Source organism: Flavobacterium sp. (genome assembly GCF_041911335.1).
Taxonomy (GTDB): domain Bacteria; phylum Bacteroidota; class Bacteroidia; order Flavobacteriales; family Flavobacteriaceae; genus Flavobacterium.
The window spans coordinates 1-56,439 of sequence record NZ_JAYRPD010000037.1; the positions used below are offsets into that span (position 1 = coordinate 1).

Annotated in this window: 61 protein-coding genes and 1 tRNA gene (1 of these 62 only partly in view); 34 read left to right on the forward strand and 28 right to left on the reverse strand. The window is 32.8% G+C overall.

All coding sequences use genetic code 11. The annotated features are described in order from the left end of the window. Positions 1–156 precede the first annotated feature (156 nt). Entirely contained in the window at positions 157–702 is a 546-nt protein-coding gene (locus ACE3PD_RS05410) for a hypothetical protein (protein WP_374400313.1), read from the forward strand. 120 nt (positions 703–822) lie between these two features. Here the strand turns inward: ACE3PD_RS05410 and scpA are convergent, their stop codons facing one another. From scpA to udk, 6 genes are all read right to left on the reverse strand, one after another. Then, a complete protein-coding gene (gene scpA, locus ACE3PD_RS05415) occupies positions 823–2,949 on the reverse strand; it encodes a methylmalonyl-CoA mutase (RefSeq protein WP_374400315.1) in 2,127 nt (708 codons plus the stop codon). Positions 2,950–2,960: 11 nt separating this feature from the next. Further along, positions 2,961–3,254: a type II toxin-antitoxin system RelE/ParE family toxin gene (locus ACE3PD_RS05420; RefSeq protein ID WP_374400318.1), complete on the reverse strand. Its 294-nt coding sequence runs from the start codon at positions 3,252–3,254 to the stop codon at positions 2,961–2,963. Further along, on the reverse strand, positions 3,244–3,477 hold the full coding sequence (locus ACE3PD_RS05425; RefSeq protein WP_374400321.1) for a hypothetical protein: 234 nt from the start codon (positions 3,475–3,477) through the stop codon (positions 3,244–3,246). The genes ACE3PD_RS05420 and ACE3PD_RS05425 overlap by 11 nt, the downstream gene beginning before the upstream one ends. Before the next feature lie 237 nt (positions 3,478–3,714). Then, positions 3,715–5,076 carry a methylmalonyl-CoA mutase subunit beta gene (locus tag ACE3PD_RS05430; RefSeq protein ID WP_374400323.1) on the reverse strand — a complete coding sequence of 454 codons (1,362 nt, stop codon included), beginning with the start codon at positions 5,074–5,076 and terminating at the stop codon, positions 3,715–3,717. Positions 5,077–5,087: 11 nt separating this feature from the next. Further along, on the reverse strand, positions 5,088–5,441 hold the full coding sequence (locus ACE3PD_RS05435; protein ID WP_111567699.1) for a septum formation initiator family protein: 354 nt from the start codon (positions 5,439–5,441) through the stop codon (positions 5,088–5,090). Then, positions 5,441–6,049 (reverse strand): uridine kinase, encoded by a 609-nt coding sequence (gene udk / locus ACE3PD_RS05440; protein ID WP_374400326.1) that lies wholly within the window; start codon positions 6,047–6,049, stop codon positions 5,441–5,443. Before udk ends, ACE3PD_RS05435 begins: the two co-directional genes overlap by 1 nt. 191 nt (positions 6,050–6,240) lie before the next feature. On the opposite strand from udk, the gene ACE3PD_RS05445 reads away from it, so the two are divergent. After that, positions 6,241–6,315, forward strand: a tRNA-Pro gene (locus tag ACE3PD_RS05445). Between the two features lie 133 nt (positions 6,316–6,448). Then, entirely contained in the window at positions 6,449–7,396 is a 948-nt protein-coding gene (trxB, locus tag ACE3PD_RS05450; RefSeq protein ID WP_374400328.1) for a thioredoxin-disulfide reductase, read from the forward strand. A 44-nt stretch (positions 7,397–7,440) separates the two neighbouring features. Here trxB and ACE3PD_RS05455 read toward each other — a convergent pair whose 3' ends face one another. The 4 genes from ACE3PD_RS05455 to ACE3PD_RS05470 form a co-directional block, all read right to left on the reverse strand. Further along, positions 7,441–8,277: a GIN domain-containing protein gene (locus ACE3PD_RS05455; protein ID WP_374400330.1), complete on the reverse strand. Its 837-nt coding sequence runs from the start codon at positions 8,275–8,277 to the stop codon at positions 7,441–7,443. Positions 8,278–8,562: 285 nt separating this feature from the next. Further along, complete coding sequence (locus ACE3PD_RS05460) at positions 8,563–9,288, reverse strand: head GIN domain-containing protein (RefSeq protein WP_374400333.1); 726 nt, start codon at positions 9,286–9,288, stop codon at positions 8,563–8,565. A 5-nt stretch (positions 9,289–9,293) separates the two neighbouring features. Further along, positions 9,294–11,081 (reverse strand): PspC domain-containing protein, encoded by a 1,788-nt coding sequence (locus tag ACE3PD_RS05465; RefSeq protein ID WP_374400335.1) that lies wholly within the window; start codon positions 11,079–11,081, stop codon positions 9,294–9,296. A 5-nt stretch (positions 11,082–11,086) separates the two neighbouring features. After that, entirely contained in the window at positions 11,087–11,416 is a 330-nt protein-coding gene (locus tag ACE3PD_RS05470) for a PadR family transcriptional regulator (RefSeq protein WP_026724567.1), read from the reverse strand. A gap of 234 nt (positions 11,417–11,650) precedes the next feature. Here ACE3PD_RS05470 and ACE3PD_RS05475 point away from each other — a divergent pair, with 234 nt between their 5' ends. Then, entirely contained in the window at positions 11,651–12,106 is a 456-nt protein-coding gene (locus ACE3PD_RS05475; protein ID WP_374400337.1) for a DUF4442 domain-containing protein, read from the forward strand. Positions 12,107–12,218: 112 nt separating this feature from the next. Beyond that, a complete protein-coding gene (locus ACE3PD_RS05480) occupies positions 12,219–13,124 on the forward strand; it encodes a TIGR01777 family oxidoreductase (RefSeq protein WP_374400339.1) in 906 nt (301 codons plus the stop codon). Between the two features lie 30 nt (positions 13,125–13,154). Here ACE3PD_RS05480 and ACE3PD_RS05485 read toward each other — a convergent pair whose 3' ends face one another. Then, a complete protein-coding gene (locus ACE3PD_RS05485) occupies positions 13,155–13,820 on the reverse strand; it encodes a YceI family protein (RefSeq protein ID WP_374400341.1) in 666 nt (221 codons plus the stop codon). 153 nt (positions 13,821–13,973) lie between these two features. Here ACE3PD_RS05485 and ACE3PD_RS05490 point away from each other — a divergent pair, with 153 nt between their 5' ends. The 7 genes from ACE3PD_RS05490 to ACE3PD_RS05520 all read left to right on the forward strand — a co-directional run bounded on the left by ACE3PD_RS05490 (position 13,974) and on the right by ACE3PD_RS05520 (position 20,793). Beyond that, positions 13,974–14,537, forward strand: coding sequence for a nucleotide exchange factor GrpE (locus ACE3PD_RS05490; RefSeq protein ID WP_374400344.1), 564 nt, complete (start codon positions 13,974–13,976; stop codon positions 14,535–14,537). Between the two features lie 55 nt (positions 14,538–14,592). Further along, complete coding sequence (dnaJ, locus tag ACE3PD_RS05495) at positions 14,593–15,711, forward strand: molecular chaperone DnaJ (protein ID WP_026724571.1); 1,119 nt, start codon at positions 14,593–14,595, stop codon at positions 15,709–15,711. 163 nt (positions 15,712–15,874) lie between these two features. Continuing rightward, complete coding sequence (locus ACE3PD_RS05500; RefSeq protein WP_194094845.1) at positions 15,875–16,795, forward strand: ABC transporter ATP-binding protein; 921 nt, start codon at positions 15,875–15,877, stop codon at positions 16,793–16,795. A gap of 2 nt (positions 16,796–16,797) precedes the next feature. Next, on the forward strand, positions 16,798–18,096 hold the full coding sequence (locus ACE3PD_RS05505) for an ABC transporter permease (RefSeq protein WP_374400346.1): 1,299 nt from the start codon (positions 16,798–16,800) through the stop codon (positions 18,094–18,096). A 3-nt stretch (positions 18,097–18,099) separates the two neighbouring features. Next, positions 18,100–18,936: a mechanosensitive ion channel family protein gene (locus ACE3PD_RS05510; protein WP_374400348.1), complete on the forward strand. Its 837-nt coding sequence runs from the start codon at positions 18,100–18,102 to the stop codon at positions 18,934–18,936. A gap of 2 nt (positions 18,937–18,938) precedes the next feature. Continuing rightward, entirely contained in the window at positions 18,939–20,102 is a 1,164-nt protein-coding gene (locus tag ACE3PD_RS05515; RefSeq protein WP_374400350.1) for a sigma-54-dependent transcriptional regulator, read from the forward strand. 76 nt (positions 20,103–20,178) lie between these two features. After that, positions 20,179–20,793, forward strand: a complete 615-nt coding sequence (locus ACE3PD_RS05520) for a DEAD/DEAH box helicase (protein WP_374400352.1) — start codon at positions 20,179–20,181, stop codon at positions 20,791–20,793. Between the two features lie 38 nt (positions 20,794–20,831). Here the strand turns inward: ACE3PD_RS05520 and ACE3PD_RS05525 are convergent, their stop codons facing one another. Then, positions 20,832–22,952 (reverse strand): M3 family metallopeptidase, encoded by a 2,121-nt coding sequence (locus ACE3PD_RS05525; RefSeq protein ID WP_374400355.1) that lies wholly within the window; start codon positions 22,950–22,952, stop codon positions 20,832–20,834. A 181-nt stretch (positions 22,953–23,133) separates the two neighbouring features. Between ACE3PD_RS05525 and ACE3PD_RS05530 the strand changes: the two genes are divergently transcribed. Beyond that, complete coding sequence (locus tag ACE3PD_RS05530; RefSeq protein WP_374400357.1) at positions 23,134–24,768, forward strand: ABC-F family ATP-binding cassette domain-containing protein; 1,635 nt, start codon at positions 23,134–23,136, stop codon at positions 24,766–24,768. Between the two features lie 25 nt (positions 24,769–24,793). On the opposite strand, the gene ACE3PD_RS05535 is transcribed toward ACE3PD_RS05530, so the two are convergent. From ACE3PD_RS05535 to ACE3PD_RS05565, 7 genes are all read right to left on the reverse strand, one after another. Further along, positions 24,794–25,330, reverse strand: a complete 537-nt coding sequence (locus ACE3PD_RS05535) for a hypothetical protein (protein WP_374400359.1) — start codon at positions 25,328–25,330, stop codon at positions 24,794–24,796. Positions 25,331–25,345: 15 nt separating this feature from the next. Continuing rightward, positions 25,346–26,008, reverse strand: coding sequence for a hypothetical protein (locus ACE3PD_RS05540; RefSeq protein WP_374400361.1), 663 nt, complete (start codon positions 26,006–26,008; stop codon positions 25,346–25,348). A 43-nt stretch (positions 26,009–26,051) separates the two neighbouring features. Further along, positions 26,052–26,396: a hypothetical protein gene (locus ACE3PD_RS05545; protein WP_374400363.1), complete on the reverse strand. Its 345-nt coding sequence runs from the start codon at positions 26,394–26,396 to the stop codon at positions 26,052–26,054. Further along, positions 26,393–27,811 carry a hypothetical protein gene (locus ACE3PD_RS05550; protein WP_374400366.1) on the reverse strand — a complete coding sequence of 473 codons (1,419 nt, stop codon included), beginning with the start codon at positions 27,809–27,811 and terminating at the stop codon, positions 26,393–26,395. Before ACE3PD_RS05550 ends, ACE3PD_RS05545 begins: the two co-directional genes overlap by 4 nt. Positions 27,812–27,879: 68 nt before the next feature. After that, complete coding sequence (locus ACE3PD_RS05555; RefSeq protein WP_374400368.1) at positions 27,880–28,764, reverse strand: hypothetical protein; 885 nt, start codon at positions 28,762–28,764, stop codon at positions 27,880–27,882. A gap of 2 nt (positions 28,765–28,766) precedes the next feature. Beyond that, positions 28,767–29,300 (reverse strand): RNA polymerase sigma factor, encoded by a 534-nt coding sequence (locus tag ACE3PD_RS05560; protein WP_374400371.1) that lies wholly within the window; start codon positions 29,298–29,300, stop codon positions 28,767–28,769. Positions 29,301–29,452: 152 nt separating this feature from the next. After that, positions 29,453–30,274, reverse strand: coding sequence for a hypothetical protein (locus ACE3PD_RS05565; RefSeq protein WP_374400373.1), 822 nt, complete (start codon positions 30,272–30,274; stop codon positions 29,453–29,455). 82 nt (positions 30,275–30,356) lie between these two features. Between ACE3PD_RS05565 and ACE3PD_RS05570 the strand changes: the two genes are divergently transcribed. The 7 genes from ACE3PD_RS05570 to ACE3PD_RS05600 all read left to right on the forward strand — a co-directional run bounded on the left by ACE3PD_RS05570 (position 30,357) and on the right by ACE3PD_RS05600 (position 37,335). Beyond that, entirely contained in the window at positions 30,357–31,235 is an 879-nt protein-coding gene (locus tag ACE3PD_RS05570; RefSeq protein ID WP_374400376.1) for a PPK2 family polyphosphate kinase, read from the forward strand. Positions 31,236–31,282: 47 nt separating this feature from the next. Then, positions 31,283–31,852 (forward strand): cob(I)yrinic acid a,c-diamide adenosyltransferase, encoded by a 570-nt coding sequence (locus ACE3PD_RS05575; protein ID WP_374400379.1) that lies wholly within the window; start codon positions 31,283–31,285, stop codon positions 31,850–31,852. 167 nt (positions 31,853–32,019) lie between these two features. Next, positions 32,020–32,241 carry a DUF2795 domain-containing protein gene (locus ACE3PD_RS05580; RefSeq protein WP_002986941.1) on the forward strand — a complete coding sequence of 74 codons (222 nt, stop codon included), beginning with the start codon at positions 32,020–32,022 and terminating at the stop codon, positions 32,239–32,241. Between the two features lie 87 nt (positions 32,242–32,328). After that, the gene (gene secA, locus ACE3PD_RS05585; protein WP_374400384.1) at positions 32,329–35,676 is read left to right on the forward strand and encodes a preprotein translocase subunit SecA; all 3,348 of its coding nucleotides are present in this window, start codon (positions 32,329–32,331) and stop codon (positions 35,674–35,676) included. 85 nt (positions 35,677–35,761) lie between these two features. Continuing rightward, a complete protein-coding gene (locus ACE3PD_RS05590; protein WP_374400387.1) occupies positions 35,762–36,334 on the forward strand; it encodes a hypothetical protein in 573 nt (190 codons plus the stop codon). Position 36,335: 1 nt separating this feature from the next. Continuing rightward, positions 36,336–36,737, forward strand: a complete 402-nt coding sequence (locus ACE3PD_RS05595) for a hypothetical protein (protein WP_374400389.1) — start codon at positions 36,336–36,338, stop codon at positions 36,735–36,737. A 22-nt stretch (positions 36,738–36,759) separates the two neighbouring features. Then, positions 36,760–37,335 (forward strand): hypothetical protein, encoded by a 576-nt coding sequence (locus ACE3PD_RS05600; protein ID WP_374400391.1) that lies wholly within the window; start codon positions 36,760–36,762, stop codon positions 37,333–37,335. A gap of 3 nt (positions 37,336–37,338) precedes the next feature. Here ACE3PD_RS05600 and ACE3PD_RS05605 read toward each other — a convergent pair whose 3' ends face one another. Together ACE3PD_RS05605 and ACE3PD_RS05610 are read right to left on the reverse strand one after the other, a co-directional pair. Beyond that, positions 37,339–38,736, reverse strand: coding sequence for an FAD-binding oxidoreductase (locus ACE3PD_RS05605; protein ID WP_374400394.1), 1,398 nt, complete (start codon positions 38,734–38,736; stop codon positions 37,339–37,341). A gap of 244 nt (positions 38,737–38,980) precedes the next feature. Further along, complete coding sequence (locus ACE3PD_RS05610; RefSeq protein WP_374400396.1) at positions 38,981–39,889, reverse strand: AEC family transporter; 909 nt, start codon at positions 39,887–39,889, stop codon at positions 38,981–38,983. Positions 39,890–39,979: 90 nt separating this feature from the next. Between ACE3PD_RS05610 and meaB the strand changes: the two genes are divergently transcribed. Beyond that, positions 39,980–41,077, forward strand: coding sequence for a methylmalonyl Co-A mutase-associated GTPase MeaB (meaB, locus tag ACE3PD_RS05615; protein WP_374400545.1), 1,098 nt, complete (start codon positions 39,980–39,982; stop codon positions 41,075–41,077). Positions 41,078–41,119: 42 nt separating this feature from the next. Here the strand turns inward: meaB and ACE3PD_RS05620 are convergent, their stop codons facing one another. The 6 genes from ACE3PD_RS05620 to ACE3PD_RS05645 all read right to left on the reverse strand — a co-directional run bounded on the left by ACE3PD_RS05620 (position 41,120) and on the right by ACE3PD_RS05645 (position 46,961). Further along, positions 41,120–41,350, reverse strand: a complete 231-nt coding sequence (locus ACE3PD_RS05620; protein WP_008253940.1) for a hypothetical protein — start codon at positions 41,348–41,350, stop codon at positions 41,120–41,122. Positions 41,351–41,376: 26 nt separating this feature from the next. Next, positions 41,377–42,774 carry an MATE family efflux transporter gene (locus tag ACE3PD_RS05625; RefSeq protein ID WP_374400400.1) on the reverse strand — a complete coding sequence of 466 codons (1,398 nt, stop codon included), beginning with the start codon at positions 42,772–42,774 and terminating at the stop codon, positions 41,377–41,379. Positions 42,775–42,836: 62 nt separating this feature from the next. Then, positions 42,837–43,346, reverse strand: coding sequence for a hypothetical protein (locus ACE3PD_RS05630; protein WP_374400402.1), 510 nt, complete (start codon positions 43,344–43,346; stop codon positions 42,837–42,839). Positions 43,347–43,373: 27 nt separating this feature from the next. Continuing rightward, positions 43,374–44,075, reverse strand: a complete 702-nt coding sequence (locus ACE3PD_RS05635; protein ID WP_374400404.1) for an ABC transporter ATP-binding protein — start codon at positions 44,073–44,075, stop codon at positions 43,374–43,376. Positions 44,076–44,171: 96 nt separating this feature from the next. Beyond that, complete coding sequence (locus ACE3PD_RS05640) at positions 44,172–45,026, reverse strand: O-methyltransferase (RefSeq protein WP_374400406.1); 855 nt, start codon at positions 45,024–45,026, stop codon at positions 44,172–44,174. Positions 45,027–45,098: 72 nt separating this feature from the next. Then, positions 45,099–46,961, reverse strand: coding sequence for an ABC-F family ATP-binding cassette domain-containing protein (locus tag ACE3PD_RS05645; RefSeq protein ID WP_374400408.1), 1,863 nt, complete (start codon positions 46,959–46,961; stop codon positions 45,099–45,101). Positions 46,962–47,041: 80 nt separating this feature from the next. On the opposite strand from ACE3PD_RS05645, the gene ACE3PD_RS05650 reads away from it, so the two are divergent. The 12 genes from ACE3PD_RS05650 (at position 47,042) to ftsY (ending at position 55,048) form a co-directional block, all read left to right on the forward strand. Continuing rightward, on the forward strand, positions 47,042–47,245 hold the full coding sequence (locus tag ACE3PD_RS05650) for a hypothetical protein (RefSeq protein ID WP_374400410.1): 204 nt from the start codon (positions 47,042–47,044) through the stop codon (positions 47,243–47,245). After that, positions 47,242–47,544 (forward strand): type II toxin-antitoxin system RelE/ParE family toxin, encoded by a 303-nt coding sequence (locus tag ACE3PD_RS05655; RefSeq protein WP_113988610.1) that lies wholly within the window; start codon positions 47,242–47,244, stop codon positions 47,542–47,544. Before ACE3PD_RS05650 ends, ACE3PD_RS05655 begins: the two co-directional genes overlap by 4 nt. After that, positions 47,544–48,662 (forward strand): glycosyltransferase family 2 protein, encoded by a 1,119-nt coding sequence (locus ACE3PD_RS05660; RefSeq protein ID WP_374400412.1) that lies wholly within the window; start codon positions 47,544–47,546, stop codon positions 48,660–48,662. The genes ACE3PD_RS05655 and ACE3PD_RS05660 overlap by 1 nt, the downstream gene beginning before the upstream one ends. 84 nt (positions 48,663–48,746) lie before the next feature. Beyond that, positions 48,747–50,057, forward strand: coding sequence for a dihydrolipoamide acetyltransferase family protein (locus tag ACE3PD_RS05665; protein ID WP_374400414.1), 1,311 nt, complete (start codon positions 48,747–48,749; stop codon positions 50,055–50,057). 81 nt (positions 50,058–50,138) lie between these two features. Beyond that, positions 50,139–50,909 (forward strand): exonuclease domain-containing protein, encoded by a 771-nt coding sequence (locus ACE3PD_RS05670; protein ID WP_374400417.1) that lies wholly within the window; start codon positions 50,139–50,141, stop codon positions 50,907–50,909. Between the two features lie 73 nt (positions 50,910–50,982). Beyond that, complete coding sequence (locus ACE3PD_RS05675; protein ID WP_374400419.1) at positions 50,983–51,594, forward strand: fumarylacetoacetate hydrolase family protein; 612 nt, start codon at positions 50,983–50,985, stop codon at positions 51,592–51,594. 2 nt (positions 51,595–51,596) lie between these two features. Beyond that, the gene (locus tag ACE3PD_RS05680; protein WP_374400422.1) at positions 51,597–51,941 is read left to right on the forward strand and encodes an Hpt domain-containing protein; all 345 of its coding nucleotides are present in this window, start codon (positions 51,597–51,599) and stop codon (positions 51,939–51,941) included. A gap of 39 nt (positions 51,942–51,980) precedes the next feature. After that, complete coding sequence (locus ACE3PD_RS05685; RefSeq protein WP_374400424.1) at positions 51,981–53,228, forward strand: CinA family nicotinamide mononucleotide deamidase-related protein; 1,248 nt, start codon at positions 51,981–51,983, stop codon at positions 53,226–53,228. Between the two features lie 79 nt (positions 53,229–53,307). Then, positions 53,308–53,550 carry a 50S ribosomal protein L28 gene (rpmB, locus tag ACE3PD_RS05690; RefSeq protein WP_008253904.1) on the forward strand — a complete coding sequence of 81 codons (243 nt, stop codon included), beginning with the start codon at positions 53,308–53,310 and terminating at the stop codon, positions 53,548–53,550. A 20-nt stretch (positions 53,551–53,570) separates the two neighbouring features. Then, a complete protein-coding gene (gene rpmG / locus ACE3PD_RS05695; RefSeq protein WP_008253902.1) occupies positions 53,571–53,753 on the forward strand; it encodes a 50S ribosomal protein L33 in 183 nt (60 codons plus the stop codon). Positions 53,754–53,790: 37 nt separating this feature from the next. Next, positions 53,791–53,943: a DUF4295 domain-containing protein gene (locus ACE3PD_RS05700; protein ID WP_023574293.1), complete on the forward strand. Its 153-nt coding sequence runs from the start codon at positions 53,791–53,793 to the stop codon at positions 53,941–53,943. A gap of 124 nt (positions 53,944–54,067) precedes the next feature. Next, positions 54,068–55,048 carry a signal recognition particle-docking protein FtsY gene (gene ftsY, locus ACE3PD_RS05705; RefSeq protein WP_374400428.1) on the forward strand — a complete coding sequence of 327 codons (981 nt, stop codon included), beginning with the start codon at positions 54,068–54,070 and terminating at the stop codon, positions 55,046–55,048. 210 nt (positions 55,049–55,258) lie between these two features. Here ftsY and ACE3PD_RS05710 read toward each other — a convergent pair whose 3' ends face one another. Continuing rightward, positions 55,259–56,323, reverse strand: a complete 1,065-nt coding sequence (locus tag ACE3PD_RS05710; RefSeq protein ID WP_374400431.1) for a serine hydrolase domain-containing protein — start codon at positions 56,321–56,323, stop codon at positions 55,259–55,261. Between the two features lie 104 nt (positions 56,324–56,427). Here ACE3PD_RS05710 and ACE3PD_RS05715 point away from each other — a divergent pair, with 104 nt between their 5' ends. Then, positions 56,428–56,439, forward strand: the start of a protein-coding gene (locus tag ACE3PD_RS05715; RefSeq protein ID WP_374400433.1) for a lipocalin family protein. The gene runs 405 nt beyond the window's last position; only the first 12 of its 417 coding nucleotides appear in the window; it begins with the start codon at positions 56,428–56,430; its stop codon lies off the right edge, out of view.

Consider the following 56,439-nt stretch of genomic DNA (forward strand, 5'->3'; position numbering starts at 1 on the left):
TGATAATATTTGCCCAAGTATAGGTTTATTTGTATTTTTGGAACGCCTGAAGAGTGACATGTTTGAAAATTTTTGAAAGTTTTTTCAAAATAAATCATTCTCAGGCACTTTTAAAAATTAAACTTTCGGACGGTAGTGATAGTTATCCTAACACCGATGGAAATTGAACGAGAAAAAGTACTAAACGCTTTAGCTCGAATTCCCAATTTGAATCATACTTACGAAGTAATCGTTTCTGGAATTGGTCGTGAAAGTACGGCTAAGGCGATGATGCATTTGCCACCACACGATGTTTGTGTGTTAATGGGTTTTGCAGCTGTAGTAGGAAAAGAAGCCCATTTACCCGATTATTTGCATTTAGGAAAACCTATCGAAATTACCAATGCTTCGTTATATGGTTACGAAGGTGGCTTGTTTGAAAACGGAAAACCCATAATCACCGAAAAGCCAAAGCTAAATTTACCTTGCTTGTCTTCCTTAACTTCCGATAAGTTTGTACGAACAACCGATTTAGCCGAAAAAACAGTGGTAAATATGGAAGATTATACTTTTAAATATTTGAAAAAACCACAAGATTTTATCGTGCGCATCATCTCCGATTTTTTACCTCACGAAACCGAAATCGACTTTTTTGAAGAAGTGAAAAGTATTGATTTTTTGGAGGGTGTGATGGCGGTTGTTGATTATTTGGAACGCAGATAATACGAATTCGCCAAGGCGAAACGATGATTTTACAGGTTTTATAAAAAGAAAACACCAACATTGCTGCTGGTGTTTTTTATTTTTAGTTGCTGAAACGAGTTCAGCATGACAAGTCTTTATTTACTCCTCCAATAAAACCTCCAATATCGTAATCGCAGCATCGCTAATTTTAGTTCCAGGACCAAAAACCGCTACTGCTCCGGCATCGAATAAGAATTGGTAGTCTTGTGCTGGGATTACTCCACCCACAATTACCATAATATCTTCTCTTCCGTATTTTTTTAGTTCTTCAATCACTTGTGGTACTAAGGTTTTGTGTCCCGCTGCTAATGAAGAAACACCTAAAATGTGTACGTCGTTTTCTACCGCTTGTTTCGCAGCTTCTTGTGGTGTTTGGAATAATGGACCAATGTCAACGTCAAAACCTACGTCGGCATAACCTGTTGCTACTACTTTTGCACCACGATCGTGACCGTCTTGTCCCATTTTCGCAATCATAATACGAGGACGACGCCCTTCTTTCTTCGCGAAAGCATCGGCTAATTGTTTTGCTTTTTCAAAACTTTCGTCGTTTTTAATTTCTTTACTGTACACGCCGCTAAAACTTCTAATTTGTGCTTTATATCTTCCGAAAACTACTTCTAAAGCATCACTAATTTCGCCTAATGTAGCTCTGTTTCGTGCTGCTTCTACTGCTAAAGATAGTAAATTTTCACCACCATTTTTAGCGCTATCGGTTAATTTTGCTAAACATTCGGCAACTTTAGCGTTATCACGAGTGGCTTTAATTTGCTCTAAACGTTCAATTTGTTGTTTGCGCACCATTTGGTTATCCACATCCAAAATATGTAATGGATCTTCTTTTTCCAAACGGTATTTGTTCACCCCAACAATAATATCTTGACTACTGTCTATACGAGCTTGTTTGCGCGCTGCAGCTTCTTCAATTCGTAGTTTTGGAATTCCAGCTTCAATGGCTTTTGTCATGCCGCCTAATTCTTCTACTTCTTCAATTAAAGCCCAAGCTTTTTCAGCAATTTCAGCTGTTAAACTTTCTACATAATAACTTCCTGCCCAAGGGTCAACCGTTTTGCAAATTTTGGTTTCTTCTTGTAAAAAGATTTGGGTATTACGAGCAATTCGTGCTGAGAAATCGGTTGGTAAAGCAATGGCTTCGTCCAAAGCATTGGTATGTAACGATTGAGTTCCTCCAAAAGCTGCTGCGGCTGCTTCAATAGCAGTTCGAGCTACGTTATTAAAAGGATCTTGCTCGGTTAAACTCCAACCCGAAGTTTGGCAATGCGTTCTTAAAGCCAATGATTTTTCGTCTTTTGGGTTGAATTGTTTCAATAGTTTTGCCCAAAGCATACGACCAGCACGCATTTTCGCAATTTCCATAAAATGATTCATTCCAATTGCCCAGAAAAACGAGAGGCGAGGAGCGAAAGTGTCAATGTCCATTCCTGCTGCTAAACCTGTTCGAATGTATTCCAAACCATCTGCTAAAGTGTACGCTAATTCAATATCAGCTGTAGCTCCCGCTTCTTGCATGTGGTAACCCGAAATTGAAATCGAGTTGAATTTTGGCATGTTTTTACTCGTATATTCGAAAATATCGGCAATAATTTTCATCGAAGGCGTAGGTGGATAAATATAAGTATTACGCACCATGAATTCCTTCAAAATGTCATTCTGAATCGTTCCTGATAATAGGTTAGGAGCAACGCCTTGTTCTTCCGCAGCCACGATGTAGAATGCCATAATAGGTAAAACCGCACCATTCATCGTCATTGAAACTGACATTTCCCCTAACGGAATTTGGTCGAAAAGTACTTTCATATCTTCCACCGAGTCAATCGCAACTCCCGCTTTTCCAACGTCACCCACTACTCGTTCGTGGTCAGAATCGTAACCTCTGTGTGTTGCTAAATCGAAGGCAACTGAAAGTCCTTTTTGTCCGGCCGCTAAGTTTCTTCTGTAAAAAGCGTTACTTTCTTCCGCAGTTGAAAATCCCGCATATTGACGAATCGTCCAAGGTCTGCGAACGTACATAGTCGCGTATGGTCCGCGTAAATTGGGTGCAAAACCAGCTCCAAAACCAAGATGTTCTAAATCGGAAATATCTTCTTTAGAATAGGTTGGTTTTAACTCGATGTTTTCGGCGGTGGTGAAATGGTCAGAAGTAGTACTTTTCACTTTTGCCTTTTCACTTTTGCCTAATTCTAAATGTTGTATATCTTTTCTCATTGCTTGTGCAATTAAAATAATTTGTTGATTTTACTGTCTCTCGATGTGTGAAAAACAGCTTTAATCACTATTGTTTCATTATCAATACTAAAATGAATTAGGTAAGGGAAAGTTCTCAGTAAAACTACTCGAACTTCATCATATCTAATTTGGTATTGAAATGGATTTTCTTTTATTTGTTTAACACTATTATTAAAAGAATTGGCAAATCTTTTTGAAAGTATTGGATTGATGTTTTTATACCAAGTGATACTTTCACGAACATCAGATTTGGCTTCTTCTAAAATTATAATCTTAAAGTTCATCTCCAATCTCTTTTAAAAAATCCTCGTAATCTGTTGCGCTTTTTGGATTTTTCAAATAGTTTTTAGTTCGTTCTCTAACTTCATCAATTTGCCATTGCGGAATTTGATATTCCTTGGAAGTTGGAAGAATAATCACTTCTACTTCTACTGCATTGAAATCTTCAGGTAAAGTAATGTTTACTTGATGATTTTTTACTTTTACAAATCTTCTAATTGCTTCCATGGTGTTCTTTTTCTGAAAGTTTATAAACTTTAATGATTAACATGATTTCTTTATTCTTATAATCGACTAACTAAAACATAAAATAGAACAAAAATAAATGGGCTCAATGCTGTAATTAAACCAATTATTACGTAAAATTTAGCTTTTTTTTGTGTTGTGTCTTTGTTTAGTAGTGATATTCCGTAACCAGCTACTAAAAGCCCAATTATAAATAATATTGTTGAAAATCCTATCATCTTATTCCGAAGATAATCGTTCTTGTTCTAATTTTTCAGCCAAACGTTTTTCGATAATTGGTGTGATTAGCGTTTTTCTGGCGTTTTGTTTTACGAAAGGATACAATTCCAAATCGTTTTTCATTTGGTCGTTTTTGTTTGGATACTTGTTGGTTCCTAATAAAACTTCTTTTCCTGAATCGAAAAGTTCTTGTTCTTTTTGAGCGCTTTCGTTGATTTTTCTTTGAATTGTTCCATCGATTAATTGCGAAATCAGTCCGCCATTTTTCTCGATGTCTTTGAATAATTCTAAAGCTTTTTCGGCTAATTGTTCTGTTAAAGTTTCAATGTAATAAGCACCATCTGCAGGATTATTCACTTTGTCAAAATAACTTTCGTGTTTTAAAACTAATAATTGGTTTCTTGAAATTCTATCGCCAAACTCATTGTCTTTGTGATAGATAGCATCATAAGCTAAATTGGCAACAGCATCAGCTCCACCAAGAATTGCACTCATACATTCCGTAGTCGTACGCAACATGTTCACATTGTAATCGTATAAGGTTTTGTTACGTTTTGTTGGAGTTGCGATGATATGACAATCGAAATTCTGATTGTATTCTGATGCTAATGTGTTGAATAATATTCGTAAGGCTCTTAGTTTTGCAATTTCGAAAAAGTAATTTGTTCCAACAGCAACTTCAATCGTAATCGGTTGGTTGATAGCTGGAATTCTGTTAAAATATTCGTTTGCGTTTGCTAAAGTGTAAGCCAATTGTTGTACGATATTCGCACCTGCATTTTGATAAATTCCGCTTGAAATAGTTAGAAATGGAATCGTTGTTTTTGAAGCAATTGCATTTAGTTTTTCGAAATCCTTTTCAAGATTTTCAAACCAATTGCCATCTTTTACTAATTGTCCTATTGGGTCATTTTGAATAAAGATGTTTGCTTTACTTTTTAAAGCAAATTCATTGATTTTATTCGAAAATTCAACAGAAAGAAATGGTAAATTAAAATAATAATTCACATTTTCTAACGGAAGATTTTGCATCAATTCTTCAATGGAAACGGCATCATTTTCTAAAGTGAAACGAATACTTTCAGCTCCTCTTTGTAATGTTTCTAGCGCACGAGCATTCGATTTTTTCACATCGTGAACAAAAATATTTTGAACAATTGCAAAAGGTTTTGTTGGAACAATGGCATCAAGATTTACTTCGGTTTCATCATTATGATAAAACGGTTTTACTTTAATACCTTCTGGACTTTCCCAAACTAAAGTTTCGTTGTAATCAGCACCTTTTAGTTCGTATTGAATTTGTTGCTTCCATTGTTTAGAAGAAACGGCTTCAAAATCGGAAAATAAATTGTTGTTAGCCACGAATTATGTATTTAATTGTTACTAGTTGTTTTTTCGGCAGCAGCTTTTTTTTCGTCTTCAAACTCGATGATGTAGATGTCTTCGTTATCACGTTTCATGTAATACTTTTCGCGAGCGTATTTTTCTACACGATCATCGTTTTTCAACTCTTTGATTTTTATGCTGTCTTTTTTGATTTCAGTTTTATAGTACTGAATATTATCTTCAATTTCTTCAATTTCCTTGTCCAAAACGCGATGTTCTAAATAAGAGTAATTGTCGAAAAAAAGCATCCAAACAGAAAAAAGAATTAATACCAAAACGTAGCGGTTCATTACGAACGCTAAAAACGGATATTTGGCAATTAAATTCTTGATTTTGTTCATTATGCGATTCTTTGATTAATTACGGCACGCACTACGTCGATAGCTACCGTATTGTATTTGTCATTCGGAATAATGATATCAGCAAAAGCTTTTGTAGGCTCTATGAATTGTTCGTGCATAGGTTTTAAAGTAGTTTGATAACGATTCAAAACTTCTTCCATATCACGACCACGTTCTGCAATGTCGCGTTTTAAACGACGAATTAATCTTTCGTCAGAATCCGCATGAACGTATACTTTAATGTCAAACATGTCTCTTAATTCAGGATTAGTTAGAATTAAGATACCTTCTACAATCATTACTTTTCTTGGATGGGTTAAAATCTTGTCATCTGTTCTATCGTGAGTTACGAATGAATAAACCGGTTGTTCAATGGTTTTTCCTGCTTTTAAATCTTTAAGATGTGCTACTAACAATTCAAAGTCAATTGCTCTAGGATGATCGAAATTGATTTTAGTACGCTCTTCATAACTTAAATGATGCGTTTCCTTGTAATAGGAGTCCTGAGAAATGATACCTACTTCAGTAGCAGGTAACTCATTCATAATCTGATGAACAACTGTTGTCTTTCCACTTCCGGTGCCTCCGGCAATTCCAATAATTAGCATATAAAAGGTTGTCTTGTTTAATTTTAGCAAAAATAACAATAATATTCTAAGTGTTTTTTGTTTTTGGTTAGAAAGTTTAGGGAATAAATGCTAAAAAAATATAGGTTGAAAAGAGGAGAAAATTTATTTTAAAAAAAGAATGGATTTATTTGGAACAAGAGAAATTAGTTCTATATTTGCACTCACAAATTCGGGGTGTAGCGTAGCCCGGTTATCGCGCCTGCTTTGGGAGCAGGAGGCCGCAGGTTCGAATCCTGCCACCCCGACAAAACCTTCTTGAAATCTCAGGAAGGTTTTTTTATTGTCAAAAATTATACATTTATAATTAAAACTAATCTAATTTTAAGAAATAGTTTTAATTAAAAACTTACATTTGCTATTCTTAAAAGATTAAAAGTTATGTCAGATACAATCGAAAAAGTAAAATGTTTAATTATAGGTTCTGGTCCAGCAGGTTATACTGCGGCTATATATGCAGCTAGAGCTAATATGAATCCTGTTTTATATCAAGGGCAACAACCAGGCGGTCAGTTAACAACAACCAATGAAGTAGAAAATTTTCCGGGATATCCAGAAGGTGTAACCGGACCAGAAATGATGGTGCAGTTACAAGAGCAAGCAAAACGTTTTGGTTCCGATATTCGTGATGGATGGGTTACAAAAGTTGATTTTTCTGGACCTATTCATAGAGTTTGGATTAACGATACGATTGAAATCCACGCAGAAACGGTAATTATTTCTACTGGAGCATCGGCTAAATATTTAGGATTAGAATCGGAACAACATTATTTAAAATTAGGTGGTGGTGTTTCAGCTTGTGCTGTTTGTGATGGATTTTTCTATAGAAATCAAGAAGTCGTAATTGTTGGAGCAGGAGATAGCGCGTGTGAAGAAGCACATTACCTGTCTAAATTATGTAAAAAAGTAACAATGTTAGTTCGTAGCGATAAATTTAGAGCTTCTAAAATTATGGCAGAGCGTGTACAAAAAACAGAGAACATCGAAATTTTAATGCACACCGAAACAGAAGAAGTTTTAGGTGACGGACAAGTAGTTACTGGGGTAAAAGTTAAAAACAGAGCTACCGGAGAAACAAAAGAAATTCCAGCAACTGGATTTTTCGTAGCCATCGGTCACAAACCAAACACCGATATTTTTGCAGATTACATTACGCTAGACGAAACAGGTTACATAGTAAATGTACCAGGAAGTTCTAAAACGAATGTACCAGGTGTATTTGTAGCAGGTGATGCAGCAGATCACGTATATCGTCAAGCAATTACGGCTGCGGGAACAGGTTGTATGGCAGCTTTAGATGCGGAACGTTATTTAGCGGCGAAAGAGTAATTTTGATAGAAATAAAAAAATCCGACAATTTTGTCGGATTTTTTTTATTTCTCTTTTTTATACAAAGTGGCGTTATTCAAAAATTTAGTTATCTGAATTTTTGATTCCCCTAATAATTCTGTTTCTGTTTTTCCTGAAGCAACTAAATTAAGAGTGTTTGTTACATTAATAGAGCTCTTAGCATAACTTTCGATAGATAATTCTAGAGTAGCAATTACTAGTTTTTTTGCAATTAATACGGCATAATTATCTAATCTCATTTTAGCATTGTTTACGTTTCCTTCTATTGTTGCCTGACTTTTTTGATACATGTCAAGTTTTAATTCAGGAGAAGTTACTAATGCTTTTAATTCAGCATTTTTGCTTAACTCTATCGAAGTATTGTCAGCTTTTGCATTGATTTCTGCTTCCGATTTATCGTTTAGAACTAAAGCAAAATAATTGGCTTTAACGTTAAGGAAAGATTTCGAATAATCATAATTTTTGATGGTGATATTTTCCAACTCTAAATCAGCTAAGGCTTTAATGGAGCTTTCGTTTTTAGCTGTGATTAGTTTTAATTCAGAAGTGTAATTGATTCGTAAAGCAAATTTTTTGAAACCTGATGCTTCTCTTAAAGAAGAAACTCTTAATGTTCCACCTGCTACTTCATAGTTGATGATTTCATGAAGGTTGTCATCAGCTTCAATTTCTAAGGATGGTTTTTCTGATTTTACTAAGAAAACTTCAAAATTATCATTGATTTCAATGTTTTCAAAAAATGGAATTTCTTTAACTGAAACCGTTACGATTTTTGAACCTTTTATTTTTTCTTTTTTTTGTGCTACAGCAATTGTAGTAAGAAATAAAAAAGTAAAAAGTAATGCTATTTTTTTTGTCATTTTATGATGATTTGATATCACAAACATACACAAAATTTGTTCCAAATTTCATTTTTTGAAGATTAGAAGTTCAATCTTTATGAAATTTAGTAAATAAAAAAGCACCAGTTTTAACTGATGCTTTAGTATTATATAATGGATTCGATAAGACTTACTATCAAAGTAAAAACAAATTCTACGACTTGAATTATTAGCTTAATCATGAGAGTTGAATTTTAGTTTGTGCTTGTAAAATTATAAAATGCTTAAAATAAAGCTGTTAATTAAATACTAATTATTTGTTAATTAGTTAAGGCTCACACTTCCTCCAGAAGTTTCTTCCTTGATTACTTTTTTTGGTTCTTTAATGTAATCAATTGAACTTCCACTTGAAGCTTTCGCGTTTAATAATACAATTGGATTTACGGTTGTGTTACTTCCGCTTGTTGATTGTGCTGTAATTTCGTTTGCAGCTAAGTCTTTTGCATCTATTTCACTTCCGCTTGACGATTTAGTATCTAAAGTTAATGCTTTACCGCTCACTTTAATTTCACTTCCGCTTGTAGATTCGCAACTTACTTTTTCGTATTCTAAATCGGCTTGAATGGTGCTACCACTACTGGTTTTTAAAGCTAAGCTTGTTCCACTTAACTTATTAATTGTTTTGATGCTCGCACCGCTAGATGATTCTAATCCTTCAATAGTTTTGGTTTTTACACGAACAATAGCGCTTTCCATGGTGTTGATGTTTCCGTCAATTTTTACAATCAAAGTTCCGTTTTCAACTCTAGTAACGATGTATTTCATTAAATTATCGTCAACTTCCACTTCCACTTCTGAAGGAGATCCTTGTTCCAAAATAACTTCCACACCAGTACTTGCCTGTATTTTTGTAAAAGGAGTTTCGATGTTTCTTTTTTCAGTGACAACATTTCCGCTTCCGTCAATACCATCAATTAAATTCAAATTGCCATTGCACGAGGTTATTGATAATGTAAGTAAGAGAACAATTAATTTTAAAGTTGTCTTCATAACTATTACTTTTTAGAGTTGTTGATTTCGTTTATAACTTCTTTTTTTATGCTATCTAATTTCACTTTTTTAGTAGCAGTGATTTTTTCTTCGGTACTTTTTACTACACCATTTTCCTCTTTGTTAACTACTTTCTTTACCAAAACACCATTTTCGTCATAGTAAATAGAAGCAGAAGTGTCATCTGTTTCAATTTTAATGCTTAATTCATCATTGCTTTCAGATTCTAAACAATTCAAACATCTAATTTTATCAGAGTCTACTTGGTAAACTGGATTTTTCGTATCATATTCATTTTCGTCGAAAAAGTCGTAATCGCTTCTATCGTAATTGCTATAACTTTCGTCAGTTTGGAAGATAGTTCCTTTTGGTAAGTACAAATAAATTTCAACTTCTTGACCTCTAAATTTGTTTTCTACTGCGGTTAACAAATAATTATCTAAAACGATTGTGTTTCCTTCGATTTTGTAATTGTACTTAATTTTTTCAGCTCTTTTCTTTGCTTGAGAAGTAGATTTTCCATTGGCTAATTTCTCTATTAACATATAAGGTGTTGCTTCATCTGTATACTTAATTTCAATAGAAACATTATTCGAATAAATGATTTCATTATCACCTTCATCTTGTGTTATTTTAAAATCGTGATGTCTGTAATTGTTTTTCGAATAAAAATCATTGTTCTTGAATTTGATTTTTAAAGTATCAGTTGGCGCAATGGCAATCATTTCTTTTTGAACCGATTTTCCGTCAAAAGCTAATTGAGACGCTTCGTTAATAATTATTGAAGCTATTATTCCAATTATAATAATCCAAACTGCTAACAAGCTGTATTTTAAATAATTTCCTAAAGATTTTAAATTATTGACTATTAGTTTTAATCCTAAAATTAAAAAGAAAAATAAAGGGATTCCTGCTCCTAATAATAATAACAAACCTTGTGCCCAAAGAGGTGTTTCTAAACCAATTGGAGTTTGAATGTTGTTTAAAATATAATGTTCAGGCATTGTTGATGAAAATAACATAATGATGCTAATAATAACAACAAATAATAATGTAAAACCAGAAATAAAAACTATAAAAGTTCCTATTATTTTTGCAAATACTTTGAAAATTGTGGTAATAACTTCTTCAATAGTAGAACCAATTCTAGTAGCTCCAGATTTAGCTGTGTTTGCGATTTTCTCATGATCGATATTACTAAACTTAGAAGTAATATCGTCAAAACCTTCCTTTACTTTTTTTTCGATGTTTGAGATGGTTATCGGTTCGCCTTTCATTTCTAATTTTTGAGTTGTGGTAACCGCTTCTGGAACTAAAATCCATAATACGATGTAAACAAATAACCCAGTTCCAAATCCAAAGAATAAAATAACCATGATGATACGTAACCATAAGGTATCAATACCTAGATAATGTCCTAAACCAGCCATTACACCACCAAGCATTCCATTTTCTTTATCACGATACAATCTTTTTGATGGATAATAGAAATTTGTTGAAGAAGAACTAGATTGATATGTTGATTTCTCGTCATCAATTTTGTAATCTTCAGGTTGTCCCATTATTGAAATTACTTCTTCAATTTCAGTTAATCCTACAACTTGTTTGTCGTTTTTTAAACGCTCTTGGAAAAGTTCGGCAATGCGACTTTCTATATCTTTCATGATTTCGTCTCTTCCATCAGCCGAAAGCGAACGTTTCACCGCATCAAAATAACGCGATAATTTTTGATAGGCATCTTCGTCGATGTGAAAGAAAAATCCTCCTAAATTTATACTTATTGTTTTGTTCATGACTTTTAGTTTTGACTTGTTATTATGTTTACTGCATCTGATAATTCTTTCCAGGTGCCATTTAATTCTTGTAAAAATTCTTTGCCTTCATCGGTTAAACCGTAATATTTTCTTGGTGGTCCCGATGTGGATTCTTCCCAACGATAATTTAATAATCCATCGTTTTTTAGCCTTGTTAGAAGTGGGTAAACGGTGCCTTCCACAACTAGTAATTTAGCATTTTTTAGCGTATCCAATATTTCAGAAGTATATGCATCTTTTTCTTTTAAGACTGATAAGATACAGAATTCTAAAACACCTTTTCGCATTTGTGCTTTAGTGTTTTCAATGTTCATAATTCCCCTTGTTTTTTTTAATTAAACTGTTCATTTTTTGATTCTTTTTGCTTGCGCAGTGATTGATTTGATGATTGAAAATTAGATTACCTATTATTTTCTTATACAAAGATAAGTCTAAAAGCAGGTATTATGTTACGCATAGTACTAATATTTAACAAAAATTTAACAAATAAAAAAAATAGTAGGAATGCATAGTATTTTTTGTATTTTTACAAAATAAATCAATGAGTTATGGAGTTTACACCATCAAAATTAAATGCTTTTATGTTTTTCAAATTACCTTCTGCTTTTTGGAGTGGGGTAAGAGTAAAGTCAATTTCACCAGAAGTTTGTGAGGTTACTGTAAAACATCGTTGGTTTAACCAAAACCCATTTAACTCCATGTATTTTGCTGTGCAAGCTATGGCTGCCGAGTTTACAACTGGAGCATTAGTCATGTTTCAAATCAAGCAAAGTGGGAAAAGTATATCAATGTTAGTAGCTCAAAATAAAAGTGTTTTTACAAAAAAAGCAACTGGAAGAATTACGTTTACTTGTAATCAAGGTAGCTTAATTAAAGAAACCATCCAAAAAGCAATTGATTCGAATGAAGGGCAAACCATTTGGTTGACTTCTATAGGTAAAAACGAAAAAGGTGAACAAGTTTCTGAAATGCAATTTGAGTGGACAATTAAAGTAAGAGCTTAGCAGTTTTAATTCTAAACTTTCAGTTACTAACTTAAAACTAATCCTAAACATAAGTTAATTAACTTTCATTACTTATTTTTTGATAGTAAATTTGAAGAAAAAGGAAAAGAAAATGAAGGTTTTAATTACAGGAGCTACTGGATTAGTCGGACAAGAATTGGTAAGTTTATTACTTCAAAACGGATTTACCGTTCATTATTTGTCGACTTCAAAATCTAAGTTAGTTTCACAAAATAATTACAAAGGTTTTTATTGGAATCCCAAAACATCTGAAATCGATTTAAACGCTTTAACAGATGTTGAGGTGATTGTGCATTTGGCTGGAGCTTCGGTTGCAAAAAAATGGACATCTTCTTACAAAGAAGAAATAATTGAAAGTAGAGTTTTATCTACAAGATTGCTTTATAAAACACTTCAAAAGAATTCGCATCAAGTAAAACAGATTGTTTCAGCTTCTGCAATTGGAATTTATCCAGATGATTTAAATTACATTTATCATGAAACTGATAATAAGGTAGATAATTCGTTTTTAGGAAATGTAGTGCAACAATGGGAAGAAGAAGTCAATCAATTTGAAAAGTTACAAATTAATGTAGCAAAAATTAGAATTGGAATTGTACTTGCTAAAAAAGGAGGAGCGCTTCAAGAAATGGTAAAACCAATTAAAATGGGAGTTGGTGCTGCTTTTGGTTCGGGATTACAATATCAATCATGGATTCATATTCAAGATTTAGTAGGTATTTTTCAATTCGTAATTCAAAACCAACTTTCTGGAGTTTTTAATGGAGTTGCGCCTTATCCAGTTACGAATGCTGAATTAACAAAAGCGATTGCTAAAACTTTAGGAAAACCATTGTTTTTACCAAATATTCCGCAGTTTGTAATGAAACTTATTCTTGGTGAAATGCACCAAATTCTATTTTCGAGTCAGCATGTGAGTTGTAGAAAGCTACTCGATTTGAAATACCAATTCAAATTCGCTTCTCTAGACAAAGCTTTGAATGATTTACTAAAATAAAAAAACCGCCATTTTTTGGCGGTTTTTGTTTTATTGTTTTGTTGCTTTTAATTTCACAACTAATTCAATTTCATCATTTACAAACTTATCTTTTAAATCATCAAAAATCGATTTTGAAGCATAGTTTACATTCCAATGTGTTCTATTAATTTGGAAAGAATCTGAAGTTAATGTCATGTTGTTTCCTTCATACGCAACAGTTGCTGGAAAACTAACTGGTTTTGTAATGCCTTTTAAAGTTAAATTTCCGTTTACAGTAGCTTTTCCGTTTGCAGAAGTGATAGAAGTAATTTCGAACATTCCTTCTGGAAATTTACTTACGTTGAAGAAATGATCTTCTCCTTCTTTATCGCCAGTTCCTTTTAAATGTGCTTCTAAATCTTCTTTTCCGTCACCTGCTTTTAAATCAGTAACCACAATCGAATTCATGTCGATTACAAATTTTCCACTTTGAATGCTATCATTCTTAACCGCAACTTCTCCCGATTTCAAATTAATAGTTCCGTTGTGTTTTCCTGCTGGTTTAGAACCAATCCATTCAATAACTGAAGTTTTTGTGTCAACTACATAAGTTGTACTTTCTGCAGATGCTGTTGCAACTTCTCCGGCTTCACCATTTTCATTTTTTTCTCCTTTACAAGCTACATTCATTGAAATAGTAGCTAAAACGAATAAACTTAAAATGCTTTTTTTCATGTTATAATTTTTTTAGTTGTTACAAATTTAATTCTTAACTTTTTTAAACTGTCTTAAAAAGTTGCTAAAATTTATCTTTCAACAATTTTGCTGACAATTTGACATTTTTCAACTTTTGGCAATACATTTGCAATCCCATTTACTAAAGTAAAAATGTTTAAAAAAATATTCAAAAATATGAGTCAAGAAAGTACTGAAAACATCGAAAAGGATAACATTAATGAAGAAAATGTTTCAGAAAATCAAGGAATTCCAACACCAGAATTATCGGTAGAAGAGCAATTGCAAGAAGAATTAAGCAATGAAAAAGATAAATTTTTACGTCTTTTTGCTGAATTCGAAAATTATAAAAGAAGAACTGCTAAAGAGCGTTTGGATTTATTTAAAACGGCTAACCAAGAAGTATTACAAGCTATGTTACCTGTTTTAGATGATTTCGATAGAGCTTGGGCACAAATTTCAAATTCAGGTGATGAAGCTTTGGTAAAAGGTGTTCAATTGATTCATGACAAATTGAAATCGACTTTAGTTGCTAAAGGATTAGAAGAGGTTGAAGTTAAAGCGGGAGATGCTTTTGATGTTGATTTTGCAGAAGCTATTACCCAAATTCCAGCACCAAACGATAAATTGAAAGGTAAAATTGTTGATGTAATTGAAAAAGGATACAAATTAGGTGACAAAATCATCCGTTTCCCAAAAGTAGTTGTCGGACAATAATTTTACTGTAGAAACGTGATTCGTCGCGTTTTAATCAATATTATAATATTTTAAAATGAAAAAAGATTTTTACGAAATATTAGGCATTTCAAAAAATGCTACAGCCGAAGAAATAAAGAAAGCCTATCGCAAGAAAGCAATTGAGTTTCATCCTGACAAAAATCCAGGTAATAAAGAAGCAGAAGAAAAGTTCAAAGAAGCAGCTGAAGCTTATGAGGTTTTAAGCGATGCCAATAAAAAAGCAAAATACGATCAATACGGTCACCAAGCTTTTGATGGTGGTGGATTTGGTGGTGGTCATCACATGAACATGGATGATATCTTCAGTCAATTTGGTGATATTTTTGGTGGTGCTTTTGGTGGTGGCGGATTTTCAGGATTTGGCGGTGGCGGTGGTCAACGCAGAGTAAAAGGAAGTAACCTTCGTATCAAAGTAAAATTAACTTTGGAAGAGATTGCTAATGGAGTTGAAAAGAAAGTCAAAGTAAAACGTAAAGTTCAAGCTTCTGGTGTAACGTATAGAAGTTGTCCAACTTGTAATGGTTCTGGACAAATTATGAAAGTTGCTAATACCATTTTAGGTAGAATGCAAACTGCAACAACTTGTCATACTTGTAGTGGTTCTGGTCAAATTTTAGATCAAAAACCTGCTGGAGCTGATGCACAAGGAATGTTGTTGGAAGACGATACGGTTTCAATCAAAATTCCAGCTGGAGTAGTAGATGGAATGCAATTAAAAGTGGCTGGAAAAGGTAACGAAGCGCCAGGAACAAATAGTATTCCAGGAGATTTAATCGTGGCCATTGAAGAAATCGAACACGAATCTTTAAAACGTGAAGGCGAAAATTTACATTATGATTTATACATCAGTTTTGCTGAAGCAGCATTAGGAGTTTCTAAAGAAATTGATACTGTTTCTGGAAAAGTTCGTATTAAATTAGAAGAAGGAATTCAATCGGGTAAAATTCTTCGTTTAAAAGGAAAAGGAATTCCAAGTTTAAATTCTTATGGAAATGGAGATTTATTAGTTCATGTAAATGTTTGGACACCAAAAACCTTAAACAAAGAACAAAAGCAATTTTTTGAGAAAATGCTTACAGATGAAAACTTTATTCCAAAACCAGAAAAGTCAGACAAATCTTTTTTTGAAAAAGTTAAAGATATGTTTTCATAATTAAATAAATATTAATACATTTGAAACTCACTTTCTTAGGAGAGTGAGTTTTTCTTTTTCATAGCAATTTTTCCCATCCTTTAGCAATAAAGGGTGGGTTTTTTTTGTAACAAAATCCGTATATTTACTACTTATAAATAAAACAAATTCATACTTTTTACATATGAGCAATATTCTCGAAGTACAAAACGTAGTGAAACAATATGGTGATTATACCGCTCTAAATAATGTTTCGCTTCAAGTTCCAAAAGGTAGTATTTACGGACTTTTAGGTCCTAATGGTGCTGGAAAAACCTCTTTAATTCGTATTATCAATCAAATTACAATGCCAGATAGCGGTGTTGTCTTTTTAGATGGTGAAAAGTTAAATCCAGAACATGTAAAACACATTGGATACATGCCCGAAGAGCGCGGTCTATATAAAACCATGAAAGTCGGCGAGCAATGTTTGTATTTGGCCCAACTAAAAGGAATGCCCGAAGCAGAAGCTAAAAAACAATTAAAATATTGGTTCGAAAAGTTCGAAATTCAAGGTTGGTGGGACAAGAAAATTCAGGAACTTTCTAAAGGTATGGCGCAAAAAATTCAGTTTATTGTAACGGTTTTGCACCAACCTAAATTACTGATTTTAGACGAACCATTTTCAGGTTTTGACCCAGTTAATGCCAACTTAATTAAAGATGAAATCATCGAATTAAATAAAAAAGGAACTTCTGTAATTTTCTCTACACACCGAATGGAATCGGTAGAAGAAATGTGTGATTATATTGCGTTAATTCACAAATCAAACAAATTAATCGAAGGGAAATTAGATGATGTAAAACGTCAACATCGTACAAATATTTACCAAGTTGGAATTTTAACGAATAATATTGAAGGTTTAATGGTGAGTTTAACTCAGAAATTTACCATTGGGCAAACCAACTTCAAGTCGTTAAATGACGATTTGAAATTAGAAGTTCATTTAGAAAATCATTCTTCAAATGAATTAATTTCCATTTTAACTCAATTTGGTCAAGTGACTCATTTTATGGAAAAAATTCCAACAGTTAACGATATATTTATTCAAACCGTAAGTCAATAATCATGAGCGTATTATCTTTAATTATCAAGAGAGAATTTATTGCAAAAGTGCGCAATAAATCATTTATCGTAATGACTTTTTTAGGTCCGTTATTGATTGTGGGAATGACCTTTTTAATTGCGTATTTATCAAGTGTAAATAAAGGCGATATTAAAACAATTGGAGTTCACGATAGAGCCAATATATTTGTCAACGATTTCAAAAATTCAGAAGATATTAAATATGTGAATCTTTCCAATTTGTCTTACGATAAGGCAAAAGATTCGGCAAGTAACGCTTTTGAAGGATTAATTTATGTGCCAGAAGTTCAGAATGTAGAAGAATTGGCAACCAAAACAACTTATATTTCAGATGATAGTCCGAAAATGGATTTTCTTATGAATTTGCAACGCACTATTGATGCGAAATTAAATAGAGAAAACCTTAACAAATTAGGTTTTGATGCCGAAAAAATTGAAAAAGCGAAAATTAAATCGGAAGTACAATTTGCAAAGTTTTCAGGAGAAGATGGGTTGAAATTCTTAAATGAAATTAAAATTGCTATTGGTTTCGCTTTCGGATATTTAATTATGATGTTCATTATTATCTACGGAAACATGGTAATGCGAAGTGTTATTGAAGAGAAAACGAATCGTATTATTGAAATCATCATTTCTTCGGTAAAACCATTTCAATTGATGATGGGAAAAATCATAGGAACTTCATTAGCAGGAATTCTTCAATTCTTAATTTGGATTGTACTTGGAGTGGTTTTGATGTTTTCGTTATCGGCTGTTTTTGGAAGCCAACAAGAAGCCGTTGCAACTGCTCAAGTTACAGCAGAGCAAGCAGAAGTTGCTATGAGTTTTATGGATAAATTACAACTTTACATTGCTGAAATTCCAGTAACATCGATATTAATTGGTTTTGTGATTTTCTTTATTGGAGGTTACTTTTTATACAGTTCATTTTATGCGGCTATTGGTGCCGCTGTAGATTCTGAAACCGATTCACAACAGTTTTTAATGCCAATTTTAATGCCGTTAATGTTGGCGGTTTATGTTGGTTTTTTAACTGTAATGAATGATCCTCATGGAACCGTTGCAGTAGTGTTTTCTTTAATCCCATTAACCTCGCCAATTGTTATGTTAATGCGAATTCCATTTGGAGTGCCATTATGGCAATTAGCACTTTCTGTAGTTTTATTGTACGGAACGTTTATCTTTGTAGTCTGGTTTGCATCAAAAATCTACAGAGTTGGTATTTTAATGTACGGAAAAAAGCCAACTTGGAAGGAATTATATAAATGGTTGAAATACTAATACATGTTAAAGCAAATAACAGAAATATTAAAATTTAAGTTAATCGATACTAAATCAATTGATTTTACGGTTGCTAATATTTTAGTTTTGGTATTTGCTTTAATTTTTACATCTATAATACTTAAACTTATTCGGAAAGTAGTTACAAGAAAGCTTTCTACAGAAGATAAGAACAAATTTATTAGTGTATTTCAATTTGCAAAGTATGTTATTTATGTTTTAGTTTTCATTTTTATTTTGCATTCAAGCGGAATAAATATGAATGTATTTATAACTGCTTCAGCAGCTTTATTTGTTGGAATTGGATTTGCATTGCAAACTTTTTTTCAAGATATAATTTCTGGTATTTTAATGATTTTAGATCAATCATTGCATGTAGGAGATATTATCGAAGTTGATGGAAAAGTAGGTCAAGTAAAAGAAATTAAATTAAGAACAACGAGAGTTGTTACACGAAATGATAGAGTTATGATTATTCCAAATCATAAATTTATGATTGAAACGTTATTCAATTGGACTCAAAATAATTCCACTAATAGAGAAAATGTAACTATTGGTGTAGCTTATGGAAGTGATGTAAATTTGGTAAAACAAATTTTAATAAATTGCGCTAAAAGCACAGAAGGAGTTATTTTACCAGAATCGATAGCAGTTTTGTTTGAAGATTTTGCAGACTCATCATTAAATTTTGCTGTTTATTTTCATGTCGATAATGGTATGAATAGTCCAAGGATACAAAGTGATATTCGATTTAAAATCGACCAAGAATTTAGGAAAAATAATATTCAAATACCTTTTCCTCAAAGGGATGTTCGTATAGTTACAAGTAAAGAAAACTAAAAATGTCAAAAATATTAGTTATAGAAGACGAAGCAGCAATTCGAAGAGTATTGGTAAAAATACTTTCCGAAGAAAATGATTCGTATAAAGTTGAAGAAGCAGAAGATGGTTTGCAAGGAGTTGAAAAAGTCAAAAATGAAGATTATGACTTAATTCTTTGCGACATCAAAATGCCAAAAATGGATGGTGTTGAGGTATTGGAAGCTGTAAAAAAAATAAAGCCAGAAATCCCAATGGTCATGATTTCAGGTCATGGCGATTTAGAAACGGCTATTAATACAATGCGCTTGGGTGCTTTTGATTATATTTCAAAACCACCCGATTTGAATCGTTTATTAAACACGGTCCGAAATGCGCTAGATAGAAAACAGTTAGTAGTAGAGAACAAAATCTTGAAAAAGAAAGTTTCTAAAAACTACGAAATGATTGGTAATAGCGAAGCAATTAATCATATTAAAACGATGATTGATAAAGTTGCTCCAACAGATGCTCGTGTATTGATTACTGGTCCAAATGGAACTGGAAAAGAGTTGGTAGCACATCAACTTCATGAAAGAAGCGAACGTGCATCTGCTCCCATTATCGAAGTGAATTGTGCGGCTATTCCGTCTGAATTAATAGAAAGTGAATTATTTGGTCATGTAAAAGGAGCATTTACTTCTGCTGTTAAAGATAGAGCTGGAAAGTTTGAAGCTGCCGATGGTGGAACCATTTTCCTGGATGAGATTGGTGATATGAGTTTGCCTGCTCAAGCAAAAGTGTTACGTGCTTTACAAGAGAATTTAATTCAACGTGTTGGTGCTGATAAAGACATTAAAGTTAATGTTAGAGTTGTGGCAGCAACAAATAAAGATTTGAAAAAAGAAATTGAAGAAGGACGATTCAGAGAAGATTTGTATCATCGTTTAGCGGTTATTTTAATTAAAGTTCCTGCGTTAAATGATAGAAGAGATGATATTCCAGAATTGATTGAGCATTTCGCTTTAAAAATTGCTTCTGAACAAGGAAATACAGCAAAAACATTTTCTAAATCGGCCATCAAATTATTACAAGAATACGATTGGACAGGAAACATTAGAGAATTACGAAATGTAGTGGAGCGTTTAATTATTTTAGGCGGAAACGAAATTTCGGAACAAGATGTGAAACTTTTTGCGAGTAAATAAATTTGGTAAAAGGTAAAAGGTGATGGGTAAAAGGTTACCTATTGCCCTTTACCCTTTACCCATTACCATAAAAAAAATGCAATTAAAAAAAATAAATCCCAACCTTCAGAAAGCACTTATTGAAAACGATTTAATCGAAGCTAATGAGTTGCAACAAGAAACATTTTCAACCATTAAAAGTGGTGTAGATGCTGTTATTCAAGCACCTTATGGTTCTGGAAAAACCACTACTATTTTGATGAATGTTATTCAGAAAATGGAAAAGCCAGTTGGTGAAAGTACACGCGCTTTAATTCTAGTTCAAGACAAAGAAAAAGTATTGGAAGCGGTTGAAATGTTCAAGAAACTAAATCGTTATAACAATTTAAGAGTTTTTGGTGTTCACGAAAAAGGGGATATCGATTACGATAAAAACCAAATTTCTTTAGGAATGGATGTATTGATTGGAACGCCAATTCGTATCAACGAAATGTTCTCATCAGCAGGATTCAATATGACTACCATTAAAATGTTTGTAGTTGATGATGTTGAAGAAATGTTGCGTAAACGAGAAGATTCCATCATTCAAAGACTTTCTATGAGTGCAGAAAAAACCCAACGATTATTTTTCTGTTCTCAAATTACAGAAAGAGTGGAAGTTTTAGCGGATAGAATAATGATTGAACCGCTTTTCTTTGAAATGGAAGATTAAAATAAAAAACGCCTGAATTATTTCAGGCGTTTTTGTTATTATTTCACTTGGTCTAAACCTCTTTTTCTTAGAAGTGGTTTAGTGCTTGGTTCTGCACCTCGGAAACTTTTGTAAAGTTCCATTGGATCTTCAGTTCCTCCTTTTTCTAATACATTTTTTCGGAATGATTTTGCGTAATCTTGGTTGAATAATCCGTTTATTTTGAATACTTCAAAAGCATCCGTATCTAAAACACCAGACCAAATATAACTGTAGTAGCCTGCTGAATAACCACCAGCAAAAATATGATTGAAATACGTACTTCTATATCTAGGAATAATGGTACTTGGTAAGTTGATTTTGTTCATCGCTTCTTTCTCAAAAGTTTCAGCATCAACCGAAATATTTCCTTTTTGAGTGTGGTATTGCATATCTAAAAGTGAAGCAGCTAAATATTCAGTAGTAACAAATCCTTGATCAAAAGTTCCTGCTTTTTGCATTTTTTCAATTAACGCATCCGGAATAACTTCTCCTGTTTTATAGTGTTTTGCATACATTTTCATTACTTCTGGTTCGGAAGCCCAGTTTTCCATAATTTGAGATGGTAATTCAACGAAATCTCTTGGAACACTTGTGCCTGCAACACTTTCATAGGTTACATTTGATAATAATCCATGTAAAGCGTGACCAAATTCATGGAAGAACGTGCTTACTTCATCAAAAGTTAATAAAGCCGGAGCGTTTTCTGTTGGTTTAGTAAAATTACATACGATAGAAACTACTGGAGCAATTCGTTTACCATTTTCCATTTTTTGAGTTCTGTACGATGTCATCCAAGCACCACCTCTTTTAGAAGCTCTTGGGTGAAAATCCATGTATAAAATTCCTACGTGATTTCCGTTAGCTTCTGTTACTTCCCAAACCGTTACATCTTCGTGGTATTTTGGGACGTTGTTTAACTCTTTAAATTGTAACCCATATAAATTTTTACAAACCGTAAAAACACCTTCTCTTGTTTTTTCTAAACTGAAATAGGGTTTCATTTCTTGTTCGTCTAAATCAAAACGTTCTTTTCTGATTTTTTCAGCATAATATCTCCAGTCATAAGGTTGAACCTCGTCATTGATTCCCTCTTTCGCCATCATTGCTTTAATATCAGCCGCTTCTTTGTTAGCCATGTTTAAGGCTGGAGTCCATAAGTCCATCAACAATTTAGTTGCTGTTTCAGGATTTTTAGCCATTGACTTTTCTAATACATAATCAGCGTGTGTTTCATATCCTAGAAGTCTTGCTTTTTCACTTCTTAAATTGGCAATTTTAATCGCTAATTCTTTGTTGTCTTTATCGTTATTATTGTTCGCTCGCATTTGGTAAGCATTCCAAATTTCCTGACGTAATTTTCTGTTTGAACTGTATTGTAAAAATGGCATTACGCTTGAATTCGATAAAGTAAAAACCCATTTTCCAGCTTTTCCTTTCACTTTAGCATCAGCAGCCGCGGTTTCGATAAGTTCGTTTGGTAATCCAGATAAGTCGTTTTTGTCTGAAATTACTAATTCATACGAATTGGTTTCAGCTAAGATATTTTGTCCGTATTTCAGAGTAGCAACTGCCATTTCAGAATTAATTTCTCTTAATCGCTTTTTATTTTCTTCTGATAAATTAGCACCGCTTCTAACGAAACTTTTGTAAAGATTCTCTAAAATCTTAGCTTGTTCTTTGTTTAATTTGAAGCTTTTTTGATTGTTCCAAACGTTTTTTACTTTTTGGAATAAAGCATCATTCAAATAAATATTGTCGTTATGTGCTGATAATTTTGGAGCTAATTCTTTAGCAATAGCTTGAATTTCTTCGTTGGTATTCGCACTGTTTAAATTGTAAAAAACGGTGCTTACTCTAGCCAATAATTTTCCCGAATTTTCCATTGCTAAAACCGTGTTGTCAAACGTTGGTTTTTGTTTATTGGAAACTATCGCATTGATTTCGGCTTCTTGTTTTTTTATTCCTTCTAAAATGGCAGGTTTAAAATGCTCATTTTTTATTAAATCGAATGGTGGAACTTGATAAGGCGTAGTGTATGTTTCAAAAAACGGATTCATAGTGGTTTTGTTTTTGTCTTGTGAATTAACCGTTACAGCACTTGTTAAGGCTGAAAATAAAAGTAATGTTTTGATTTTCATTTTGGTGAAATTTAAAACGTAAAAATAAGAGATTTCTATTGCTAAGTCTAAAACTTAACGATATTTTATGAAATGTGTTCACAGCATTCCAAAATCTGAATTTTAAAGTTATCTTTGCACCTTCAAAAATTTAAGGAAACACTTTTAACCTTTTTAAACCTTAAACTTTTAAACTCACATTATGATTACAGTAAACGATATTGCCGTAGAATTTGGCGGAACCACTCTTTTTAGCGAAGTAACTTTTGCCATTAATGAAACCGATAAAATTGCCCTTATGGGTAAAAATGGAGCAGGAAAATCTACGCTTTTAAAAATTGTTGCTGGAGTAAATAAACCAACTCGTGGTGTTATTTCGGCACCAAGTGATGCTGTAATTGCTTATTTACCGCAGCATTTGTTAACAGAAGATAATTGCACTGTAATGGAAGAAACATCAAAAGCATTTGCTTCGGTGTTGAACATGAAAAAAGAAATCGACGAAATCAATGAACAATTAACTGTTCGTACTGATTATGAAAGTGATGAGTACATGAAATTGATTGAAAAAGTTTCGGAATTATCTGAAAAATATTATTCAATCGAAGAAGTGAATTATGAAGCTGAAGTTGAAAAAATATTAAAAGGATTAGGATTTGAAAGAGAAGATTTCAATCGCCCAACAAAAGAGTTTTCTGGAGGTTGGAGAATGCGAATTGAATTAGCAAAAATTCTACTAACTAAACCCGATTTAATTCTTTTAGATGAGCCAACCAATCACTTGGATATGGATAGTATTGAATGGTTGGAAGAATTTTTGATTACGCAAGCCAAAGCCGTTATGGTAATTTCGCACGATAGAGCTTTTGTAGATAACATCACCAATCGTACTATTGAAGTTACGATGGGAAGAATTTACGATTACAAAGCCAAATATTCCGATTATTTGGTTTTACGTCAAGATAGAAGAATTCATCAACAAAAAGCGTATGATGAACAACAGAAATTTATTGCTGAAAATCAAGCTTTTATTGAGCGATTTAGAGGGACATTTTCAAAAACAGAGCAAGTGCAATCACGTGTTCGTATGTTAGAAAAGTTAGAAATTATTGAAGTTGATGAAGTAGATACTTCTGCGTTAAAGTTAAAATTTCCTCCTTCACCACGTTCGGGTCAATATCCTGTTGTTGTGAATGAACTTACCAAAAAATATGGTGATCATGTAGTATTCAATAATGCTAATATGGTTATTGAAAGAGGACAAAAAGTGGCTTTCGTAGGAAAAAATGGAGAAGGAAAATCAACCATGATTAAAGCAATTATGGGTGAAATTGATTACGAAGGCGGAAAAGTTGAAATTGGTCATAATGCTCAAATTGGGTATTTTGCGCAAAATCAAGCTGCATTGTTAGATGGTGAGGCGACGGTTTTTGATACAATTGATAGAATCGCTGTTGGAGACATTCGTACGAAAATCAAAGATATGTTAGGGGCTTTCATGTTCAAAGGTGACGATATTCAAAAGAAAGTGAAAGTACTTTCTGGAGGTGAAAAAACACGTTTGGCCATGATTAAATTATTATTAGAACCCGTAAACGTTTTAATTCTGGATGAGCCGACAAATCATTTAGACATGAAAACAAAAGATATCATTAAAGATGCTTTACGTGATTTTGACGGAACATTAATTTTGGTTTCTCACGATCGTGATTTCTTGGATGGTTTAGCCGAAAAGGTATTCGAATTTGGTCACAAACGTGTCAAAGAACATTTTGAAGACATTAAAGGATTCTTAGCGCATAAGAAAATGGAATCTTTAAAAGAGATTGAAAAGTAATTTAAAAAGCTCCATTTGGAGCTTTTTAATTTTTAGTGCTTATTGAATAATTAATTAACGTTTTGTAAAATCTTGGAAAACCAATATTGTTAATTTCTGTTGTTTCTAATTTTAGATTATTTGCTACATTCAAAGTGTCAGCTCTTTTGTCATTATATAAAGGCATTTGAATACTAACTAATTTATTGTTAGACAAGTTCAGATTTTTGATAATTCCATTTGTGTAATAGAAGGATACTATTTTATTGTCAGAAAAATTAACAGCTTCAAGATTTCTAACCTCATTAAAAACAACTTTTTTTGAAATTCTATTATGACTAAAATTTAGTTTTTGAATTCCTTTAGGTAATTTATTTTCATCGAAAGTAGTAATTCTATTTTTAGAAATATTAAGTTCAATTATCGTGAATTTTGATAAATCAGGTTGTGTTTTTAAATTTCTATTCGATAAATCAAGATGATAAATAGTGTCAGATTGACTTAATCCATTACTGTTGAATTTTGTGTAAGTTTTGCAGCTTGATAGTTGAATAAGTATAAATAGGAATATAATTTTTCGCATAATATTTTAAATTGTTTAAAAGCAAATAATTGGTTTTGTTGGTCGAGGAATTCTTTTAGTTTTTAATTTCTTTGGATTATTAGTTTGAATTAAAGTGTCAATTTTTTCAATAGCAAATAAAACTTCGTCATTAATATTTGGATTATTGGAAATGTCTAAATAATCGATATTGTCATGTAAATGAATATTATTGATTAAATTGTTTGAAAGTACAATCTTTCTCAGATTTGATTTATTATCAAAAAAACTATATGAGAAGAGTTTTAATTTATTATTTGACAAATCAATTTCTTCAAAATTAATGGTAGTATTATTTTTTATTTCTTTTTCCTTTATTCCAAAGAACGAATTTTTACTGTTAAAAACATAAAAGTTTCGTAAAGTGTTATCTGTACATTTCAATTTTCTCAATGTCAAAGGTAATTTGCTAAGTGGTATTGTGTCTAAATTATTGTGTGATACATCCAATGCAATAATTTTAAACTTAGATAAATCAGGAAGTGAGTCTAATTTTTTATAGGATAAATCTAATTTTAGTATGGTATCAGTTTTGCTTAGATTTGATAAAATTTCAGAAACACTTTTCTCTTTTTCTTGTTGAGGTAAATTAGTTTTTATTTCAATTTCCTTATTACATGAAATTAATAATGAAGCGAGTAAGATTAGTACTATTCTCATAATGTTATTTTGCAAGTATTTATCTCAAATTTCATTCCAAAATTCATTTCTTCTTCCACTTTTCAAAACCCATAACACTTGGCTTGATTTCTTTTTGCCATTGATTTCCGTAACTTTTATTTAAAAATTCAAAAACCAAAGCATTTTTAGCTTCATATTCTTCAAAATTTGTAGGAGCAATGCAACCAAAATCATGAAATTGCACATTGTACTTCTTCGCAAAAGCCAAATCTTCTTTGGTGATTATAGAGGCAATTCCTCCTAAAACATAAATGGTTTTGGTATTTGAATTGATTTCGATTTTAATCGTGTCGTTTTGTTTCTTCTCTTGTGCTTGGATTGAAAACGAGAAAAGAAAGATTACTACAATCAAATTTGAGATTTTCATTTTTTAGGATTTTTAGTTGTGATTATGAAAACCCCGCCAATTCCATCACTTCCATATAAAGCAGCTCCTTCCTTATCGCTAAGATTTTCAATTTTTTTAATTTGAGATGGTTGTAATTTATTAAATACTTTTTTAGATGAAATTTTATTGTCTATTATATATAATGGTTGGATATCTTTTAGATCTTTTCTTTTGTGTGATAAAGTTATATATTCTGGAAGTTTATTAATTGTAAAGAAATCTTTTTCAGACATTTCTCCGCTAAAGTCTGCGCCACCCCATTCAATTAGTGTAAAACCTTTTCTTTCAGTTTTTGAAAGTTTTTGTTCGTTAATTCTAGTGTAATTTTCTAAGCCATAAAATTCCATGTAAATTCTAATCATGGTTTCCGGCTTTGGATTTACTTTTAATGTGGCAATTTCATTACATTCTTCATTGATTAAGAAATGAATAAAATTATATTTATTTCGTTCTAATATGGGTAACCAATATTGTATGAAGTCATTCGTTTCTTGATTGTTTAAACCAATATATTCAAGCTTTTCGATGAAAAATTTGGTTAACTTTTCTTTTGGAACAACAAAACCATCATTATATTGGTAATGCTCTTCTGGAAAATCTATTGTTCCATCCCAAAATAAAGAACTATAATAACGATTGGTTTTCTTGTCAAAGATTTGTCCGTTTGGTTCAGCAATTACTTCCCACTTTTTATCGTATTTAGGAAATGTAGTTAGTAATTCTCCTTTAAAATTGAGTTTTAGATCAATTGTTGTTTTTACTTTTGGATATAAATAAATTACAGGTTTGGCAACCATTATTTTTCCGTTATTAGGATTTTCTGAAAGTTGAATTTTTAATACATTTTTAGAATTAATCAGGACTCTTTGTGATTTGTATCCATCCAATTCGATCTTAAGTAAATCTCCTTTTTGTACTTCTAAAGTAAATTTTCCAAAAAAATCAGAAGTTGAGAATTTATTTGTGTTCAAATTTGTAATGGTAGCACCTGGTATTTCTAGTTTCTCACAATCATAAATTGTTCCTGCTATAGTATATTTTTTTTCTTGAAGATTTTCTTGTGTGATAAGTGGATATAATTGGTAAAGTTTTTTTAATTCTTTTTTCGATATATTTTTTGTTGTGATTAAAATCACTCCTTTTTTAGCATTTTCAAAGTTTTGAGGGATTTGGTCTCCTTTTAAAACATTAAGAGATTCAATATTTTTAGGTTCAATTACTTCCATAATATCTTTATGAACAATATTTCCATTTACGACAAAAATGGCTTGCTGGTTATTTCTTATAATAGCTCTTTCACTAATTTTCCAACCAGTTTTTGGGTTTTCTTCTTGTGAAAATGTAAAGTTTATATTGATAAATATAAATACGATATATAAATTGAATACTTTCATAAATTGATTTCTGAAATTTGACATTGAACTTGTTCTTGAATTTGCTCTTGACTTTTAATTTAACTATTTTATTTCTTAATCGAAATTATTACCACACCTTTTTCTCCTTTTTTACCATAAATTTTAACGGCATCTGCAGGTTGGATGACTTCAATTTTTTCAATTTTTTGTTTACTCAAAGGTGCATACGGACTCGTGGGATTTTCTCCAAAAAGTGATTCTTCCGAATATTCCACTCCGTTGATAAAATAAATAGGTTCTTTTAGCTCAATAATTGAATCTATGTCTTCAGGATTTAAATTAGAAAGGGATTCTTTGGTTAATTCTCCATCTACCAAAACTAAATCATCATTTGCTACTTTTTTATCTTTTAATAAATTAACCGAACTAGATAAATCATAACGTTTTCCTTTTGCTAAATAGCCTGAATTATTTGTAGAAGCCGAATTTGAAATGTTATTATTGTAAGTTGGAACCAAACTCGTTTTAGCCGCTTCTTGAACTTCTTCCATGGCAATAGGAGCAGAAAGGACAACTTCTTTTTTCGATTTGTAATTAATAGTATCGTTAATTACAATGTTGTTTTGAATTACGATTTGTTGTTGTAAAATTTGTTTAGCGTCTTTTTTAATTTCTGGAGTTGTATTTACAAATCCACTCGCTGTTTCAGGTGTTGGAATTGTATTTTTTGATGAATCAACAGTAGTAACTGTGTTTTCTGGAATAATTATAGTTTCTTTTTCTTGTAGTAAGAAAAAAGTTAACGTTCCTACCAAAACTATTGATGCTGCAACTGCTAATTTTTTCCACAAATGTTTCTCCTTTTGAAGCGTTTGGGTTTCCAGTTTGTCTTCCACGCGCGCCCAAATCTTCTCCATTGCTGGAAAGTCTTTTTGCTCGGCGTTTTCGGCAGCTTGTTGTATTTTTTTATATAATTTTTCTTCTGTTCCCATGACTATTTTGCTTTTTGATAATAAAAAGTTCTTACCAATTCTTTTAATTTACTTTTCGCTGCATTTAATTGCGATTTCGATGTTCCTTCACTTATGCCTAGTTGTTCTGCAATTTCTTTGTGTGAATAGCCTTCAATCACAAACAAATTAAAAATCGTTTGGCATCCATCAGGAATATAATTCAGTAAATTGAGCAAATCTTCTTCTTCTAAATCGGTAACTTCATCGGCTAAAGGTTGCGAATTGTAACTCACATCTTCCAAATACAAATTAAAGTTGATGTTCTTTTTAATTTGTAACAGACAATTGTTTACGGTTATTTTTCGCGCCCAAGCTTCAAAAGCTAAATCCTCTTTTAGTTGTTCGATTTTTGTAAATAGGGTAAAAAAAGCATCGGCCAATACTTCTTCAATTTCTTCCTCCTTTTTTAAATACCGTTTACACAAACGATAGAGTTTTGGTGCCATAATTTCATACACCATGCGTTGCGCTTCGCGGTGTTGTTTTCGGCAGCCTTGTATGTGTTTTACATCCATAAAGTATTTTTTTCAAAAATCAAGTTCAATTTCAACTTCAATGTTCAATTTTTTACTTTTTGTACTTGAACTTGACATTGTACTTGAACTTGACTTCCTTTTTTATATAGAGCAGAAAAGTTGGTAAAAGGTTGGGAAGGAAGTAAAAAAAATTATTTCTTCAACGTTAATTTATAAATTTCAGCTTCTATAGTTTCCGTATCATTGTCTTCGCACAATAAAAATTCTAATTCGGTTTCTGATTCCTTGTAAAGCGTAATGCCTTCAAATTTCTGATGTTCCGATAATAATTGAACGTCAATAATTTCAAATGTTGGTGCATGCATGATGCCTAAAATGGTTCCTAAAACTTCGCCATCTTCATAGGTAGATGTTGTGTTTTCGGCGCAAGCCAAGAAATAAATTTTATCGTTAACTAAAATCGCATCTGTAAAAGTCGTTTCGATGTCATCTAATGTTGGAAGTGAAATCGGTACAAATCGAATGCCATCTTCTTGATTGTTTGGAATAATAAAAATACCATTTCGACTGTTTTTTGAATTTCCTCTTTGAAACAACAACATGGTTTGATGCGCATAAATGGCACCTTCAATATTCAATTGGTCATCCGAAAACGAACCAACGGTTTTTAGTTTTTCATATAAAGCACTTAAATCCTGAGTTTGCAAAGCATCAGTTCCCAAATCTAAAGTAAACATCGTATTACGTTTTTGGGTTGAACCTGAACCTAACATAATTAGTTGATTTCCATGTTGCGTGACGCTTTCTAAATCTGGCTTTTCAGCTTTTTCTATGTTTTCTCTCGCTTCTTTTACCAATGGGAATTTCAGTAATAGCTTTTTTGAAATGTCATATTGGTACAAAAAACTACTGGAATCAGATATAACGAATAAAACATTTTGTGAATACACCAATCCTGATGCTGCTGAAATACCTTTTATCGTGAAGAAATTAGTAAGTTTGAAATTTTCCATATTTTTACAAAAGAGTTAACAATTTTTAGCGCAAATTAGCCTCTAAAAGTACTATTTTTACAGAGATTTAAAACCAACAACGATGGAAAATATCAATATTGAAGATTTTAAAGTGAAAGGTAAAATTAAGTTAGATGATTTTCTAACCAAACTTCCTATTGATACTGAGAAAGAACAAGAAGAATTAGCGTTAGATAAAATCCAAAAGAAGCTTTCGAAAAAGCAAGATGCCATGTACGCGCACAATCGTCATGCGTTTTTAATTTGCTTACAAGGCATGGATACTAGTGGAAAAGATAGTTTAATTCGTGAGGTTTTTAAAGAATTTAATCCGCGTGGCGTAGTGGTGCATAGTTTTAAAACTCCTAATTCAACCGAATTAGAACATGATTATTTATGGCGTCATTATTTGGCTTTGCCCGAAAAAGGAAAATTCGCTGTTTTCAATCGAACGCATTATGAAAATGTATTGGTAACACGAGTGCATCCCGAATATATTTTGTTTGAAAACTTACCTGGAATTGAAAAAGTGGAAGACATCACACCTCAATTTTGGGAAAATCGAATGGAACAAATAGTGAATTTCGAAAAACATATTTCGCAAAATGGAACAAAAATTCTGAAGTTTTATTTTCATATGAGTAAAGACGAACAAAGAGAACGTTTATTAAAACGACTTGAAAATCCAAAAGACAATTGGAAATTCAGTACAGGTGATTTAAAAGAACGCGAACGTTGGGACGATTATATGAAATATTATGAAGAGGCGATTAATAAAACATCAACTGATTTTGCGCCTTGGTACATTATTCCGGCCGATGATAAAGGCATTGCGAGATATATTGTAGCCAAAACCATTTGGGAAGAAATGCAAAAATTAACCGACATCACCGAACCCGAGTTGGATCCAAAAGTAAAAGCAAATATTGAAGAGTATAGAACACAATTAAAAAAAATGTAGAGACAAGTCGCGACTTGTCTTATCTAATTTTAAAATTACAAAGTATAATGAAAGTATACACAAAAACTGGCGACACCGGAACCACCGCATTATTTGGAGGAACACGTGTGTCAAAACATCATATCCGAATTGAAAGCTATGGAACAGTTGATGAACTAAATTCCCACATCGGATTAATTCGCGATCAAGACATGAGCGATTTGTACAAAAAAGTTTTAATCGAAGTCCAAGATAGATTATTTACTGTCGGAGCTATTTTAGCAACGCCACCCGAAAAAGAAACCTTGAAAAACGGTCAGCCACGTCTGCAAAACCTAGGTATTGTGGAATCTGATATTGAATTTTTGGAAAATGAAATCGATACCATGGAAGAAGCGTTACCGCCAATGACACATTTTGTTTTGCCAGGAGGTCATACAACTGTGTCATATTGTCATATCGCACGATGTGTATGCCGTAGAGCCGAGCGTTTAGCCGTGCATTTGAATGACATAGAACCTACGGATGAACGCGTAATTAAGTACCTAAACCGACTTTCTGACTATCTTTTTGTGTTGGCACGAAAGTTGTCTCATGATTTGAACGCTGACGAAGTACAATGGATTCCTAGAAAATAGTGTTCAGTAATCAGTTTTAAGTGTTCATTATGCCTGAAAACAGTGATGAAAAGTCATGTTTTGAGTACTTAAAAAAAAACGTTCTTAAATTTTAATAAAAAAGTAAAAAAAAAACTTGCCTTATTGGGTAATAAATTTATTTTTGCATAAACTTAAATCGATAAAAGATGTATTGGACATTAGAATTAGCGTCATACTTAAGTGATGCACCTTGGCCAGCAACCAAAGATGAACTTATCGACTATGCTATCAGAACTGGAGCTCCATTAGAAGTGGTGGAAAACTTGCAATCTATAGAAGACGAAGGGGAAATCTACGAATCAATGGAAGAGATTTGGCCTGATTATCCTACGGACGAAGATTATCTTTGGAATGAGGACGAATATTAAAAAATAAATAAACACAACAGAAATAAGTCTCTTTACTGAGGCTTTTTTTTTGGTTATATTTGCAAACTATATTGAAATAATAAAATTATGAGTATCATAAATTCCATATTGAAGGCTTTTGTGGGGGACAAATCGGAGAAAGATGTAAAAGCGATTCAACCTATCGTTACCAAAATTAAATCATTTGAAGGCGCATTACAAGCCTTGTCACATGATGAATTACGTGCTAAAACAGCCGAATTCAAAGCTAAAATTCAAAATGCTCGCGCTGAAAAAGACGCTAAAATTGCTTCTTTAAAACAAGACGCTGAGCAAACTCAAGATATCGATGCGCGTGAAGATATCTACGCTGAAATCGACAAAATCGAGAAAGAAGCTTATGAAATTTCTGAGAAAGTATTAAATGAAATTCTTCCAGAAGCGTTTGCTGTAGTTAAAGAAACCGCTCGTCGTTTCAAAGACAATACAACGATTACAGTAACTGCTACGCCAAAAGATAGAGAATTGTCGGCTACAAAACCATATATCAATATTGAAGGCGATAATGCTACTTGGGCAAACTCTTGGGATGCTGCAGGAAAAGCCATCACTTGGGATATGATTCACTACGACGTTCAGTTGATTGGTGGAGTGGTTTTGCATCAAGGCAAAATTGCCGAAATGCAAACGGGAGAAGGTAAAACATTAGTGGCAACTCTTCCATTATACTTAAATGCATTAACAGGAAACGGAGTTCACTTAGTAACCGTGAATGACTACTTAGCGCGTCGTGATAGTACTTGGAAAGCTCCTTTGTTTGAGTTCCACGGAATGACAGTTGATTGTATCGATAATCACCAACCGAATTCCCCAGAAAGAAGAAAAGCTTACAACGCCGATATTACTTATGGAACAAATAACGAATTTGGTTTCGATTACCTTCGTGATAATATGGCGCACGCTCCAGAAGATTTGGTACAACGCAAACATAATTATGCTATTGTCGATGAGGTTGACTCGGTATTAATTGACGATGCAAGAACACCATTGATTATTTCTGGACCAGTTCCGCAAGGCGACCGTCACGAATTCTTAGAATTAAAACCAAAAGTTGAAAACTTAGTTACGTTACAACGTAAATTGGCTACGGATTGTTTGACAGAAGCAAAACGTTTATTCAAAGAAGGAAATACTAAAGACGCAGGTTTCAACTTATATCGTTCGTACAGAGCGTTACCAAAAAGTAAAGCGTTAATTAAATTCTTATCGGAAGAAGGAGTTAAACAATTACTTCAAAAAACAGAGAATTACTACATGCAAGATAACAACAGAGAAATGCCAAAAATTGATGAGGCGTTGTACTTTGTTATCGAAGAAAAAAATAATCAAGTTGAATTAACAGATAACGGAATTCAGTTTTTATCAACCGATACGGATGCACAATTCTTCGTTTTACCAGATATTGGAACAGGAATTGCCCAAATCGAAAAAGAAAATTTATCTCCAGAAGAAGCAGCTGAGAAAAAAGAAGAATTATTCCGTGATTTCTCTGTAAAATCAGAGCGTATTCACACGTTAACGCAGTTATTAAAAGCGTATACTTTATTCGAAAAAGATACAGAATACGTTATCATGGACAATAAAGTAATGATTGTAGATGAGCAAACAGGACGTATCATGGATGGTCGTCGTTACTCGGATGGTTTACACCAAGCAATCGAAGCTAAAGAAAACGTAAAAATTGAAGCAGCAACGCAAACTTTCGCAACGATTACCTTACAGAATTATTTCCGTATGTACAACAAGTTGGGAGGTATGACAGGTACGGCTTCAACAGAAGCAGGGGAGTTCTGGGAAATCTATAAATTAGATGTTGTGGAAATTCCAACGAATCGTCCAATTGCACGTAAAGATAAAGACGATTTAATTTACAGAACGGTTCGTGAGAAATTCAACGCGGTTATCGAAGATGTAGTACAGTTATCAAATGCAGGAAGACCGGTATTGATTGGAACAACTTCAGTAGAGATTTCGGAATTATTAAGCCGAATGTTGAAATTAAGAGGTATTCAACACAACGTATTGAATGCTAAAATGCACAAAAGCGAGGCTGAAATTGTAGCGGAAGCAGGTAAGCCTGGAGTGGTTACGATTGCAACGAATATGGCAGGTCGTGGTACCGATATTAAATTATCTGACGAAGTTAAAAAAGCAGGTGGTTTGGCTATTATCGGAACAGAACGTCACGATTCGCGTCGTGTTGACCGTCAGTTACGTGGTCGTGCAGGTCGTCAAGGAGATGTGGGTAGTTCACAATTCTATGTGTCTTTGGAAGATAACTTAATGCGTTTATTCGGTTCTGAAAGAGTAGCGAAAGTTATGGATAGAATTGGTCTTAAAGAAGGAGAAGTAATTCAACATTCGATGATGACAAAATCTATCGAAAGAGCTCAGAAAAAAGTAGAAGAAAATAACTTTGGAGTTCGTAAACGTTTGTTAGAATATGACGACGTAATGAATGCACAAAGAGAAGTAGTATACAAAAGAAGACGTCACGCTTTACACGGAGAACGTTTGAAAGTGGATATTGCGAACATGATGTACGACACTTGCGAATTAGTAGTAGAACAAAACAAACTAGCAGAAGATTTCAAAAACTTCGAGTTTGAGTTGATTCGTTACTTTTCAATCAGTGCGCCAGTTACACTAGCGGAATTCTCAAAATTATCAGTAAGAGAAATCACTGGGAAAGTGTACAAAGCGGTTTTAGCTCATTACGAAGAGAAAATTGCGAGAGATGCTCGTGAAGCGTATCCAATCATCAAAAATGTTTACGAAAACAACAATGGTCAGTACCAAAGAATTATTGTTCCTTTCACAGATGGAATCAAATCGTTAAATGTAGTTACTGATTTAGAAAAAGCATATACAACTGAAGGACGTTCGTTAGTGGCAGATTTCGAGAAAAACATCACATTAGCTATTGTGGATGAAGCTTGGAAAAAACACTTACGTAAAATGGACGAATTGAAACAATCGGTTCAGTTAGCGGTTCACGAACAAAAAGATCCATTGTTGATTTACAAATTCGAAGCGTTCAATTTGTTCAAGAAAATGATTGACGATGTGAATAAAGAAGTAATTTCGTTCTTATTCAAAGGTGATTTACCACATCGTAATGAAAACATTCAAGAGGCAAGACAAGAAACACGTCAAGAGCAATATACAGAAACAAAAGAGGATTTAGACTCACCAGCTTCAGAAGCTAAAAGAGCAGGAGAAATGGCAAGTCAAAGACCTCAAGTTACAGAAACGATTACTCGTGAAATGCCAAAAATCAATCGTAATGATACCGTTACTATCAAACACGTAATGAGTGGAAAAAGCGAAACCATGAAATACAAAAAAGCAGAAAGCATGTTAGCTTCTGGCGAATGGGTTTTGGTTAACGAATAATCGAAAATCATAAAAATAAACTAATCCTCAATTGCTAAAAGTAGTTGGGGATTTTTTATCTTTGATAAAATTAAAATCAAACAAAATGAAAACCAAAATTCTATTCTTCGCATTCTTTCTTTTTCAAACCATCACCATCTTAGCACAAGATATGGCTTCGTTAAAAACGGAAGCTTTAAAATCATACAAAGCGAGTGTAAATATGAATTTTGACGATATTTTCGCTACTACCTATCCAAAAGTGTTTGATATTATTCCGCAAGACCAAATGAAAAAAATGTTTGGTCAAATGATGGAAAACGAGCAATTTTCAATAAAGTTAGTGGAAGTAGAGCCTAATTTTTCATTTGGTGAAATCAAGAAAATTGAAGGAAAAACATTTTGTTTTGTTGATCACAATAATGTGATGGCTATGAAATTTAAAGAACCAATGGAAGATGCCGAATCAATGGTGGATATTTTTAAATCGTCAATGGAAGCAGATAAAGTAACCTATGATAAATTAACGAATACATTCCGTATTGAAATGCGTTCTACACTAATTGCAGTTGCGGATGATGTAACAAAAAACCAATGGAAATTTTTAAATAAAGACAAAGAGAATAAAATGTTTTCGATGTTATTTGATGCGAAAATTTTGAAAGCTTTAGGATTGTAATATGAACGAAAATAATATCACTTACACCGAATTTTTCAACCAAGTTAGAGCGAGTATTGCAAATGGAACTTTTGCTAAATTAACGCTAGCCAAAACCGTTGGAAAACCCGAATTACAAAACATTTACGTAAAAACTATCGTAGAAGACAACATCTTAAAATTGTCGATGACGTATAAAATTTACACTACCGAAAAGCAAGAATTGGTAAAAATCTGCAAATTAGATGATTTAGAGTCAGAGTTAATTCCGCACATCAATAATCCATTTTTATCTGCTCTGTTATTTACTACCGAAGCCGATATTACCATGAAATTAAATAAAAAACGCGTGGCAAGTATTATCGAACAACCGCCAACGTTTAAAAATGCAGATGCAAATTTATTGGAGTTTTTGGGGAAGTAGTATGCACTTTTATTAAAATTAAATGATGAATATTTTTTTCAATCTAGAATTATTGATTTTAGATTTTTTCACTGCATTTGGATTTTATTCTTTTCTTTTTTTGATTGTATCAATTTTTATAAAGAAAACAACATTTTATAGTTTTGATAATCAAGCAAAAAAGTTTATAACTTTTGTTGGAGTACTTTATATTATTTTTTGGTTTTTAGGAACCATAGTCTATTACATTGAATGTAATCCCGAAGAAAAAAATGAAATGGTAGATAGAATGTTTGGAAAATATTGGTTCAGTATTTGGATACAACCTTTATTTTGGTTCTTTTTATCTCAGATTTTCAGAATTAAAATATTTTCAAAAAATATACTAATAAGAATTATTGCAAGTTTCTTTTTGATAATTTCAATAGAAAGATTAGTAATAATTATTAGTTCATTTCACAGGGATTATTTGCCAAGTTCTTGGACCATGTATAGACAATTAGATATTTATCCTTCAAATTTTATTCTTTCAATTTTATTGAAGATTTTCATTTTTATGTTGTTTGTCGGATTATATACATATATCTCAAACAAAATACATCAGCTTAGAAATAAATAAAATCTATTCCCCATCAGGAAAAATCTTCCCAGGATTCAACACATTGTTTGGGTCAAAAATCGCTTTGATGCGTTCCATTAATTCTAAATGTACTTTTGAAAACGCGATATCCATGTGGTTTTTTTGCACCAAACCAATACCGTGTTCGCCAGAAAGCGTTCCTTTTAAACCGACCGTTAATTCAAAAATTTCACGAATTCCTTTAGGAACTTCCGTTTTCCAATTGTCATCAGTCATGTTGCCTTTGATGATATTGACGTGTAAGTTACCATCGCCCGCATGGCCATAACAAACCGATTGAAAACCATATTTCGCCCCAATTTCTTTGATGCCTTTTAATAGTTTTGGTAATTCGTATCTTGGCACAACGGTATCTTCTTCTTTATAAATCGAATTCGCTTTCACCGCTTCCGCTACAGAGCGACGCATTTTCCAAAGGGCATTTTTTTGTTCTTCGGTGTCGGCAAATAATACTTCGTCAATTTCAAATTGTTCTACGACTGCTAAAATTTGTTCAGCTTCTTGCATCAAAATTTCAGGATAATTGCCATCTACTTCAATCAACAAATGCGCTTGAACGTTTTCTTTGACTTCCACATTCAATCCATCGACAAATTTTAATGTCCAATCAATTGCATCGCGCTCCATAAACTCTAAAGCACTTGGCACAATTCCCGCTCTAAAAATCGCTGAAACCGCTTCACATGCTTGTTCCGCTTTATAAAACGGAACCAATAGCAATACGTTATGTTTATTTTGAGGTAATAATTTCAATACAATTTTAGTTACGATTCCCAAAGTTCCTTCGCTACCCACCATCAATTGCGTTAAATTGTAGCCAGTAGAATTTTTCAAGGTATTAGCGCCTGTCCAAATGATGTCTCCCGTAGGTAAAACGACTTCTAAATTTAATACATAATCTTTGGTAACACCATATTTCAAAGCCCTCGCACCACCAGAGTTTTCGGCAATATTGCCACCTATAAAACAACTTCCCATACTACTTGGATCAACAGGATAAAACAAGCCTTTTTCAGCAACAGCTTCTCTTAACACTTGAGTAATTACTCCAGGTTCGGTAGTAACTTGAAGGTTTTTCTCATCAATTTCAATGATTTTATTAAAGCGTTCCATTGAAATCGCAATGCCACCATAAATCGATAAAGCACCACCACTCAAACCTGTTCGTGCACCAATCGGCGTAGTCGGAATTTTATAGGTGTTGGAAACTTTTAAAATTTGCACCACTTCTTCGGTATTCGCAGGTTTCACCACAACATGAGGCGGAAAACTCAAATCTTCCGTTTCATCACGACCATACGTTTTTCGAGTAGCCTCATCAGTAAAAATATAAGCCGAACCTACAATGTTTTCAAGTGCAAGTATTATTTCAGGATTCATAGTGTAAAATTGAAGTGTAAAGGTAAAAAATTGGATAATATTTTACTATTTTATTTTGGAACGCAGATAGCACAGATTGGACGGATTTGCACAGATTTTTTAACCACAATCTTGTCATGCTGCAAGCATCTCTTTTATGAACTTGAGTGCACAATTAATTCAACTTAAACTTATATGTCTTACATGTTAAAAAATAACTTAGGGAAACTTTGTGCCAAACTTTGAGAAACTTTGTGCTATAAAACTATAAACTCAAAACCCAATACCAAAAAGCAACAGTCAACAACGACAACGGAATTCCAATCCCAATCATCATACTACTCAATTTAGGTTTTAATCCATAATTAGAAGCTAAAATCGCTCCCGTAATCATTGGTGCCATGGCGGATTCCATGATAGAAACATCAATTTCCAATCCTTTTCCGCCTAACGCAATTTTGTATAAAAAGAAGAAAAAAGCAGGCATTAGAATTAATTTAAAAAACAATCCTAAAGTTAAAAAACTCCAATGTTTACTTCGCGTATCGATTTTTAATTGCAATCCAACGGCTACTAAAGCGACAGGCGTTACCGTATTTCCGATTCGTAGGAAAGAGTTTTGCAACGCTTCTGGAAATTCTAAAGTGAATATGGTACAGAAAAGAGCAATCGTAAAAGCGATAAATGGCGGAAATTTTACAATTTTCAATACGATTTCAGAAGCACTTAAATTTCCTCTTGAAAAACTCGCAGCCACTAAAATTCCTAAAGTGGTTACGACTACGAATGAACCCGGTTGATCAACGATGATGGCGGTTTTTAATCCTTCTGCACCATATAAAGCTTCGATGATTGGAAATCCTACAAATGAAGTATTGCTCAATCCACCAGTCAAAATCATACAGCCAATTAACTTTTTTGACCATTTGAAATACGTTCCCAAAGCATAGAAAAACACAAACGATAATCCAAAACCTAACCATGCAATCCCTAATGGATAAAGCAAAGCCAATGAAATCGTAATTTTCGGAATGTAATACAACGCCATAGCCGGAAGCGAAACGTAAATCACATATTGATTCAAACTTTGATAAGCGTTTTTAGGAAATTGCGGTACTTTTTGAAGCGCAACGCCCAAAATCAAACATAAAAATAATAGAATGATGTTTTCCATATGTCGAAAATCGAGAATACAAAGGTAATTAAACCTTGAGATTTCGATGTTTTATATTCCTTCATTTTTTGTATTTTTACACAAAGCAAAATTCTTTTGAAAACACCAAATAAAAAATCGGCACTTTCAGAAATTCACGGCGTGGAACAACCCGAAACTTTGAGTGCGGTTGTGGCTACTCAAATTCAACAATTCCGAAGAAAACAACCTTCGGCAGAAGAATTAATTGCTGGAATTTTAAAAGGAGACAAAACCGCTTTGAGTCGCGCCATAACTTTAGTCGAAAGCACTAATCCTGAACATTTAGCTAAGGCGAATGAAGTGATCAAAGGTTGTTTGCCACATGCCAATAATTCGGTTCGTATTGGAATTACAGGTGTTCCGGGTGTTGGAAAAAGTACATTTATTGAAGCTTTTGGAAAATATTTAACTTCTATCGGAAAGAAAGTAGCTGTTTTAGCGGTTGACCCGAGTTCGTCCATCAGTCACGGAAGTATTTTGGGCGACAAAACCCGTATGGAAGAATTAGTAAAAGATGAAAACGCTTATATCCGACCAAGTGCTTCAGGTGATACATTAGGTGGCGTTGCCAGAAAGACTCGTGAAACTATCATTCTTTGTGAAGCTTGTGGTTTTGATACGATTATTATTGAAACCGTTGGAGTAGGGCAAAGTGAAACCGCTGTTCACAGTATGGTGGATTTCTTTTTATTGTTGAAAATTTCAGGTGCTGGCGATGAATTGCAAGGAATCAAACGTGGTATCATGGAAATGGCGGATACAATCGTAATCAATAAAGCCGATGGCGATAATGTTGCAAAAGCCAAATTAGCGAAAACCGAATTCAATAGAGCGTTGCATTTATTTCCAGCCAAATCTTCGGGTTGGATTCCGAAAGTGACGACTTGTAGTGCTTATGAGAAAACAGGAATTGATGCGATTTGGGACATTATTTCCGAATATTTTGAATTGGTAAAAGCAAATCATTATTTCGAAGAAAAACGTCAAAATCAAAACCAATTTTGGATGATGGAAACGATTAATGAACAATTGAAATCACATTTTTATAATCATCCGAATATCATTCAATTATTAGAAGAAAATAAAAAAGCCGTGCAAAACAATGAAATTTCACCTTTTGCAGCGGCTATGCATTTGTTGGAACGGTATTTTAATAATGACAGGTAGGGATCAAGTCGCGACTTGTCCCTACGGAATCATAATCAAAGATTATTCTTGCTCGTATCTTTCAATTTCTCTATCGTAGAATTCTCCAGCAATGGTAATTAAATGTTCCATTTCTGATTCCAATTCTTTTTCGTCTTCTTCTTCGATGTCTTCTAAAAATTCTACTTCGTCATCTTTTAAATTGATTACGAATCTTGGATATTCTAAATGGATTACGAAAATATCTTCTGGAAAATCGGTGTTATCTCCGATAACAAATTTTGGTAAGTTCATGTTTTTATGTTTTAAATTTCTTTTTATTATTGTAATTGAACTTGTTCTTGAGTTTGCCCTTGAACTAGTTTTTTCGTTAAGTAATTAAAGCGAATATACAAAAATATCGCGGCTGCTGTTAATCCAGCTAAAAGTCCAATCCATACCCCAACGGCTTTTAATTCGGTTTCTAATCCTAAGTAAATGGATATTGGAAATCCAATTACCCAATATGCTACAAAAGTTATATACATCGGAATTTTTGCATCTTGTAAACCACGAAGTGCTCCTAAAACTACGACTTGTAAGCCATCTGAAATTTGAAAAACAGCCGCTACTAAAAGTAAGTTAGCCGAAATTGCGATTACTTCTAAGTTTTCGGTTAGGTTTTTCACATCGTTGATATCTACGAAAATATAGGGTAAACTTGTGTGTAATAGCACAAATAAAAGCGCGAACACCACTTCAATTATTATCGTTAATAAGAAAATGGAAATTGCAACTTTTCGTAAGGTAACATAATCTTCTAATCCTTTTTGGTTTCCAATACGAATCATAGCTGTAACGCTCAATCCCATGGCAAACATAAAAGTCATAGATGCCAAACTCAACGCAATTTGATTCGCAGCTTGACTGGTAGTTCCAATCATTCCGCACAACCAAATAGCTCCAGTAAACAATGCTACTTCAAAGAACATTTGCATGGCAGAAGGCATTCCAATTTTAATGATTTTTTGGTTGACTTCCTTCTTAATTTCTTTTAAGCTAAAACCTTTAAAATACGGATGAAATTTTGATTTTAAATTCATCATATAATGCATGAAACCTAACATCACAAAACGAGAAGCGATAGTTCCTAAGGCAGCTCCAACGATGCCCCATTTTGGGAAAATCCAAATTCCATAAATAAGAAAATAGTTAATCACTACATTGGTAATGTTTCCAATGATAGTTGCCCACATCGAATATTTCGTTTCGCTCAAACCATCTGCAAATTGTTTGTAAGCTTGGTACATAATTAACGGAATCAACGAAAAACCAACGATATCTAAATACGGTTTTGCCATCTCCACTACGGCTTCCGGTTGGCCCATGTAAGCAATAAGTGGTTTTGAAAAGAAAATCAAGGTAAATAAAGCCACACCTAAAATCGTACACAAATACAATCCGTGATGAAAAGCAGAACGACCACCAGCCACATCATTTTTCCCATCAGATTCGGCAACTAAAGGTGTGATAGCAGTTGAAAATCCAATTCCTAATGACATGGCAATGAATACAAAACTGTTTCCCAATGATACAGCCGCTAATTCGGTTGGACCTAATTTTCCCACCATGATATTATCCACAATTCCCACAACGGTATGACCTAACATTCCTAAAATAATAGGGTAGGCGAGTTTTAAGTTGTATGAAAATTCTTTGGAGTAGTCGGAAAAAGTCATTTTGGCAATTTTGTGGCAAAGGTAGTTATTTTGAAAAAGATTTTTCAATAATAAAACATTACTTAATTAACTTGGTTACTAGAAATTTTCTCTTCAAGAAATAAGTAAATATCATTTGTATCATGAAAAGTAAATTGTTTACCCTTTGTGAATTTATTTGGATGAGTATTTTCTATATCCGATACAAAAATTGTTTTTAAAGTAAATAGACTTTTTGAATTTGGTTTTTCGCTTTCAAGATAGGAAACTGAGCCATATCCATTTCCTATTGTATCGTAAATTTTAAGAGTTTTAATTTCAGAATATTTTATTTCCTTACTACTAAATGGAACTTTCCTAATTATAGAATCTTTAGTTAAAATTATTTTAGATTTTACACTAAAAAATATTACATAAGGTGCTAATAAAATAAAGGGTAAAGTGAAAAAAGATATTTTCCAATAACCATCTCTAATTAAAACATACCCAAAAATAGATGCAATAACAGATATTGCAAGTCCTAGGATAAACCAAAAAAAGGAGACAAATGATTTTACGTTTACTGCGGGATATATTTTTTCAACATTATCCATTTAAGTAATACTTAATTGAAAATAAAATTACTTTTTAACATTTTGATTTATCGTATCACTTTCAATAAGTCCGTCTCGTAAACGGATGATTCTATGGGCATAAGCTGCAATATCTTCTTCGTGTGTTACTAAGATTACGGTGTTTCCGTTGGCGTGAATTTCGTTGAATAAATTCATGATTTCCACCGAAGTTTTACTGTCTAAGTTTCCAGTTGGCTCATCGGCTAAAATGATAGAAGGCTTGTTAACCAAAGCTCTAGCAACCGCGACACGCTGACGTTGACCACCCGATAACTGATTTGGTTTGTGATCCATTCTATCGTTCAAACCAACTTGTGTCAGTACTTCAGTAGCGCGTTCCACACGTTCCGATTTAGAATGACCCGCGTATACCATTGGTAAAGCTACATTATCCAAAGCCGTTGTTCTTGGCATCAAGTTGAACGTTTGAAAAACGAATCCAATTTCTTTATTACGAATTCCTGCCAATTCATCGTCTTGCATTTCACTCACGTGTTTTCCGTTCAAAACGTAAGTTCCTGAAGTTGGCGTATCCAAACAACCTAAAATATTCATCAAAGTAGACTTTCCAGAACCCGAAGGCCCCATCAATGCTACATATTCCCCTTTATTGATTTCTAAATCGATGCCTTTTAATACATACACGATTTCGTTTCCTAAAGGGAAATCTCTTTTAATATTGGTTATTTTAATTAACGGATTTGCCATAATGAAATTAGAATTTAGCCTCTCGACTTCGCTCGAGATGACAATATTATTGATGTAATACTATAATAAGTAGAAAAAGAAAGGAATTTGTTACAACTAAAAACGAATTCTTTCAAACAAGTGTGAACTAATCGTTTTATTCGGATTGATGATAAAATGTTCTTTTTCTTGTTCGACTCTAAAAAAGACAATTCCCCATTGAAACGTATCAATTGTAACCGAAATTTTTGGATGATTTTTTATGATTTCCCAAGCTTCTTCCATATCTGCTGACCAATGAATGTCATCGAAAATCCAAATCGAATCATTGCAAATTGTTGGAAGCAAAGCCTCAAAATAATCTAAAGTAGCTTTTTTGGAATGATTGCCATCGAAGTAAATTAAGTGATGGGTGATGGGTGAAAGGTTTAGGGTTTTGAAATAGGTTGAAAATTCTGTAGTTACAAAATTCACATTAGGTTTTGGATAGGTGAAATCTCTACCGTACGCACCTTCAAATTGTTTTTCAAAATTCTTTATTGCTACATCTTGAGTGTTTTTACATCCTTCTAAAGTAGTTATTATAGCTTCTGGGTTTCCTAAAGCTAAAGAATTTGTTGCCAAACCCAATGAAGTGCCAATTTCCAAAATACTTTTAGGTTGAAAATAGCGAACAATTCTAAAAAGCAGTTCGGCATTTTTTGGAGAAATTCCAGCGGTTTGTGCAATTTTTGAAATCTCTCGTGTATTTGATTTAAAAACGCGTGAACCTGCACCAAAATCGGTTACTTCAATCGTATTTTTATTTTCTAAAAGTGATTTTCTGTACGATTTTAATATTCCGTATTCTGGGTATTTAGTTGTATTATAAAAACATTTCGTAACCAAATCAAATACAAATGGCGAATGCACTCCATGTTCGTTTTTGGAATGGAAAAGGAATTTTAGGTAGGATTTGATTAAATGCTGCATTTTACAGTGATTAGTGAAAAGTGACTAGTAATTAGTCTGGCTATTCACTAATTACTATTCACTAATTACTTTTTATTCCATTTTCGAACTTAATTCAAACCAACGTTCTTCTTTTTCTTCTAAAGTTTGAATGATTTTTTGTAATTCGTTGGCTTTTGCTTCAATTTTATCATCCGAAACTTTTCCGTCGGCGAATTCTTGTTCGATTTGTTTTTTATTGTATTCTAAATCTTTGATTTCTTTTTCAATTTTATTGAATTCCTTTTGTTCGTTGAGACTCAATCCTGTTGAAGCCGTTTGTTTTTCTTTCCAATTCGTCTTTTCAGTACTTACCGAATTCAAAACTTTTGGTTCAGCCGAATCTTCATATGCTCTAAAATCCGAGTAATTTCCAGGAAAATCTTCAATCTCGCCTTCGCCTCTAAAAACAAATAAGTGGTCCACAATTTTATCCATAAAATATCTATCGTGACTCACCACTAACAAACAACCAGGATAATCTAAAAGGAAACTTTCTAATACATTTAACGTAACAATATCCAAATCATTCGTTGGTTCATCCAAAATCAAGAAATTCGGATTTTGAATTAAAACGGTACATAAATACAAACGTTTCAATTCGCCACCACTTAATTTTTCTACGAAATCGTATTGTTTTTTGGCGTCAAATAAAAAGCGCTCCAATAATTGCGAAGCGGAAATAATTTTTCCTTTCGTCAACGGAATATATTCGCCATATTCTTTGATGATATCAATAACTTTTTGTCCCGGTTTTGGATTGATTCCACTTTGCGTGTAATAGCCAATTTTAATCGTATCACCAATAATTACTTTCCCTGAATCAGGTTGAATGGTTTGCGTTAAAATGTTCAAGAAAGTCGATTTTCCTGTTCCGTTTTTTCCAATAATTCCAATGCGTTCGCCACGTTGAAACGAATAGGAAAAGTCATTTAAAATGGTTCTATCAGGAAATTTTTTATTCACTTTTACCATTTCGATAATCTTGCTCCCCATGCGCTCCATGTTGATTTCGAGCTCCACAATATTTTCTTTTCTTCGACTTTCAGCAACCGCTTTGATTTTGTAAAAATCATCTTGACGTGATTTCGATTTGGTCGTTCTAGCTTTTGGTTGACGACGCATCCAAGCTAATTCTTTTACAAATAAGTTTTGCGCTTTATCAATCGTGGCATTTTCTGAAGCCAATCGTTCTTCTTTTTTGGCTAAATAATAGGAATAATTTCCTTTGTATTGGTAGATTTTTCCGTTGTCTAATTCGATAATTTCATTACAAACACGTTCCAAAAAGAAACGGTCGTGCGTCACCATAAACAACGTGATGTTTTCTTTTGCAAAATAGTCTTCTAACCATTCAATCATCTCTAAATCCAAGTGATTGGTTGGCTCGTCTAAAATCAATAAATCAGGTTTGCTAATTAAGATAATAGCTAATGATAAACGCTTTTTTTGTCCACCCGACATGTTTTTGACCTTCATTTTTAAGTCTTCCAACTTCAGTTTGTACAAAATTTGCTTGAATTGCGTTTCAAAATCCCAAGCATTGTGGCGGTCCATATCGTCAAAAGCTCTTTGATAGGCTTCTTCATCATTCGGATTTTCTAAGGCTTTTTCGTAGCGTTCAATTACTTTCAGAATTTCGTTATCTGAAGCAAAAATGTTTTCTTCAATGGTTAATTCGTCTTGCAAATTATTGTTTTGCGACAAAAACGCCATTTTAATCTCTTTTCGAATAATAACTTGACCAGTATCAGGTTCATCCAAACCATTAATCATGTTCATAATGGTAGTTTTTCCCGAACCATTTTTAGCGATAAAAGCTATTTTTTGATCCTTGTTAATTCCAAACGAAACGTCTTTAAAAAGAATACGTTCGCCATAAGATTTCGATATATTTTCTACAGATAAGTAATTCATAATACAATTTAGAAATGCAAAAATAGTTTATTGTATCTAAAGATTATAGATTATTTCCTAACTTTGTGAAAATGCATTTTATGACTTCCAAAAAGAAAAATAAAATAGAAGAACCAGCAGAAGCTTACGAAGTAACTCCAAAAAGTGAGTTAACTTCTGAGAATTTGCATCCTGTTTTAGTTCAATTATTAGAAAAATCCATCAAAGAAATTGAAGAAGGGAAGACATCCACGCACGAAGAAGTAATGAAACGATTTAGAGAAAAATTTCCATTGCAGAAATGATTTACAAAATTGAATGGACTTTTCGTGCTGAAATTTCCTTTTTCGAGGAAGCTCAATTTATTTTACAAAAGTGGAATATTTATGAGGTAAATAAATTTGAAAGTTTAGTTGAAAATGAGTTGAAAAGATTGTCAATTCATCCAATGATTGGAAATTTCAAAGTAGACAATATTTATTCTTTGTCAATATCCGAACAGACAACATTGTTTTACAAAATAAATAAAGATTTAAGTCTGATTGAGTTATTATTGTTTTGGAATAATTTAAGAAATCCAGATGATTTAATCAAACTATTATAATGCAACTATCCATAATCATTCTCAACTACAACGTGCGCTATTTTTTAGAGCAATGTGTTCTCAGTGTTGAAAAAGCATTGGAAGGCATTGATGGAGAAATTATTGTCATTGATAACGCTTCTTCAGATGATAGTTGTGAAATGATGCGAACCAAATTCCCGCACATCAAACTCATCGAAAACGCTTCAAATTTAGGTTTCCCAAAAGGAAATAACATCGGAGTTGCTCAAGCCAAAGGGGAATATATTTGTGTTTTGAATCCTGATACGGTTGTTGCAGAAGATACTTTTTCTAAAATACTGAACTCTGAAAACTGGACACTGAACACTGGTATCATCGGTTGTAAATTAATAGACGGTGCTGGAAATTTTCTTCCCGAAAGCAAACGTGGCGTTCCAACTCCTTGGGTGGCTTTTACTAAGATTTTCGGATTGTATAAAATCTCCAATTATTTTGGAAAATATTACGCCCAACATTTATCTGAAAACGAATCTGGGAAAGTGGATATTTTGGTTGGTGCTTTTATGGTAATGAAGCGCAAATTGTATCTTGAAGTTGGTGGTTTTGATGAAAATTGCTTTATGTATTCGGATGATATCGATTTGAGTTATTTGGCTTTGAAATCAGGAAAATCGAATTATTATTTTCACGAAACTTCTGTGATACATTATAAAGGAGAAAGTACCGTTCGAGATGGAACCTATATGAAACGTTTCAGAGAAGCGATGCAATTTTTCTATAAAAAACATTTCAAGAAATCATGGTTTTTTGATATAATGATGCAAGTAGGAAGTTTTGTTTTTAGTCTTTTGAAGAAGAATCAACAAAAGAATGAAGTTCGGATTATTGATGAATATATCGTTTTTTCAAAAGAAAATTTAGAATTGAATCTATCAAAAAAAGCAACTTATTTGTCTGATTTTAATCAATTTGAGAATCAATCCCAAAAAAATCTTGAAATAATATTCGATACGACTACTTTTAGTTTTGCTGAAATTATTACTTTTATGCAATTAAATAAGAGTAAAAATTTAAGTTTTAAGAATTATATTTCGAGTTCGAATTATCTAATTGGGAGTAATAATTCGAACGATAGAGGACAAATAATTTTGTTGTAAAAAATTATTGTTTTCTTTATAAAACGAATGAAAAATTAGTATTTTTGCAAACCAAATACAAAAACACAACTTTAGTTTAAAGATATGGCAAAGTTTGAATTGAAATTACCTAAAATGGGTGAGAGTGTTGCAGAAGCAACAGTTACTAACTGGTTAAAAAAAGTTGGTGATAAAATTGAAATGGACGAAGCAGTACTTGAAATTGCTACTGATAAAGTAGATAGTGAAGTGCCTTCAGAAGTTGCAGGAACACTTGTTGAAATTTTATTTAATACCGATGATGTAGTTCAAGTGGGACAAACTATCGCTATTATCGAAACGGAAGGTGATGCTGTTGCAGCAACTCCAGAAGTTAAAGCAGAAGCGCCAGTTGCTGTTGCAGAAGTTGCAAAAGCAGTAGAAGTTGCAAAAGAAACTGCAGCTCCAGCTGATTTTTCTCCCGACTATTCGGGATCAGATAAATTCTTTTCACCTTTAGTTAAAAACATTGCAAAAGAAGAAGGAATTTCATTAGCAGAATTAGAATCAATTGCTGGTTCTGGTAAAGATGGTCGTGTAAACAAAGAAGATTTACTAAATTACATTAAAAATAGAGGAAGTCAGCCTGCAGTTATGGCAACACCAGCGGCGGCTCCAAAAGCAACTCCAGCACCAGTAGTACAATCTGTTCCAGTTTCTGTAAATGGTGGTGATGAGATTGTGGAAATGGACAGAATGCGTAAGTTGATTTCGGGTTACATGGTAGCTTCGGTACAAACTTCAGCTCACGTGCAATCATTCATTGAAGTTGATGTTACCAACATCGTAAAATGGAGAGATAAAGTTAAAAATGCTTTTGAAAAGAGAGAAGGTGAGAAGTTAACTTTCACGCCAATCTTCATGGAGGCGGTAGCAAAAGCATTGAAAGATTTCCCAGGAATGAACATTTCGGTTGATGGTGAATTTATCATCAAACGTAAAAATATCAACTTAGGAATGGCAGCTGCGTTACCAAACGGAAACTTAATTGTTCCTGTAATTAAAAATGCTGATCAATTAAATTTAGTTGGGATGGCAAAAGCAGTAAACGATTTAGGAAATCGTGCAAAAGCAGGAAAATTAAAACCAGACGATACACAAGGTGGAACTTATACCGTTACGAATGTGGGAACTTTTGGCTCTGTTTTCGGAACGCCAATTATCAACCAACCGCAAGTAGGTATTTTAGCTTTAGGAGCGATTAGAAAAGTGCCTGCAGTTATTGAAACTCCAGAAGGTGATTTCATTGGAATCCGTCAAAAAATGTTCTTATCGCATTCGTATGACCACAGAGTTGTTGATGGTGCATTAGGAGGAAGTTTTGTAAAACGCGTTGCGGATTATTTAGAAGCGTTTGACGTAAATAGAGATTTCTAATCTGAGAATAAATTATAAATGTAAACCCGATAGTTTTAAAAGCTATCGGGTTTTTCTATCTTTGTCACATATAAAATCGCTATGGAATTAAAATTAACACGCCCTATCTGCTTTTTCGATCTTGAAACTACAGGAATTGATGTGGCAAGAGACCGAATTGTAGAAATCTCAATATTTAAAGTATATCCAAACGGGAATAAAGAGAGTAAAACTTGGTTGGTAAATCCAACGATTCCAATTCCGCCACAAACTACAGCTGTGCACGGAATTACAGATGAAAAAGTAGCGAACGAGCCAACATTCAAAGAATTAGCATCCCAAATTCATAATATGATTAAGGATTCGGATTTGGCTGGATTTAATTCGGACCGATTTGATATTCCGCTTTTAGCTGAAGAATTATTACGTGCGGAAGTTGATTTCGATATGAAAAACCGAGTTTCTGTTGATGTGCAAACGATTTTCCATAAAATGGAAGAACGTACTTTAAGTGCAGCTTACAAATTCTATTGCGGACAAAGTTTAGAAAACGCTCATAGTGCCGAAGCGGATACGATGGCAACTTACGAAATCTTAAAAGCACAATTAGATCGTTACGAGAATTTAGAAAACGATATGAAATCGTTAGCTGAATTCACAACACGTAAAAAATCAGTTGATTTTGCTGGATTTATTGCTTTGAACAACGAAGGAAAAGAAATTTTTACTTTTGGAAAACACAAAGGTGCTTTGGTTGAAGAAGTTTTTGATAAAGAACCTGGTTATTTTGGTTGGATTCAAAATGCTGATTTTCCTTTGTATACTAAAAAAGTACTAACAGGAATTAAATTAAGAAAGTTAAATACGAAATAAGGTAAAAGGTAATGGGTGAAAGGTAAAAGGTTTTGCCCATTGCCCTTAACCATTTATCCTTAACCCAAGAAAAATGAAAATAATCTGTATCGGACGCAATTACGCTGACCATATTTCGGAATTAAATAATGAAAGACCAACAGAACCGGTTATCTTCATGAAACCCGATTCTTCTATTTTGCCTAATAAAAATCCATTTGTCATTCCTGCTTTTAGTAATGACATTCATCATGAAGTGGAAGTATTGGTTAAGATTTGTAAAGTTGGGAAACATATCGATACTAAGTTTGCTCATAAATACTATGATGAAATTGGTTTAGGAATCGATTTTACAGCTCGAGATGTACAAAGTAGGTTGAAAGAGAAGGGGTTGCCGTGGGAAAAAGCTAAAGCATTTGACCATTCAGCGGTAATTGGAAGCTTTACATCGAAAAAAAATTATACTTCGCTAGAAAATATTAACTTTGAGTTAAAATCAAATGGAACCACTGTTCAGGAAGGTAACACGAGTTTAATGTTGTGGAAAATTGATGAGTTAATTTCGTATGTTTCACAATATTTTACCTTAAAAATAGGAGACATTATTTTTACAGGTACTCCAAAAGGTGTTGCAAAAGTAACTGAAGGTGATGTTTTAGAAGGTTTTATTGAAGGAAAATCGATGTTTAAAATTCAAATTAGGTAGTTATGGCATTACAATATAATTTAGCGAAAGTATATGAAATTTCAGAAAATGATATTGAATTTGCATTACAAATTGTGACTTTATTTTTAGAGGAAGTTCCTGCTGAGATTAAATCAATAAAAGAAGCAATTGCTGAAAAAGACTATACTAGAACTTATTCTTCATGTCATAAAATAAAACCTACATTGGATTTACTTGGCATGGATATGGCTTATGAAGAAAATATCCAAATCATGACTTGGGCAAAAGCCAAAGGCAAACGAAAAGAAATTAAAGAAGTATTCAAGTCGTTAAAAGATAGAATTGATTTAGCAGTTAAAGAAATTAAAAAAGATTTCAAACTGTAAGATTCTATTTTAAAATCCCCCAAAATCTTACAACATAAAATGAAAGCTGCTATAGTTACCATTGGCGATGAAATTCTTATTGGCCAAATTGTTGACACGAACTCTTCTTACATTGCAAAAGCCCTTGATAAAATTGGGATTGCAACACACGAAATGTTGTCGATTTCCGATGATAAACAACATATTTTAGATACTTTTCATTCGCTTCAAAATAAAGTGGAAGTTGTTATCGTAACAGGTGGATTAGGTCCAACAAAAGATGATATTACGAAGAAAACTTTTTGCGACTATTTTGAAGATAATTTAGTTGAAAATGATGTGGTTTTGGTTCATGTAAAGTCTATTATTGAAGGAATTTACAAGCGCCCAATTACCCAAATGAACAGAGATCAAGCTTTGGTTCCAACTAAGGCAAAGGTACTTTTCAATCAAGCAGGAACAGCTCCGGGAATGTGGATGGAAAAAGAGAATACGGTTTTTATTTCCTTACCAGGAGTTCCATATGAAATGAAGTATTTGATTGATAACGAAGTGATTCCAAACTTAGTTCAAAAATTTGAACGTCCGTATATCGTGCATCAAACCATTATGACGTATGGTCGTGGTGAAAGTTTGATTGCTGAACAAATTGAAGAATGGGAAGATAATTTACCTGATTTTATAAAATTGGCTTATTTACCTAGTCCAGGAAAAGTTCGCTTGAGATTAACAGCAAGAGGAAATGACGAAATATTATTAAAAGAAGAAATCAAACGACAAGTTGAAAAACTTGATTTATTGATTCATGATATTATTGTTGGTTATAATGAAGATGAACCTATAGAAGTTGTTTTGGGTAGGTTGTTAGTTGAGAAAAAACTAACAATTTCAACAGCAGAAAGTTGTACAGGTGGAAAAATAGCGGCAACTTTGTCAGCAGTTCCAGGAGCATCAAATTATTTCAAAGGAAGTGTGGTGAGTTATGCTACACAAGCTAAAATTGATGTTTTAGAAATTGATGAAAATTTAATTGCAAAACATGGAGTTGTAAGTGCTGAGGTAGCTTCTGAAATGGTTAAATCGGTTCAAAAATTGATGAACTCAGATTATGCTATTGCTACAACTGGAAATGCTGGACCAACAAAAGGTGATGACGATGCTGAATTAGGAACAGTTTTTATTGGAATTGCAACACCTAATGAAGTTTTTGTTGAGGAATTTAATTTTGGTCAACCTCGTGAAAAAGTGATTGATAGAGCGGTAAGTAAAGGGTTGGAACTAATTTATAAAGAAATTTTAAAAAAATAGTAAAAGATAGTTGTGTATATGAAATGGATTTTGTTTCTTTGCACCCTGATTTTAGATAACGAAATAAAGATTAGAAATAATGTCAAGAGTTTGTGAACTTACAGGTAAAAGAGCGATGGTAGGAAACAATGTTTCTCACGCTATGAATAAAACAAAGAGAAAATTCTCTGTTAACTTAGTTAAAAAACGTTTTTATATTCCTGAAGAAGATAGATGGGTAACGTTGAAAATTTCAACCGCTGCTTTAAAAACGATTAATAAAAATGGAATTGCTGCTGTATTGAAAAATGCAAAAGCTAACGGATTTGTTAAATCTGTATAATCCTTAAAACATAGATCAAAATGGCAAAGAAAGGTAATAGAATCCAAGTTATTTTAGAATGTACAGAGCACAAAACTTCAGGAGTTCCTGGAACATCTCGTTACATCACTACAAAAAATAAAAAAAATACTCCAGACAGATTAGAGATTAAAAAATTTAATCCAATCTTAAAAAGAGTAACTGTTCACAAAGAAATTAAGTAATTAGAAGTTTTTTAAACTTTAAATAATATTATAAGTCATGGCAAAGAAAACCGTAGCAACTTTACAAACAGCTTCTAAAAGATTAACTAAAGCTATTAAAATGGTTAAGTCTCCAAAAACTGGTGCTTATACTTTTGTTGAAGCAGTTATGTCTCCAGAAGAAGTTGATGAATTCTTGAAAAAGAAATAATTCATTTTACACAATATAGATAAGCTACTTTCGTTTGAAAGTAGCTTTTTTATTTTTACATTTGTCTGATAAATAGATTTGAAATCAAATAGGTGTCAGTAAAAACTTAAACCCTAATTTTTGTATGAGTTTTTTTAAGAAAATATTCTCTTCCGATAAGAAAGAACAAAATATCAGTGAAGAGGCAAAACAAACTTTAGATAAAGGTTTAGAAAAATCGAAAACTTCGTTTTTTTCTAAGCTTACTAAAGCTGTTGCCGGAAAATCGAAAGTAGATGCTGAAGTTTTAGATAATTTGGAAGAGATTTTAGTTTCTTCTGATGTGGGAGTGAATACCACTTTAAAAATTATCGAGAGAATTGAAGAGCGTGTTTCAAGAGATAAATATTTAGGAACTGATGAATTAAATAGTATTCTTCGTGAAGAAATTGCAGGTTTATTATCTGAAACGAATTCTGGAGAAGCAACACAGTTTGAAATTCCTGCGAATACTAAACCATATGTAATTATGGTGGTTGGAGTTAATGGTGTAGGTAAAACAACAACTATTGGTAAACTAGCTTATCAGTTTAAGAAAGCGGGTTATAACGTTGTATTAGGTGCTGCCGATACTTTTAGAGCAGCAGCCATTGATCAACTTCAAATTTGGGCAGATAGAGTAGGAGTGCCTATCGTAAAGCAACAAATGGGAAGTGATCCTGCATCTGTAGCTTTTGATACTTTGCAAAGCGCTGTGGCTCAAAATGCAGATGTAGTAATTATTGATACAGCAGGGCGTTTGCATAATAAAGTAGGTTTAATGAATGAACTTTCTAAAGTAAAAAAAGTAATGCAAAAAGTGGTGGAAAACACACCAAATGATGTACTTTTGGTTTTAGATGGTTCTACAGGGCAAAACGCTTTTGAACAAGCGAAACAATTCACTGCTGCAACAGAGGTTTCTTGCTTAGCTGTTACAAAACTAGATGGAACTGCAAAAGGTGGAGTTGTTATTGGAATTTCTGATCAATTTCAAATTCCAGTTAAATATATTGGCGTTGGTGAAGGAATTGAAGATTTACAAGTGTTTAATAAATACGAATTTGTAGATTCGTTTTTTAAATAAGATTTACTACAGTGAGAGAACTTTTAAAATATAGAACAGTTCAGTTATTTTTAGTGGCTGTTATTATGGCTTTAGTAGCAATACCTTTTGAAGGATATGATTATATTTTTATAACACTTAGATTGGCTTCTTTTGCAATTTTTATGTATTTGTTAATTAAATTTACAAGCGGTAAAAGAAAAGTAAAGAAATAATAAAAAATAAATGCTGTTAATTAATAACAGCATTTATTTTTTGCCAAAGTTCGTTATCAAATCCTGATACTGCAAAACTTGGATTAGCTGGATTAGAAGCTTCTCCCATTCTTACAATAACTAATTTTTTGCTTGGAACCACATATATTCTTTGGTCTGCAGCTCCCATGGCGGCATACATTTCAGCAGGTGCATTGGGAACTATCGAACCGGTAAATGAAGTTTGACTTCCGGGTAACATAAAGTTCGATTTTCCATTTAACCACCACAAATACCCGTAAGATGGATTAATATTTTGTGATGTTGAAATACTTTCGTTGAAATAAGTTTGATTTATGATTTGTTCGTTATTCCATTTTCCTTTATTCATGGCTAATAATCCAAATCGCGCCATACTTCGTGCACTGCTATGATAAATTTTATAGATTACTCCGTTATTCCAAAAGCCATCCATACCAATTTTATTTTTTAATTTAGCATTAAAGTAATTTTCAAATGTTTGACCACTAGAAGCTGCTACAACATCCATTAATTTTTGAAAAACATTGTGATACGACCATCGAGTTCCAGCATCGGCTAAGTAGGTTAAATTTGGGATAATTACTAAGTCACTTTCGTCATTAATTCCTGAAGTCATGGTTAACAAATGACGCGATGTGATTAAATTTTCTTTATTTAAAGGCTCGCTGGTCCATCCTATTCCAAGATATTGTGAAACTCTTGTATTTATATTCAATAGATTTTCTTGTTGCGCAATTCCTATGGTGCTTGCAGTTAATGTTTTTCCTGCACTATTCCATTGCCAAGTATCATTTGCTGTATGACCATTAAAATAATTTTCCATTACGATTTTTCCATTATGTAAAACGATAAACCCTTTTGTGTGTTTTAATTCTAAATAATCTAATAAAGGCTGAACTTGTGATTCATTCCATCCAAGCGATGCTACAGTTTTGGTTTCCCAAGTTGTTGAGCCAATAGGAGGAAAGTACATTTGTTCTTCAGGAGTGGAAGTAGAAGAATCGTCAGAACCACAACTTATAAATAGTAGTGACGCTAGTAGAGGGATAAACTTTTTCATAGCTGTAAAAAATGGTTGTACATTCATTAGACAATAAAAATACAGAATAGTTTAATTCAAATGATTTTTAATTGTAATTTTATGGTTTAATTTATAATAATAGTATGAAAAGAATT

Bases quoted from the DNA above. Each gene is read 5' to 3' on its own strand.
- ACE3PD_RS05410 (WP_374400313.1), top strand. From the start codon at position 157: ATGGAAATTGAACGAGAAAAAGTACTAAACGCTTTAGCTCGAATTCCC.
- scpA (WP_374400315.1), bottom strand. From the start codon at position 2,949: ATGAGAAAAGATATACAACATTTAGAATTAGGCAAAAGTGAAAAGGCA.
- ACE3PD_RS05420 (WP_374400318.1), bottom strand. From the start codon at position 3,254: ATGAACTTTAAGATTATAATTTTAGAAGAAGCCAAATCTGATGTTCGT.
- ACE3PD_RS05425 (WP_374400321.1), bottom strand. From the start codon at position 3,477: ATGGAAGCAATTAGAAGATTTGTAAAAGTAAAAAATCATCAAGTAAAC.
- ACE3PD_RS05435 (WP_111567699.1), bottom strand. From the start codon at position 5,441: ATGAACAAAATCAAGAATTTAATTGCCAAATATCCGTTTTTAGCGTTC.
- udk (WP_374400326.1), bottom strand. From the start codon at position 6,049: ATGCTAATTATTGGAATTGCCGGAGGCACCGGAAGTGGAAAGACAACA.
- trxB (WP_374400328.1), top strand. From the start codon at position 6,449: ATGTCAGATACAATCGAAAAAGTAAAATGTTTAATTATAGGTTCTGGT.
- ACE3PD_RS05455 (WP_374400330.1), bottom strand. From the start codon at position 8,277: ATGACAAAAAAAATAGCATTACTTTTTACTTTTTTATTTCTTACTACA.
- ACE3PD_RS05460 (WP_374400333.1), bottom strand. From the start codon at position 9,288: ATGAAGACAACTTTAAAATTAATTGTTCTCTTACTTACATTATCAATA.
- ACE3PD_RS05465 (WP_374400335.1), bottom strand. From the start codon at position 11,081: ATGAACAAAACAATAAGTATAAATTTAGGAGGATTTTTCTTTCACATC.
- ACE3PD_RS05470 (WP_026724567.1), bottom strand. From the start codon at position 11,416: ATGAACATTGAAAACACTAAAGCACAAATGCGAAAAGGTGTTTTAGAA.
- ACE3PD_RS05475 (WP_374400337.1), top strand. From the start codon at position 11,651: ATGGAGTTTACACCATCAAAATTAAATGCTTTTATGTTTTTCAAATTA.
- ACE3PD_RS05480 (WP_374400339.1), top strand. From the start codon at position 12,219: ATGAAGGTTTTAATTACAGGAGCTACTGGATTAGTCGGACAAGAATTG.
- ACE3PD_RS05485 (WP_374400341.1), bottom strand. From the start codon at position 13,820: ATGAAAAAAAGCATTTTAAGTTTATTCGTTTTAGCTACTATTTCAATG.
- ACE3PD_RS05490 (WP_374400344.1), top strand. From the start codon at position 13,974: ATGTTTAAAAAAATATTCAAAAATATGAGTCAAGAAAGTACTGAAAAC.
- dnaJ (WP_026724571.1), top strand. From the start codon at position 14,593: ATGAAAAAAGATTTTTACGAAATATTAGGCATTTCAAAAAATGCTACA.
- ACE3PD_RS05500 (WP_194094845.1), top strand. From the start codon at position 15,875: ATGAGCAATATTCTCGAAGTACAAAACGTAGTGAAACAATATGGTGAT.
- ACE3PD_RS05505 (WP_374400346.1), top strand. From the start codon at position 16,798: ATGAGCGTATTATCTTTAATTATCAAGAGAGAATTTATTGCAAAAGTG.
- ACE3PD_RS05510 (WP_374400348.1), top strand. From the start codon at position 18,100: ATGTTAAAGCAAATAACAGAAATATTAAAATTTAAGTTAATCGATACT.
- ACE3PD_RS05515 (WP_374400350.1), top strand. From the start codon at position 18,939: ATGTCAAAAATATTAGTTATAGAAGACGAAGCAGCAATTCGAAGAGTA.
- ACE3PD_RS05520 (WP_374400352.1), top strand. From the start codon at position 20,179: ATGCAATTAAAAAAAATAAATCCCAACCTTCAGAAAGCACTTATTGAA.
- ACE3PD_RS05525 (WP_374400355.1), bottom strand. From the start codon at position 22,952: ATGAAAATCAAAACATTACTTTTATTTTCAGCCTTAACAAGTGCTGTA.
- ACE3PD_RS05530 (WP_374400357.1), top strand. From the start codon at position 23,134: ATGATTACAGTAAACGATATTGCCGTAGAATTTGGCGGAACCACTCTT.
- ACE3PD_RS05535 (WP_374400359.1), bottom strand. From the start codon at position 25,330: ATGCGAAAAATTATATTCCTATTTATACTTATTCAACTATCAAGCTGC.
- ACE3PD_RS05540 (WP_374400361.1), bottom strand. From the start codon at position 26,008: ATGAGAATAGTACTAATCTTACTCGCTTCATTATTAATTTCATGTAAT.
- ACE3PD_RS05545 (WP_374400363.1), bottom strand. From the start codon at position 26,396: ATGAAAATCTCAAATTTGATTGTAGTAATCTTTCTTTTCTCGTTTTCA.
- ACE3PD_RS05550 (WP_374400366.1), bottom strand. From the start codon at position 27,811: ATGAAAGTATTCAATTTATATATCGTATTTATATTTATCAATATAAAC.
- ACE3PD_RS05555 (WP_374400368.1), bottom strand. From the start codon at position 28,764: ATGGGAACAGAAGAAAAATTATATAAAAAAATACAACAAGCTGCCGAA.
- ACE3PD_RS05560 (WP_374400371.1), bottom strand. From the start codon at position 29,300: ATGGATGTAAAACACATACAAGGCTGCCGAAAACAACACCGCGAAGCG.
- ACE3PD_RS05565 (WP_374400373.1), bottom strand. From the start codon at position 30,274: ATGGAAAATTTCAAACTTACTAATTTCTTCACGATAAAAGGTATTTCA.
- ACE3PD_RS05570 (WP_374400376.1), top strand. From the start codon at position 30,357: ATGGAAAATATCAATATTGAAGATTTTAAAGTGAAAGGTAAAATTAAG.
- ACE3PD_RS05575 (WP_374400379.1), top strand. From the start codon at position 31,283: ATGAAAGTATACACAAAAACTGGCGACACCGGAACCACCGCATTATTT.
- ACE3PD_RS05580 (WP_002986941.1), top strand. From the start codon at position 32,020: ATGTATTGGACATTAGAATTAGCGTCATACTTAAGTGATGCACCTTGG.
- secA (WP_374400384.1), top strand. From the start codon at position 32,329: ATGAGTATCATAAATTCCATATTGAAGGCTTTTGTGGGGGACAAATCG.
- ACE3PD_RS05590 (WP_374400387.1), top strand. From the start codon at position 35,762: ATGAAAACCAAAATTCTATTCTTCGCATTCTTTCTTTTTCAAACCATC.
- ACE3PD_RS05595 (WP_374400389.1), top strand. From the start codon at position 36,336: ATGAACGAAAATAATATCACTTACACCGAATTTTTCAACCAAGTTAGA.
- ACE3PD_RS05600 (WP_374400391.1), top strand. From the start codon at position 36,760: ATGATGAATATTTTTTTCAATCTAGAATTATTGATTTTAGATTTTTTC.
- ACE3PD_RS05605 (WP_374400394.1), bottom strand. From the start codon at position 38,736: ATGAATCCTGAAATAATACTTGCACTTGAAAACATTGTAGGTTCGGCT.
- ACE3PD_RS05610 (WP_374400396.1), bottom strand. From the start codon at position 39,889: ATGGAAAACATCATTCTATTATTTTTATGTTTGATTTTGGGCGTTGCG.
- ACE3PD_RS05620 (WP_008253940.1), bottom strand. From the start codon at position 41,350: ATGAACTTACCAAAATTTGTTATCGGAGATAACACCGATTTTCCAGAA.
- ACE3PD_RS05625 (WP_374400400.1), bottom strand. From the start codon at position 42,774: ATGACTTTTTCCGACTACTCCAAAGAATTTTCATACAACTTAAAACTC.
- ACE3PD_RS05630 (WP_374400402.1), bottom strand. From the start codon at position 43,346: ATGGATAATGTTGAAAAAATATATCCCGCAGTAAACGTAAAATCATTT.
- ACE3PD_RS05635 (WP_374400404.1), bottom strand. From the start codon at position 44,075: ATGGCAAATCCGTTAATTAAAATAACCAATATTAAAAGAGATTTCCCT.
- ACE3PD_RS05640 (WP_374400406.1), bottom strand. From the start codon at position 45,026: ATGCAGCATTTAATCAAATCCTACCTAAAATTCCTTTTCCATTCCAAA.
- ACE3PD_RS05645 (WP_374400408.1), bottom strand. From the start codon at position 46,961: ATGAATTACTTATCTGTAGAAAATATATCGAAATCTTATGGCGAACGT.
- ACE3PD_RS05650 (WP_374400410.1), top strand. From the start codon at position 47,042: ATGACTTCCAAAAAGAAAAATAAAATAGAAGAACCAGCAGAAGCTTAC.
- ACE3PD_RS05655 (WP_113988610.1), top strand. From the start codon at position 47,242: ATGATTTACAAAATTGAATGGACTTTTCGTGCTGAAATTTCCTTTTTC.
- ACE3PD_RS05660 (WP_374400412.1), top strand. From the start codon at position 47,544: ATGCAACTATCCATAATCATTCTCAACTACAACGTGCGCTATTTTTTA.
- ACE3PD_RS05665 (WP_374400414.1), top strand. From the start codon at position 48,747: ATGGCAAAGTTTGAATTGAAATTACCTAAAATGGGTGAGAGTGTTGCA.
- ACE3PD_RS05670 (WP_374400417.1), top strand. From the start codon at position 50,139: ATGGAATTAAAATTAACACGCCCTATCTGCTTTTTCGATCTTGAAACT.
- ACE3PD_RS05675 (WP_374400419.1), top strand. From the start codon at position 50,983: ATGAAAATAATCTGTATCGGACGCAATTACGCTGACCATATTTCGGAA.
- ACE3PD_RS05680 (WP_374400422.1), top strand. From the start codon at position 51,597: ATGGCATTACAATATAATTTAGCGAAAGTATATGAAATTTCAGAAAAT.
- ACE3PD_RS05685 (WP_374400424.1), top strand. From the start codon at position 51,981: ATGAAAGCTGCTATAGTTACCATTGGCGATGAAATTCTTATTGGCCAA.
- rpmB (WP_008253904.1), top strand. From the start codon at position 53,308: ATGTCAAGAGTTTGTGAACTTACAGGTAAAAGAGCGATGGTAGGAAAC.
- rpmG (WP_008253902.1), top strand. From the start codon at position 53,571: ATGGCAAAGAAAGGTAATAGAATCCAAGTTATTTTAGAATGTACAGAG.
- ACE3PD_RS05700 (WP_023574293.1), top strand. From the start codon at position 53,791: ATGGCAAAGAAAACCGTAGCAACTTTACAAACAGCTTCTAAAAGATTA.
- ftsY (WP_374400428.1), top strand. From the start codon at position 54,068: ATGAGTTTTTTTAAGAAAATATTCTCTTCCGATAAGAAAGAACAAAAT.
- ACE3PD_RS05710 (WP_374400431.1), bottom strand. From the start codon at position 56,323: ATGAAAAAGTTTATCCCTCTACTAGCGTCACTACTATTTATAAGTTGT.